The following is a 56,644-nucleotide window of genomic DNA, read 5'->3' on the forward strand; positions in this document are numbered from 1 at the left end:
GCCCTGGCGGCTACGTGGCTGCCATCCGCGCCGGGCAACTGGGCATCCCCACCGTGCTGGTGGAAGGCCAGGCACTGGGCGGTACCTGCCTGAACATCGGCTGCATCCCGTCCAAGGCGCTGATCCACGTGGCCGAGCAGTTCCACCAGACTTCGCGCTTTGCCGGCCCGTCGGAGCTGGGCATCAGCGTCGCCTCGCCGCGCCTGGACATCGGCCAGAGCGTGGCCTGGAAGGACGGCATCGTCGACCGCCTGACCACCGGCGTCGCAGCCCTGCTGAAAAAGCACGGGGTCAAGGTGATCCATGGCTGGGCGAAAGTGCTCGACGGCAAGCAGGTCGAGGTCGATGGTCAGCGTATCCAGTGCGAGCACCTGTTGCTGGCCACTGGCTCCAGCAGTGTCGAACTGCCGATGCTGCCACTGGGCGGGCCGATCATTTCCTCGACCGAAGCCCTGGCGCCGAAAACCCTGCCGCAGCACCTGGTAGTGGTGGGCGGCGGCTACATCGGCCTGGAGCTGGGCATCGCCTACCGCAAGCTGGGCGCTCGGGTCAGCGTGGTGGAAGCGCGCGAGCGCATCCTGCCGACCTACGACAGCGAGCTGACCGCCCCCGTGGCCGAATCGCTGAAGAAGCTGGGCATCACCCTGTACCTGGGCCATAGCGTCGAAGGTTACGAAGGTGGCTGCCTGCTGGCCCGTGATGGCCAGGGTGGCCAACTGCGCCTGGAAGCCGACCAGGTGCTGGTGGCCGTGGGCCGTAGGCCGCGCACACAAGGTTTCAACCTGGAGTGCCTGGACCTTAAGATGAATGGCGCTGCCGTCGCCATCGACGAGCGCTGCCAGACCAGCATGCGCAACGTCTGGGCCATCGGCGACGTGGCCGGCGAACCGATGCTGGCGCACCGGGCCATGGCCCAGGGCGAGATGGTCGCCGAGATCATCGCCGGCAAGGCACGCCGTTTCGAACCCAGCGCGATCGCCGCGGTGTGTTTCACCGACCCGGAAGTGGTGGTGGTCGGCAAGACCCCGGAGCAAGCCAGCCAGCAAGGGCTGGACTGCATCGTCGCGCAGTTCCCGTTTGCCGCCAATGGCCGGGCCATGAGCCTGGAATCGAAAAGCGGTTTCGTGCGCGTGGTGGCGCGCCGTGACAACCACCTGATCCTGGGTTGGCAGGCGGTTGGCGTGGCGGTTTCCGAGTTGTCGACGGCGTTTGCCCAGTCGCTGGAGATGGGCGCGTGCCTGGAGGATGTGGCCGGCACCATCCATGCCCACCCGACACTGGGTGAGGCGGTACAGGAAGCGGCACTGCGCGCCTTGGGCCACGCCCTGCATATCTGACACTGAAGCGGCCGAGGCCGATTTGGCCCGCAGCGCCCCAAGGCGTTGCGGGTCTTTTTTCGTTCAGGCCTTACGGCGGTCCAACACAAAACCTGAAACCACCGCGGCCGCTCCCACAATGATCGCGATCTATCGGGCTATCGCGTTCTTGCCGTTCCCCTTGGCCCGGTACAGCGCCGTGTCGGCACGCGCCAGCAGTGCATGCTGGTCCTCTCCTTCCTGCCATTGCACCACGCCGTAGCTCATGGTCAGCCGGCAATCGCCCACCGGCTCCACCTGCACCATCGCCTGACGCAAGCGTGCTGCCACCTCCAGCGCCTCGCCCAGCGAGGCCTGCGGCAATACGATGACGAACTCGTCCCCACCCCAGCGCGCCAGCAGGTCCTGCTGCCGCAGACAGGTACGCAGGACGTCGACCACTCGCACCAGCGCCGCATGGCCACGGGCATGGCCAAAGCGGTCATTGATCGGTTTGAAGTCGTCCAGGTCCATGGCAATGAGCGACAACGGCTGGCGAAAGCGCTGGGCACGCTCGCACTCCAGTTGCAGCGCCTTCTCCAGCCGATAGCGGTTGGCAATGCGGGTCAATGCATCGCGCTCGGCCAGCTCGCGGTTTTCGTCCAGCTGCCGCTGCAGTTGCTGGTTCACCCAGGACAGCTCGCGGGTGCGTTCGGCCACCTGGCTTTCCAGGGACTGGTTCCTTTGCTCCAGTTGCGCCACCAGGCGCTTGTTAGAGCATTCCAGTCCCAGATGCCATCGCTGATCAGATCGAACAACGTATGCAACTGGTGTTCACTGAAGCCGGTGGGTACCGGCCGGGTTCCCTGACTCATGGACGCTCCCCCTGGCTCCTGGCGCACCCGAACAGAATAGCCCCGACGCCCTGTTTTGGCGGTGCTGAGGACGGGCATGGATTGAGGACGCTCAAGCCAGATGCAACAGCGCCTCCTCCACTGCAGCAACCACCTGGTTGCCCTTGGCACCTGGCAGCCGCCATGCGGCGATGGTCACACCCAGTGGCACCGCGAGGTCGATGGGGGCGACCAGTTCGCCGCTGTCGAGGTAGCGCTGCACCAGGCTTCTGCGCCCTATCAGCACCCCGGCGGCCAGCAGGGCTTGCTGCAAGGCGATCGAGTACAGGGAAAAACCCGGCCCACGGGCAACGAACTTGTGCCCGGGCATCACCGCTCCCGTCCACACTGCCCAGTCGTTCCAGCCCACGTCGGCAATGCAACGGGCGTCGGCAAGGTCCTCGGGCTTGGCGATGCTGGCGGCCAAGGCCGGCACGCACACGGGCAGGATTTCTTCCGTGGCTATCCTGCGTTGCCAGCGCTCGGTTTTTTCGGTGTAGAACAGGCACAGGTCGAACGGGCTGCGCTTCAGGTTGGGCGGTTCATCCACCGCCGTCACCGAGATCTCGATGGGTGCCAGCAGTCGGGTCAGTTCCGGCAGGCGTGGCCCGATCCACAACTGCGCCAGGGCAGGCGATGTGACGATATGCACCCGCTGTGGTGCGGCCAGACGGCGCAGCGTGCGCGCAGCGGCCTCCACGGCGTCGAACGCCTCGGTGAACTGGCCTTTCACGCTTTCGCCCAAGGGCGTCAGGCGCACGCCTTTTGCGTGGCGCTCGAACAAGGCCGCGCCGTATTCGCTTTCCAGGGTCTTGACCAGGGCGGCGATGGCCCCCGGGGTCACCTTCAGTTCGAGTGCGGCACGGGCAAAACCGCCCAGGCGGGCTGACGCTTCGAAGGCACGCAGGGCATTGAGCTGCAGCGAGTGCCGGGTAGGAGTATCGAGGTACACGCTTTCAGGCCTATTTTTTTTAGGCCTACTATTCCAGAAATCTGACGTTGAGGCCAACTGTCGCGCGCATTAACGTGGACGTGCCGCCCTTGCACCGTCTGCACACTTTCAAGGATTTCAAATGCCGTATCCAAGCGGGACCCAAGCGTTCAGGCAAGGTGCCCACAGCGCCCTGCCATTGACCTCCGGCATCGTGCCCTTCGGCCTGATCACCGGGGTGACGGCGATCGGCATAGGCCTGTCGCCAACCGATGCCATCGGCATGACCTTGCTGTTCTACTCCGGGTCCGCGCAAATGGTAGTGATGCAGCTGATGCAAAGCGCTGCCCTGCCGGTGACCATGGTAGTCAACGCGCTGGTGATCAATTTGCGCTTCCTGATGTACAGCGCCAGCCTGGCGCCACACCTGGGCCAGCTGCCGCGTCGCCACAAGTGGCCGATGGCGTACATGCTGTCAGACCAGTCCTTCGCCCTGTGCACGCTGAAGATGGGCTCGGGCGGGCTCGGGCAGTCTGCCTACCCCTACTATGCCGGTACGGCAATCACCATGTTCTTCGGCTGGAACCTCTCGGTGCTGGCGGGCATGTACCTGGGCGCGAGCATCCCTGAGGACTGGTCGCTGGGCTTTGCAATTCCATTGTCATTCCTGGCGCTGTTGATACCTGGCATTCGCAATGCGGCCACGCTTGGCGCAGCGTTGACCGGCGGCGTGCTCGCCGTGCTGGCCACCAACCTGCCCTACAACCTAGGCCTGCTGACTGGCGCCCTGGGCGGCATCATCGCCGGGCTGGGCATCGAGAACTGGCAAAAGCAGCAATCTGCGGCAGCAGCCGATACCGAACAGGAAGCATCATGAGCGAACCGACCCAATGGATAACCTTCATTCTGATCGGCCTGGGCACCTTCGCCATCCGCTTGTCGTTCATCGAGTTGCATACGGTATTGCGCATCCCCCCACTGTTTCGCCGCGCCCTGGCGTATGTGCCGGCCAGCGTGCTGGCCGCCTTGGTACTGCCGGCAGTGGTGTTGCCCGATCGGCAGGCGGGAATCGACTGGATGAACCCGCAGATACCGGCAGCGATACTGGCCGCGCTGGTGGCGTGGCGCACGCGCAGCACAATGCTGACGCTGATTGTGGGCATGGGAGTGCTGTGGGCCTTGAAGCATCTGGGGATGTAGAAATACGCAGGTTCAAGGCTTCCCGATTTCGCGTCATCATCACTGGGTGGACGCGGTAAGGGAACGAAAGGAAATGGCGTCCCAGGCAGGAATTGAACCTGCAACCTTCCCCTTAGGAGGGGGATGCTCTATCCAATTGAGCTACTGAGACGCAAGTGCCGACAGCGGACGCTGCACAGCAGGACGGCCAGCATGTTAACCAGCACGCTGGCGTTTGTCATGCCTCAAGCGGGCTTTTTCGCGTAATCCTTTTCTGCCAATGCTACACCTGTGGCAGCACGCCTTCATCACGCAGCAGCACGAACAGTCCCTCGACCGCGGTTTCCAGGGTGGTGGAGTTGTCCAGCACATGCAGCGACGGATCGGCCAGCGCCTGCAAGCGTGCATTTCGTGCCAGGCGCTGCTCGACTTCCTCTGCGCTTTCCCGGCCGCGGGCCACCAGGCGCTCGCGCAATACCTCGTGCCTGACCTCGACCAGCACTGCCAACAGGTTCGGGTAGCGCCGGCGTGCCTCGGCCAGATATGCCCGCGAACCATTCACCAGCACCGCCCTGCCCTCCGCCAGCCACCGGTCCATCTGTAGTGGGATACCGTAATCCAGACCATTGGCCCGCCAATGCATGGCAAACGCCCCTTGCTCGCGCAGTGCTTCGAACTGTTCGGACGTAACTCCATGGGCGGCTTCGCCCTTTGCTTCGGCCGACCGGGTAATGACGCGACGGGCGATTTCCACCCCCGCGGCTGCCAACCGCTCACGAGAAGCGTCGATCAGGGAATCTTTCCCGGAACCCGACGGTCCTACCAGATATATCAACCGGCCCGTCCCTGATTGGCGGTCGCTTGCGTCATGTTGCATAGCCACTATGCTCTATGGAGGAAAATCGGCACATTCTAGGGTGTTTACCGGCCTTTTGCTGCGTTTTACCAGTTTTTGACGGCAAAAGTCTGACGATCGAGTAAGCCTGAGCATGTAAAACTTTTCAAACCAGTACTCATTTCTGATAATTGGTACTGGCACAAAGCCTTTATTCGGCTCACTATTTGTCACAGAATTGACGCCAAGGAAACGGCGACCATGAGGCAAGATGAGCATCCATTTTTCACAGACGGTTGAACATTTCATCGTCGCTACGGTCGTACTACCACCCCGTGCGGCCAATTTGAGAACCGCTTCCCCTGAACCAAAATCCGGTCAATTTATATGCGCCCAATGAAACAGGCTATTTATTCGAGCCGCACCGCTGACAAGTTCGTCGTCCGCCTGCCAGACGGGATGCGTGAGCGCATTGCCGAGGTAGCGCGCAACCATCACCGCAGCATGAACTCCGAAATCATCGCGCGCCTGGAACAGAGCCTTATCCAGGAAGGTGCGCTGGGTGACGAGTTGAGCATGCGCCTGGACAGCCCCGAACTGTCCCTGCATGAACGCGAGTTGCTGCAACGCTTCCGTCAACTGTCGCACCGCCAGCAGAACGCGCTGGTCGCCCTCATCGCTCACGATGTGGAAATGGCTACCGACGCCTCCTGAGGTTTGCAGCCGAACACAAAAAAGCCAGCGAAAGCTGGCTTTTTTGTGGGCTCACCACGGCTGTGGGATCACTATTTCCGTGGGAGCGGCCTTGTGTCGCGAAAGGGCCGCAGAGCGGCCCCACGATGTCTGCAGTGCCGCACAAATTTCCGGGGCTGCTTCGCAGCCCTTTCGCGACACAAGGCCGCTCCCACAGAGACCTAATCGGTTACAGCAGGAACAGTGTGGCCAGCCCGAGGAAGATGAAGAAGCCACCGCTGTCGGTAACGGCAGTAATCATCACGCTCGACCCCATCGCCGGGTCGCGCCCCAGGCGTGTCAGGGTCATCGGGATCAACACCCCCATCAAGGCCGCCAACAGCAGGTTCAAGGTCATCGCCGCAGTCATCACCAAGCCCAACGACCAGCTGCCATACAACCAGAACGCCACCGCACCGATCACCCCGCCCCAGATCAGGCCGTTGAGCAGCGATACCGCCAGCTCCTTGCGCATCAGGCGGCTGGTATTGCCCGGCGACACCTGGTCCAGCGCCATGGCGCGCACGATCATGGTGATGGTCTGGTTACCGGAGTTGCCACCAATACCCGCCACGATCGGCATCAGCGCAGCCAGGGCGACCAGCTTCTCGATCGAACCTTCGAACAGGCCAATCACACGCGACGCAACGAAAGCGGTAATCAGGTTGATGGCCAACCAGGCCCAGCGGTTGCGCAGCGAACGCCAGACCGAGGCGAAGATGTCTTCTTCCTCGCGCAAACCGGCCATGTTCAGCACTTCGCTTTCACTTTCTTCACGAATCAGGTCGACCATTTCGTCGATGGTCAAGCGGCCGATCAGGCGTTCGTTCTTGTCCACGACCGGCGCAGATACCAGGTCATAACGCTCGAAGGCCTGCGCCGCGTCATAGGCATCTTCGTCGGGGTGGAAGGAAACCGGGTCGGTCGCCATGACCTCCGCCACCTTCTTCTCCGGGTCGTTGACCAGCAGGCGCTTGATCGGCAATACGCCCTTCAGAATACCGTCATAGTCCACCACGAACAGTTTGTCGGTGTGGTTCGGCAGTTCTTTCAAACGGCGCAGGTAGCGCAACACCACTTCGAGGCTGACGTCTTCGCGGATGGTGACCATCTCGAAGTCCATCAACGCACCAACCTGCTCCTCGTCGTAGCTCAGCGCCGAACGCACGCGCTCGCGTTGCTGCGCATCGAGGGTTTCCATCAGCTCGTGAACAACGTCACGCGGCAGCTCAGGAGCCAGGTCGGCCAGTTCGTCGGCGTCCATTTCCTTGGCGGCGGCGAGCAGTTCGTGATCGTCCATGTCGGCGATCAGCGATTGCCGCACGGCGTCGGACACTTCCAGCAGGATGTCGCCATCGCGATCCGAGCGCACCAGCTGCCAGACCGTCAGGCGGTCTTCCAGTGGCAAGGCTTCAAGGATGTAGGCGATGTCGGCGGGGTGCAGGTCATCGAGCTTGCGCTGCAGCTCGACGAGGTTCTGGCGGTGGACCAGGTTTTCCACCAGGTCGTTGTGGGCGCCTTCCTGACGGTGGGTCAGGTCTTCGACCACGCGCTGGCGTTGCAGCAGTTCGACCACCTGGGCCAGGCGGTCCTGCAGGCTTTCCTGCGCTTTTTTTACTTCTACTTCAGTCATAGGCGAACTCCACTCCCAGCAGCGGAGCACGCCGGGAGAATCAATCGGTCAGATCTTTCTGTATGAATCTTGTTAGCGAGTAACTACTGGGTAAGTCCATGGTGGTTTTCCACAAGCCCCGGCGGGGCTGACGGGCGCAATCATACACTGCTAAAGCTGTCAGATCGCTTAAAATTTTGGCCAGAACAATCGTTTGCGTGATAAAGCTGGGACAACGCTCGAAGCTATCAGTGCGACGGTGGGTCTGGCGGTTAAAGCACATTTGTTGTGTGCCTGGATGTGTATGCGATACCTGATCGAATTCGGGGCTGCTTTGCAGCCCTTTCGCCGGCAAGCCAGCCCCCACAGGGACGACACAGTCCAGAGAGCAGCGCGAGTCCTGTGGGAGCTGGCTCGCCGGCGATGGGCCGCATGGCGGCCCCGAGCTACACCACAATCATTACAGAAGAGCGTAGATGGACATCAGCAACAATTCATTGGCGCAGAAAAACAAAAAGCCCGCTCTATTGAGCGGGCTTCTTGATTTTGTGTGGCGGACTCAGGAGGATTCGAACCTCCGACCGCTCGGTTCGTAGCCGAGTACTCTATCCAGCTGAGCTATGAGTCCGTGGTGGTACTTTTTAGACCAGGTTACCACTGGTTGACTGAAGTGCCTTTGCAAGCAGAGCCACTTCAAAAAGTGGCGGACTCAGCAGGATTCGAACCTGCGACCGCTCGGTTCGTAGCCGAGTACTCTATCCAGCTGAGCTATGAGTCCGCGATGGTATTTTTAGACCAGATTACCACTGGTTGATTGAAGTAGCCTTGCAAACAAAGCCACTTCAAAAGTGGCGGACTCAGGAGGATTCGAACCTCCGACCGCTCGGTTCGTAGCCGAGTACTCTATCCAGCTGAGCTATGAGTCCGTGTCTTGCCGCGCATTATAGGTCGCTGAAACATTTTTGCAAGAACTTTTTCGTTTAAAATCAACTACTTAGCGTTCTTACCGTTTACAGCGCCCTAAGCGAATAATGGCGGTGAAGGGGGGATTCGAACCCCCGATACCCTTATGAGGTATACTCCCTTAGCAGGGGAGCGCCTTCGGCCACTCGGCCACCTCACCGCAACACGAGGCGAATATTAAACAGGCTCTTCCTCGTTTGCAACCCTTTTTTTGAAAAAAACTTCAAAAAAATTAAAGGCTTGGCTCCTCGTCCTTCTCTTTCTTGATCCGCAGGTAGATTTCCTCGCGGTGCACAGCCACTTCCTTCGGGGCGCTGACGCCAATACGCACCTGGTTGCCTTTGACGCCGAGCACCGTCACGGTGATCTCGCCGTCTCCAATGATCAGGCTCTCGGCGCACCGACGAGTCAGAATCAACATAGCTTTCTCCTTACGCAAAACATTCAGGGGTAACAGTCTTGGGTGTCGGGGCCTGGTCGTGGACGACGACCAGGGCCCGGTTGCTCGTCACCCAGGGCAGGACAGGCCTGCGTGGCGAGCAGAAACGCGAAGGGCGCGGCAAGCCGCGCCCTTCCAGGCAGCGTATTACTCGCTCTGTCGTGCCGGAGCGTCGAGTTCGAACGCGGTGTGCAGCGCGCGCACGGCCAGCTCCAGGTACTTCTCTTCGATCACGACCGAAACCTTGATCTCGGAGGTGGAGATCATCTGGATGTTGATGCTCTCCTTGGCCAGGGCTTCGAACATGCGGCTGGCAACACCGGCGTGCGAACGCATGCCGACGCCAACGATCGAGACCTTGGCGATCTTGGTGTCGCCGATCACTTCACGGGCACCGATTTCGCGGGCAGTGTTTTCCAGCACGCTCTGCGCCTTCTCGTACTCGTTGCGGTGCACGGTGAAGGTGAAGTCGGTGGTGTTATCGTGGGCAACGTTCTGCACGATCATGTCGACCTCGATGTTCGAGGCGCTGATCGGGCCGAGGATCTTGAAGGCCACGCCCGGAGTGTCCGGCACGCCGCGAATGGTCAGCTTGGCTTCATCACGGTTGAAGGCGATACCGGAAATGATCGGCTGTTCCATGGATTCCTCTTCATCAATGGTAATGAGGGTACCCGGACCCTCCTTGAAGCTGTGCAGCACGCGCAGCGGAACGTTGTACTTGCCGGCGAACTCCACCGAACGGATCTGCAGCACCTTGGAACCGAGGCTGGCCATTTCCAGCATCTCTTCGAAGGTGATCTTCTCCAGGCGCTGGGCCTGTGGCACAACGCGCGGGTCGGTGGTGTAGACGCCATCGACGTCGGTGTAGATCTGGCACTCATCAGCCTTCAGCGCAGCCGCCAGGGCCACACCCGTGGTGTCGGAGCCGCCACGGCCCAGGGTGGTGATGCTGCCGTGCTCGTCGACGCCCTGGAAGCCCGCTACCACGACCACGCGGCCTGCCTTGAGGTCGGCACGAATCTTCTGGTCGTCGATCTGCAGGATGCGCGCCTTGTTGTGCGCGCTGTCAGTGAGAATGCGCACCTGGTTGCCGGTGTAGGACACCGCTGGCACACCACGCTTGATCAAGGCCATGGTCAGCAGGGCAATGGTGACCTGCTCACCGGTCGACACGATCACATCCAGTTCACGCGGAACCGGCTGATCGGTGATCTGCTTGGCCAGGTCGATCAGGCGATTGGTTTCACCGCTCATTGCCGACAACACAACCACCAGGTCGTCGCCCGCCTCACGGTGTTTCTTGACCTTATCGGCTACCTGCTCGATCCGCTCGATGGAACCGACAGAGGTGCCGCCAAATTTCTGTACGATCAACGCCATTTCAATGGTGCCTCAGCCCATACAGGGCCCCAAAAAACAATCCAACATGAAGAGGCCGCGACTAGACCGCCGGCCCCTTCATCTCAAAGTCCCTGCTCTGCGAATGGCACGGCCAGCGCCAGGGCCTGGTCCAGTGCAGCGACGTCGACGCCGCCACCCTGGGCCATGTCCGGACGGCCACCGCCCTTGCCACCCACCGCCGCAGCGGCTTGTTTCATCAGATCGCCAGCCTTGAGTTGGCTGGAGAGGTCCTTGGTCACGCCGGCCACCAGCACGACTTTGCCCTCATGCTCGCTGCCCAGCAGGATCACTGCGTGGCCGAGCTTGTTCTTCAGCTGATCGACCAGCGCCAGCAGGGCCTTGCCGTCCTGCCCATCCAGGCGGGCGGCGAGCACCTTGGCGCCCTTGACCTCAACGGCCGCGTTGGAGAGATCATCCCCGGCGGCGCTGGCGGCCTTGGCCTGCAGCTGTTCCAGCTGCTTCTCCAGCTGGCGGTTGCGCTCGAGCACAGCCGACAGCTTGTCGATCAGGTTGTCGCGGTTACCCTTCACCAGCTGGGCGGCTTCCTTGACCTGCTCTTCGGCAGCGTTCAGGTAGGCCAGCGCAGCAGCGCCGGTGACCGCTTCGATGCGGCGCACGCCAGAGGCCACGCCGCCTTCGCTGATGATCTTGAACAGGCTGATGTCACCGGTGCGCTTGGCGTGGATACCGCCGCACAGCTCCACCGAGAAATCGCCGCCCATGCTCAGCACACGCACGGTGTCGCCGTACTTCTCGCCGAACAGCGCCATGGCACCCTTGGCCTTGGCGGTTTCGATGTCGGTCAGTTCGGTTTCCACCGCAGTGTTCTTGCGCACTTCGCGGTTGACGATGTCTTCCAGGGCCTTGATCTGCTCCGGTTTCACCGCTTCGAAGTGGCTGAAGTCGAAACGCAGGCGCTGGCTGTCGACCAGCGAGCCTTTCTGCTGCACGTGCTCGCCCAGTACCTGGCGCAGCGCTTCGTGCAGCAGGTGGGTGGCAGAGTGGTTCAGCGAGGTGGCGTGCTGCACCTCGGCATCGACCTTGGCCTCGACCGGCGAACCGATCACCAGCGCGCCGCTGGCAACCACGCCATGGTGCAGGAAGGCACCACCGGTCTTGGTAGTGTCGCGCACATCGAAGCGCGCAGCGCCAGCCTGCAGGTAGCCGGTGTCGCCCACCTGGCCACCGGATTCGGCGTAGAACGGCGTGCGATCGAGCACGACCACGCCCTGCTCGCCTTCACCCAGCTGGTCGACGGCCTGGCCGTCCTTGTACAGGGCGATGATCTTGCCTTGGCCTTCGGTGGCCTCGTAGCCGAGGAACTCGGTGGCGCTGTCGACCTTGACCAGGCTGTTGTAATCCATGCCGAAGGCGCTGGCGGAACGGGCACGCTCACGCTGGGCGTCCATCTCGCGCTCGAAACCGGCTTCGTCGATGGTCAGCTCGCGCTCGCGGGCAATGTCGGCGGTCAGGTCCATCGGGAAGCCGTAGGTGTCGTACAGCTTGAACACCACGTCGCCCGGCACCACGTCGCCCTTCAGCTGGGCCAGATCCTGCTCGAGGATGCGCAGGCCTTGCTCCAGGGTCTTGGCGAACTGTTCTTCTTCAGCCTTGAGCACGCGCTCGATGTGCGCCTGCTGGCTGTTCAGTTCCGGGAAGGCCTCGCCCATTTCGGCGACCAGCGCGGCAACGATCTGGTAGAAGAAGCTGCCTTTGGCACCCAGCTTGTTACCGTGGCGGCAGGCGCGACGAATGATGCGGCGCAGCACGTAGCCACGGCCTTCGTTGGACGGCAGCACGCCGTCGGCGATCAGGAAGCCGCACGAACGGATGTGGTCGGCGACCACTTTCAGCGAGGCCTGCCCCTCATTGCTGCAACCGATGGCCTTGGCCGCGGCGGAAAGCAGGTTCTGGAACAGGTCGATCTCGTAGTTCGAGTGCACGTGCTGCAGCACGGCGCTGACGCGCTCCAGGCCCATGCCAGTGTCCACCGACGGCGCAGGCAGCGGGTGCAGCACGCCATCGGCGGTGCGGTTGAACTGCATGAAGACGTTGTTCCAGATCTCGATGTAGCGATCGCCGTCTTCTTCCGGCGAACCGGGTGGGCCGCCCCAGATGTCCGGGCCGTGGTCGTAGAAGATCTCGGTGCACGGGCCGCACGGGCCGGTGTCGCCCATGGTCCAGAAGTTGTCGGAGGCGTACGGGGCGCCCTTGTTGTCGCCGATGCGCACCATGCGCTCGGCCGGCACGCCGACTTCCTTGGTCCAGATATCGTAGGCTTCGTCGTCAGTGGCGTAGACGGTGACCCAGAGCTTTTCCTTTGGCAGGTTCAGCCATTTTTCCGAGGTCAGGAAGGTCCAGGCGAAGGTAATGGCATCGCGCTTGAAATAGTCACCGAAGCTGAAGTTGCCCAGCATTTCGAAGAAGGTATGGTGGCGCGCGGTGTAACCGACGTTTTCCAGGTCGTTGTGCTTGCCGCCGGCGCGCACGCACTTCTGGCTGCTGACGGCACGCGTGTAGGCACGCTTCTCCGCACCGAGGAAGCAGTCCTTGAACTGGTTCATGCCGGCATTGGTGAACAACAGGGTCGGGTCGTTGTTCGGGATCAGCGAACTGGAGGCGACTCGGGTATGTCCCTGCTCTTCGAAGAAGCGAAGGAAGGCTTCACGGATTTCTGCGCTTTTCATAGGTTCTTCCACGGAAACGGCGGCCGTTTGGGCTAATACGTCGAATCGACGAAACGACGGCAAAGGGCGCCATTATAGCCAGCCTGAACGGGAGATACAGTGTGTTTGTACACCAGAACAGCAATCGGCGGATGAAAAGCCGTTCATGAGCACGCCCAAGGCGGCAAAGCGGACCTGCAGGCCTGCCCATGCGGTACATAAGCAACACCTGACCCGCGCAGCGGAACGGGATCCTGCTGGCCCACCTTCGCTGCCGGAGCACTCCATGCCTGAGCTGAACCTGTCCAAACTCCACTCGGATCCACACCCACTGCCTCACGAGGCTACCCTGGCCAATCCGAACCCGATCTACTACATAGATGCTCGCGAACCTGGTTACGCGCAGACCGCCTTTCCCAATGAAGACAACCCCCAGCAGCAGACCGAGGTCAAGTACATCCAGGCTGACCCCAACGTGCGAATCACCCTGGAACACACTTACCCGCTGGGGCGACGCTATCGCCGCTACACCCAGAACAGCGAACTGCTGGTCTTCAACGTGGCCCCGCGTGCGCTGCGCGCGGATGGGCAGCAAAAGCGCGTACGTATTGCCCCTCGCGAATGCCTGCTGGAAGTGACCATCAACGATGCGGTATTCATGGTCGTCGCGCATGCAGCCCAAGCGATTGCCATTCGCCTCACCGATGGCAATCACCACGTCGTCATCGCCCCGGAGGTGAAGAAGACGGTACTGATCGACATGATAGGGAGCGGCAACAGGATCGAGACCGGCGCAGGTATCGTCCACATCGATGCCCATACCGGCACGCACCAGATCATGGTCGGTAGCGGCCCGGTGCTCATCGACAGGGGCAACGCGGTTGTCGACGTCACGGGGCATCGCCTGCTTGGCCGCGAGTCCTCCAAGGTCGAGCTCTACCGTGATGCCGAAAACGACGCACGACTGGCCCGGCCCGTGACGGCCGAGCATCAGACCTTGGGCAATATCGGTGTGCGAGTGACGGGTAGCGACCCGTTCAGGCAAGCGGCAGAGGATGCAATGGAGCTACTGCGCAAACTACCCTGCGGCCAGGCGCTGCTGGCGGCCCTGGATAAAAAGGCCGGGCAATCCGGGAACCCGATCAGCCTGATCGAAGCATCCAGACACCAATTCACGACCTATACACCCAGTGACGACGAAGAAGATGAAGACGAAGGCCACTTCATCATCGACGAAAACCAGAGTAGCTGGGGCTACAGCGGCGGCACCCTGGCCTACAACCCTGGCTGGTCGACCGCTGCGCAACTGCCGCTACTCGACCTGTACCGCTGTCTGTGCCAAGGCTGGAACTCGATGACTGGCACCGTCTTTCCGGGCCAGACCGAGGTTACAGGCAAAAACGGCACTTATCCGGTGGACAACCTGCTGCTGCAGAGCATCGGCTTGCCCACCGATTGCAAGTTCACATTTGGCGGCAGCACCGTCCTGAACACCAACCCACCCGCCTTCACTGAAAACGGGCTGCGCCAGGCGCTGCAACTGGAACTGCGCACACAGCCGTGAGCCCAGGGTACCGGGGCCAGCTCAGCCCAGTCGCTGGCCGGAGTCAGGAACGATCAGAATCCCCGCCCTGAGGCCATTCTTGACCTTGGGATTGGGGAAAATGATGCGCGCGCCCTCCTCCTCGACCACCCAGCGCGTCTCGGCCAGGTCTTCGGCCAGCAGGTAACCCTTGCTCAGCTCGGAGAAGTTCTCGATGTCCGCCGGCAAGTGCAGGTGGAAACTGTCGCTGTGCTTGATGATCTCGCGGGAGACACTGAACAGTTGCAGGCCATCCAGCGAGCTTTCGCCCTGCGGCTCGGTGCCTTCGATGATGTGGATCAGCCGCGCTTCCAGCTTGTCCAGGTTGACCAGCTCGTTCTGGCCGAACGGTCGAGCCTTGCCCAGCTCCAGGGTAAAGGCCTCGGCCTCGAGCTGCTCGTAGGTGAAGGCGCTGAAGGTGATGGAAGACTTGCTCTGCAACAACACTGCCTCCATGCCCGCCGCCGCCAGCCGTACCAGCTCGCGACGGGAATGCTTGCGCCCCTCTTTATAAGGGTACAAGGCAAATTGCTCGATCTTCGAGCCACGGATGGCGGTATGCAGGTCGTAGTGCAGGCGGCTGCGCCCCGGCTTGCTGAAGAACACCCGGGCGAACTGTTCAAGCTCGGCGGCACGCAATGCCTCGAAGCCACTGGACAGCTCGTGGCGGCCGTTGAACAGGCGGTTGATGTCCTGCTCGATGAAGCGCTCGCCCTTGCGGATAGCTGCCGGGTTGCCGAACAGGAACAGCACCCGGGCCTTGGGTATGATCTTGCCGTTGGCCACGCCATGCAGCAGCCGCTCGAGCAACTCGATCGGTGCCGTTTCGTTGCCATGGATGCCGGCGGACAACAGCAAATCCAGCCCGCAATCCTCGTTTTCGGCCGGGCGCACTTCGAGCGCGCCCTCCCCCAGCCAGCGCAAACGCGCGCCCTTGGTTGTCACTTGGGTCTTCTCGGCCGGTTCGTGATCGGTGAGGGTCAGCTCAAGCAATTTGCCAAGGGCGAGCATAGGTACTTCCTTAGTGGTGGTGGCCGCAGTCGGGGCCATGGACGTGATCGTCGTCTTCGCCGACCTCCGCCGGTTCCATTTCCAGCTGCAGGCTGACCAGGTTGGTGGCCATCGGGCGCAGCAGCAGGTTGGCGTACTCGGTGTCGTCTTCCTCGACATCCACGCCGATCAACAGCTGGCCACGACCATCCTGCTGAATCCACACTTCCTTGCCTTGCCAGACCACGGCAAAGCGGGTGCAGGAAGTTTCCAGCTGGGTGCCGTCTTCATCTTCCAGGATAAGGCGCAGGGCGTCGGTCATTGCAAAGTCTCTCTTCAAGGTTGGCGTTGGAACGGATACACCGAGCCCAACTTCAGGATCTGGGTCAATTCGTCCAGTGCCGTACGGCATTCCACCAGCAATTGCGGGTCGGCCAGGTCCGCCTCGCCAAGGCGATCGCGGTAATGCTTGTCGACCCACAGCAGCAGGGTGTCGTACAGCGAGGCGGTCATGATAACGCCTTGGTTGACCGCTGCCAGTTCCGTTTCCTTCAACGCCACGCGCAAACGCAGGCAAGCCGGCCCACCGCCGTTCTGCATGCTCTGCTTGAGGTCGAATACCTTGACCTCTTTCACCGCGCCGCCCTGGCTGGTCAACTGGCCCAGGTAGGCCCAGACCCGCTCGTTGTTGCGGCACTCTTCCGGCACCACCAACAGCATGGAGCCGTCGTCGCGGCTGAGCAGCTGGCTGTTGAACAGATAGGAACGCACCGCGTCCTCCACCGTCACCGCTGCCCGTGGCACGCAGATGGCCTGGAAGTTGCCACCCTTGCTGGCCAGTTTAGCTCGCAGCTGGCCAAGTACCGCGTCAGTGTCGAGGAAAGCGTCCTCGTGATAGAACAGCACCTCGCCGTTGCCCACCGCAATCACATCGTTGTGGAACACGCCCTGGTCGATCACGGCCGGGTTCTGTTGAGCGTAGACCACGCCGTCATCGCGCAGGCCATGCAGCCGGGCCACGGCCTGTGAGGCTTCCAGGGTTTGCCGGGCCGGGTACTTCTGCGGCGCCGGGTAGCGGCTGTCGAAGGCGCTGCGGCCGTAGACGAAGAACTCCACGCCGGCCTCGCCATACGCACGGCAGAAGCGCGTGTGGTTGGCCGCACCCTCGTCACCGAACTGCGCCACGGCAGGCAGTGCCTCGTGGTGGGCAAAGTGCTTGTCATCGCTGAACATGGCACCCAGCACGCGGCTGGTGGTTGGGTGCTCGATGCTGCGGTGGTACTTGCAGTTGAGGTTGGCAGCGGTGAAGTGCACGCGGCCATCGGCGGTGTCGGCACTGGGGCTGACTGTGGCAGCGTTGGCTACCCACATGCTCGAGGCCGAGCAGCTGGCCACCAGCAATGGCATGGCCTCCCTGGCGGCGCGCTGGATCACTTCGGCGTCGCTGCCGCCGAAGCCCAGGCGGCGCAGTGCGGCCACGTCCGGGCGCTCCTGCGGCGCCAGCACGCCCTGCTTGAAGCCCATGTCGGCCAGCGCTTTCATCTTCGCCAGGCCCTGGCGCGCGGCTTCGCGCGGGTTGGACCCCTGCTGGCTGTTGCTCTGCGAAGCCACGTTGCCGTAGGACAGGCCGCCATAGTTGTGGGTAGGCCCCACCAGGCCATCAAAATTCACTTCGTAGGATTTCATCGGCTAGGCTCCGTGACCTGTTGTTATAGGGTGATGCCCGGCGTCAGGGTCGCCGGCAAGGCAAGGCTGGCGGTCTCCAGCGAAGCCACGGGGTAAGCGCAGTAGTCCGCCGCGTAATAGGCGCTGGCGCGGTGGTTGCCACTGGCGCCCACGCCGCCGAACGGTGCACTGCTGGCGGCACCGGTCAATTGCTTGTTCCAGTTGACGATGCCTGCGCGGCTGCGAAGCCAGAAGTACTGGTAACGGGCGCGGGAGTCGGACAGCAAGCCGGCGGCCAGGCCGTACTGGGTGTTGTTGGCCTCATCGATGGCGGCATCGAAGTCGGCATAGCGGATCACCTGCAGCAGCGGGCCGAAGAACTCTTCGTCCGGGCGCTCGGCCACAGCGGTAACATCGACAATGCCCGGGGTCAGCAGCGCGGCATCGGCCTGTGGCTGGGTCATTTCCAGCAGCTTAACGGCACCCTTGGCGACCAGTTCGGCCTGGGCTGCAATCAGCGCTCGCGCTGCCTGCAGTGAAATCACCGAGCCCATGAACGGCGCAGGCTGCTGATCGAACGCGCCGACCGTGATGGATCGGCTCACCTCGACCAGCCGCGCGATCAGCGCATCGCCCCAGGCGCCTTGCGGCACCAGCAGACGACGGGCGCAGGTGCAGCGCTGGCCGGCGGAAATGAACGCCGACTGGATAATGGTATACACCGCCGCATCCAGGTCCTTGACCTCATCCACCACCAGCGGGTTGTTGCCGCCCATTTCCAGGGCCAGGATCTTGTCCGGGCGGCCGGCGAACTGCTGGTGCAGCAGGTTGCCGGTGCGGCTGGAACCGGTGAAGAACAGGCCGTCGATCCCCGGGTTGGCGGCCAGCGCCACACCGGTTTCGCGCGCGCCCTGCACCAGGTTGAGCACCCCCGCCGGCAGCCCGGCGGCAATCCAGCAATTGACGGTCAGCTCAGCGACCTTGGGCGTCAGCTCGCTGGGTTTGAACACCACGCAGTTGCCCGCCAGCAGCGCCGGCACGATATGGCCGTTGGGCAGGTGGCCGGGGAAGTTGTACGGGCCGAACACCGCCACCACACCGTGGGGCTTGTGCCGCAGCACGGCCGTGGCATCGGCCAGCGGGCCACTCTTCTCGCCGGTGCGCTCGCGGTAGCTCTGCACCGAGATCGCGACCTTGTTGATCATGCTGGTGACTTCGGTCGCCGACTCCCACAGAGGCTTGCCGGTTTCCTCGCCGATGCACTGGGCCATGGCTTCGGCATGCGCTTTCAGTTGCGTGGCAAACTTCTCCAGCACATCGATACGCGCTTCCAGGCTCAATTGCGCCCAGGCCGGGAAGGCCTGTCGCGCAGCCTGCACGGCGGCATCCACCTGGCCGGCGTCAGCTCCCTGCCCCTCCCAGACGACGGCTTGCGTCACCGGGTTGAGCGACTGCAGGGTTTCACCCTGGCCAACCTGCCAATTGCCTGCGATGTAATGCGTGGTCATTTACTGGGCCTCCCGGCTTGCCGACAGCGGCACGGCGCGCACGTTGTCGCCGGCACCCATGCGCAGGCGCTTGGCGGTCAGAGGGTCGACCACCAGGGTACCGGCAGCCAGCCGCGCAGGTGCGGCCGTTATGCGGCAGTCGTCGCGTTTGCGGTTGTGGATGATGTAAGGCGTCGCGTCATCGCCCGGCGTGCCCACCGCCAGCACCAGGGTCTGGCTTTCGCGCACGGCGCGTATCCTGGAGGTGTCGCACTCGATGGCGGGGCCGGCATCGAAGATGTCGACGTAGCCCTGATAGTTGAAGCCTTCCTGCTTGAGCATGGCCAGCGCCGGCTCGGTGTCCTTGTGCACGCGACCGATCACGTTGCGCGCCGCTTCGGAGAGGAAGCAGGTGTACAACGGGAACTTCGGCATCAGTTCGGCAATGAACGACTTGTTGCCCACGCCGGTGAGATAGTCGGCCTGGCTGAACTCCATCTTGAAGAAGTGCCGGCCCAGGCTTTCCCAGAACGGCGAGCGGCCCTGCTCGTCGGACATGCCGCGCATTTCGGCGATGATCTTCTTGCCGAACAGCTCGGGGAACTCGGCGATGAACAGCATGCGCGCCCGCGACAGCAGGCGGCCGTTGAGGCCGGAGCGATAGTCGCTGCGCAGGAACAGCGAGCACAGCTCGGAGTTGCCGGTCAGGTCGTTGGCCAGGAACAGGGTGGGGATTTCGCGGTAGATCTTCAGCTCCTGCGAGGCGCTGACGGTCAGGCCGACCCGGTAGTTGTACCAAGGTTCGCGCAGGCCGACGGCACCGGCGATGGCACTGATGCCCACCACCATGCCTTCGTCGTTTTCCAGCACGAACAGGTAGTCGGTGTCGCCACGCTCGGCTTCGCCACGGAAGCTCTTTTCCGCCCAGCCAACACGATGCCCCAGGCGCTCTTCGTTGGCCGGCAGCGTGGTCAGCCCGGTGGTACCGGTGCTGCGTGCCAATTCGATCAACGCAGGCAAATCGCTGCTGCGTACAGGACGAACGATCATGCTATCTCCTTTTGCGGCGGCGGCGGCCGGCGCGAAACTCTTCTAACGCATCAATCCCGAAACGTCTGTCGCCAGACCTCAGACCGCAACCAGACGCACGCTGGCCCCCTCGCCCACCCCCAGCGCCTCGGCGGCTGCAGGGCTCAGGCTGACGGGTTTGCCCGGCACCCAGTCCAGGTCCAGCAGTACAGCGCGGTAGTCCTGCAACTGGCCGTTGCACACCAGGTACGGGCGCCCGCCCTTGACCGGGGTGTCCTCGAGCTTCACCGGCACCACCCGGCTCTGGGCGATCGAGCGTATGCCCGAGGTACGCGCATGCAAGGTCGGGCCACCATCGAAGATGTCGATGTAGTGCTCGGTCTCGAAGCCTTCGCGCATGAGGATGTCGAAGGTAATCTGCGCCCTCGGATGTACCTGGCCCATGGCTTCCTGAGCCAGGTCAGGCAGCAGCGGCACGTATATCGGGTAGTGCGGCATCAGTTCGGCGAGGAAGGTGCGGCTTTTAAGGCCGCACAGGCGCTCGGCGTCGGCGTAATTGAGGTCGAAGAAGTTGCGGCCGATGGCATCCCAGAACGGCGACTCACCCTGCTCGTCGCTGTAGCCGACGATCTCGGTCACCACCGAGTCGGCGAAACGCTCCGGGTGAGCGGCCATGAACAGCAGGCGGCCACGTGAATTGAGCTCGGCCCAGCCACTGTTCACCAGTTCCGGCAGCACATAGAAGCTGGTCAGCAGGCTGTTGCCGGTCAGGTCATGGCACAGCGACAACACGTGGATCTTGTTATGGATCTTCAGCTCGCGCGAGGCGTGCACGAAGGTCTCGTTACGAAAGCTGTAGAACGGCTCGGAGTAGCCGGCCGAAGCTACGATGGCCGAGCAACCGGCCAGCTTGCCGGTTTCGCTGTCCTCGAGCACGAAGAAGTAGCTTTCTTCACCGTTGAAGCTGACCTCGGCGGCGAAGGAAGTCTCGGATGCGGCGATCTTGTCGCCCAGGCGAGCGGTGTCGTCCGGCAGCGAGGTGACACCAATGGGGCTGTCTGCAGCCATGCGCTGCACTTCGTTCAGATCAGCCATTTGCGCGGGGCGCATCACCAGCATGGTGTCACTCCTTTGGAATACGGGCCGCTCACGGCAGCACGGGAAAACGGCAGGTGCACCGGCACCTGCACTGGAATCGGGTATCACCGGCCCGGTGCAGACTCGGGTTGAGCCTGGGCCAGGGCCGGTGAAGGGACTGCAGGCGGATCAGCCCTTGGTCAGGGTGGCCACGGCGCGCTCGAAGCGGTCCAGGCCTTCGTCGATGTCGGCGTCTTCAACCACCAGGCTAGGCGCGAATCGGACCACGTCCGGGCCGGCCTGCAGCACCATCACGCCTTCTTTCTCGGCGGCGTTGAGCACGTCCTTGGCCTTGCCTTTCCAGGCCTCGGTCAGCACGCAGCCCAGCAGCAGGCCAACGCCACGCACCTGGCTGAACAGGTTGTACTTCTGGCCGATCTGCTCCAGGCGGACCTTGAAGCGCTCATGCTTGGCCTTGATGCCGGCCAGGGTTTGCGGGGTGTTGACCACGTCCAGCACCGCGCAGGCGACAGCGCAACCCAGCGGGTTGCCGCCGTAGGTAGTGCCGTGGGTGCCGACGGCCAGGTGCTTGGCCAGCTCGGTGGTGGTCAGCATGGCACCGATAGGGAAACCGCCGCCCAGGCTCTTGGCGCTGGTCAGGATGTCCGGGGTAACGCCGTAGTGCTGGTAGGCATACAGCGAACCGGTACGGCCAACGCCGGTCTGCACTTCGTCGAAGATCAGCAGGGCGTTGTGTTCGTCACACAGTTTGCGCGCGCCTTCCAGGTAGGCCTTGTCGGCCGGCACCACGCCGCTCTCGCCCTGGATCGGCTCGATCACCACGGCGCAGGTCTTGTCGGAAATCTGTGCCTTCAGCGCTTCCAGGTCGTTGTACGGCACATGGCTGATGCCGGTGATCTTCGGGCCGAAGCCATCGGAGTACTTCGGCTGGCCACCGACGCTGACGGTAAACAGGGTACGGCCGTGGAAGCTGTTCACGGTGGCGATGATTTCGTGCTTTTCCGGGCCGAAGCGGTCGTGCGCAACGCGACGGGCCAGCTTGAAGGCGGCCTCGTTGGACTCGGCGCCGGAGTTGCAGAAGAACGCTCGGTCGGCAAAGGTTGCGTCCACCAGCTTGTGGGCCAGGCGCAGGGCCGGCTCGTTGGTGAACACGTTGGATACATGCCAGAGGGTGTTGGCCTGCTCGGTCAGGGCCTTGACCAGTGCCGGGTGGCAGTGGCCCAGGGCGTTGACCGCGATGCCACCGGCAAAGTCGATCAATTCGCGACCCGACTGGTCCCAGACGCGGGAACCCTCGCCTCGCACAGGAATGAAGGCCGCCGGAGAATAGTTGGGGACCATGACCTGGTCGAAATCGGCACGTTGCACCGGGGCTTGCTCAACGGACATCTGAGTCTCCTGAAGAGGAACGCTGGCCTGGAAGTGGCGAGCGATGGGGGGATTGTAAGGACTGATCCGCGCCTGTCCTTGCGGCCAAGCGACAACTTGTTACAGCGCAAAACCCAGTTTTGACAAGGCTTTCGGCAATGCGACAAACACTGTCGCAATCGCGCAGTGTACGGGAGAGAGGGGGCTGGGTGAACGGGTGTACACATATAGAAGCGTGGTTGCCTGTACCGGCCGATTCGCGGGCTCGCCCGCTCCCACAAGTGCCCCGTAACCATCAAGGCCTGTGGTGATTCTGTGGGAGCTGGCTTGCCAGCGATAGGGCCAAGACTACAGGGCAATCAGCCTTTTTCGGCAGGCGCCGAGCTCAGTTCGAACGGGCTGCTGCTACGCCGCTGGTTGCGATCCTCCCGCGGCGTTGCGCCAAAGAAGTTGCGGTAGGCACTGGAAAAATGCGGCCCTGAGGAAAAGCCGCAGGACAGCCCGATCTGGATGATCGACTTGCTGGTCTGCATCAGCATCTGCCGCGCCTTGTTCAGGCGCAGCTCCAGGTAGTACTGGCTCGGCACGCGGTTGAGGTACTGTTTGAAGATACGCTCCAGTTGCCGGCGCGAAACGCACACGTGCTGGGCAATTTCGTCGGTGGTCAGTGGCTCTTCAATGTTGGCCTCCATCAGCAGCACCGCCTGGGTCAGCTTGGGATGGCTGGAGCCCAGGCGGTTCTGCAACGGAATGCGCTGGCGCTCGCCACCCTCGCGGATGCGCTCGACCACCAGCTCCTCCGACACCGCTCCGGCCAACTCCGCTCCATGGTCACGAGCCAGCACCGCCAGCAGCAGGTCGGTCACGGCCATGCCGCCACAAGCGGTCAGGCGATCTCGGTCCCAGTCGAACAGGTGGCTGGTGGCGATCACCTTGGGGAAGCGCTCGGCAAAATCATCCTGCCAGCGCCAGTGCACCGCAGCCCGGTAACCGTCGAGCAGGCCCAGCATCGCCAGAGGGTAGACCCCGGCCGACAGGCCACCGATCATGCAGCCACTGCGCGCCAACTGCTTGAGCGCCGCCGACAACGCCGCCCCCACCGCCGACGGCTGCTGGTCAGCCAAAAGAAACAGCTTGTGGCACCCCTCAAGGCGACCGTTCCACGGGTCGCCCGGCAAGCGCCAGCTACCCTCTTGCGCCGGCTCCGCCTGCAGGAAGACCAGCTCGTAGGCCACCTCCGGGTGCACCCGCTGCGCCACCTGCAACACTTCCTCGGCCAGCGCCAGGGTCAAGGGCCTGGTGCTGGGCCAGATGAGAAAACCGATTCGCTGGGTGGTCATAGGGTGCGGTCCGAAACCTGAGGTCGTTCGAGTCTGTGCGCCGGGTCAGGCTGCGCTCGCCGCGCAGCATGCCCTATTCTGGTGCAAAATTGCAGTTTTTACTTCAGGCTGCCGGAGAGGAACTGCTTCAGGCGCTCCGACTGCGGGTTGGCAAGCACTTCGCGCGGGCAGCCGGTTTCCTCCACCAGGCCCTTGTGCAGGAACACCAGCTGGTTGGACACTTCACGGGCAAAGCCCATCTCGTGGGTAACCACCACCATGGTGCGGCCTTCCTGGGCCAGCGCCTGCATCACCTTGAGCACATCGCCCACCAATTCCGGATCCAGCGCCGAGGTCGGCTCGTCGAACAGCATGACCTCCGGCTCCATGGCCAGCGCCCGGGCAATTGCCACACGCTGCTGCTCGCCGCCGGACATGTGCCCCGGGAAGGCGTCCTTGCGATGAGCGACACCCACCTTGGCCAGGTAGTGCTCGGCCTTTTCCAGGGCTTCCTTGCGGTTCACGCCCAGCACGTGCACCGGCGCTTCGATGATGTTTTCCAGCGCTGTCATGTGCGACCACAGGTTGAAGTGCTGGAAAACCATCGACAGGCGCGAGCGCATGCGCTGCAGCTGACGCGGGTCGGCGGCCTTGAGCGCGCCGTCCTTGCCCGGTACCAGCTTCAACTCTTCGTTGTTGAGCAGGATCTTGCCGGCGTGCGGCTGCTCCAGCAGGTTGATGCAGCGCAGGAAGGTCGACTTGCCCGAACCGCTGGAGCCGATGATGCTGATGACATCGCCTGCCTTGGCCGACAGGGACACGCCCTTGAGCACTTCATGGCTGCCGTAGCGCTTGTGCAGGTCTTGGACTTCGAGTTTGTACATGCTGTCGATTCTCACAAAGCGGTCAGTGCTTGCGCGGCGCCAGGTAGCCGAGCCAGCGGCGTTCGGCCATCTTGAACAGGCGCACCAGGATGAAGGTCAGGCACAGGTAGAACACGCCCGCCGTGATATAGGCCTCGAAAGGCAGGTAGTACTGCGCATTGACCGTGCGCGCAGCGCCAGTGATGTCGATCAGGGTGACGATCGACGCCAGGCTGGTGGTCTGCAGCATCATGATCACTTCGTTGCTGTACTGCGGCAGCGCCCGGCGCAGGGCCGACGGCAGCAGAATGCGCCGGTACATCTTCATGCGCGACATGCCCATGGCCTTTGCCGCCTCGATTTCGCCATGGGGCGTGGCCTTGAGGCTGCCGGCGATGATTTCGGCGGTATAGGCACTGGTGTTGATGCCGAACGCCAGGCAGGCACAGAAGGTAGCGCTGGACAGCAGCGGCCACAGGAAGCTTTCGCGCACCGCCTCGAACTGCGCCAGGCCGTAGTAGATCAGAAACAGCTGCACCAGCATCGGCGTGCCGCGGATCACGTAGGTGTACAGCCACGCCACGAGGTTGACCGCTGGCAGCCTGGACACCCGCATCAGGCCCAGCGGAATGGCCGCCAGCAGCCCGAAGAACAGCGAAATCGCCAGCAGCTTGAGGGTGGTCAGCAGGCCGCCGAAGTACATCGGCAGTGCCTCCCAGACGACGTTGTAGTCGAAGATCATAGTTCAGCCACCTTGACGCCCACCGAGTAGCGGCGCTCGAGATACTTCAGGGCCAGCAGCGAGATGCTGGTCAGCACCAGGTACAGGGCCGCCACCGCCAGGAAGAAGGTGAAAGGCTCGCGGGTGGCGTCGGCCGCCTGCTTGGCCTTGAACATCATGTCCTGCAGGCCCACTACTGAAATCAGCGCGGTGGCCTTGGTCAGCACCAGCCAGTTGTTGGTGAAGCCCGGGATCGCCAGGCGAATCATTTGCGGCACCTGGATGCGGAAGAACACCTGGCGGTTGCTCATGCCATACGCCACGCCCGCTTCGGCCTGGCCTTTCGGGATACCGAGGAATGCACCGCGGAAGGTTTCCGAAAGATAAGCACCAAAGATGAAGCCCAGGGTACCGATACCCGCGATCAGCGGATTCAGGTCGATGTAGTCTTCATAACCGAGCAGCGGCGCAACCCGATTGATGATGTCCTGCCCGCCGTAGAAGATCAGCAGGATCAGGACCAGGTCCGGAATACCACGAATCACCGTGGAATACAGATCGCCCAGCCAGGCCAGCCAGCGCACCGGCGACAAGCGCAGCGCCACACCGATCAGGCCGAGCACGATGGCCAGGGCCATCGACGACAGGGCGAGCTGAAGCGTCAGCCACGCCCCGTCGAGGATGACTGCCCCGTAGCCTTTCAACATGATGAGGTCCTCGACCTAGAGAATGAAAAATGGTGCAAACCTCAGAGCTTCTGCTGTTTGCACCATTGCACAGGTGAAACCCGACGCCTTAGTTCGAGTCTGGACCGTAGATGTCGAAGTTGAAGTACTTCTTCTCGATTTCTTTGTACTTGCCGTTTGCACGGATGGCATCGATCGCCGCGTTGATGCGGTCGACGTTGGCCTTGTCACCCTTGCGCACGGCGATACCGATGCCGTCACCGAAGTACTTGGCGTCGGTGAAGGATGGGCCAACGAAGGCGAAGCCCTTGCCGGCGTCGGTCTTGAGGAAGCCGTCTTCCAGCAGGGTGGCGTCAGCCACGGTGCCATCGAGGCGGCCAGCCGCCACGTCCAGGTAGATTTCGTTCTGGGTGCCGTAAGGGACCACGGTGGCACCTTTGGCGCCCAGCACTTCCTTGGCGAAGCGGTCGTGGATCGAGCCGCGCTGCACACCAATCTTCTTGCCCTTGAGCTCATCCAGGCTGTCGCTGACGGCGGTACCTTCCTTCATCACCAGGCGCGCCGGGGTCAGGTAGTAGCGCTTGGTGAAATCGACCGATTTCTTGCGGTCGTCGGTGATCGACATGGACGACAGAATGGCGTCGATCTTGCGCACTTTCAGCGCTGGGATCAGGCCGTCGAACTCCTGCTCTACCCAGGTGCACTTGGCCTTCATCTCTTCACACAGGGCGTTGCCGATGTCGTAGTCAAAACCGGCAATGCTGCCGTCTGGCTGCTTGAAGGCGAAGGGTGGATAGGCGGCTTCGATGCCGATTTTCAGCGGTTTTTCATCGGCCTGCGACACCAGGGAAAACACGGACAGCGCCAGGGCGCCAAGCAGTGCGAGCTTCTTCATCAGGTAACTCCATCGGTACTGGGCAATACAAGGCAGGTAACGGCTGCCCGATATGCGAATGGGTACAACGCGAGCCGCGCAGGGTTCGACCAAGGTCGCAGACCACGAGCGAGTGAGTGGCATTTTAACGACAGCCCGGTAGTCGATATTTCTTCAAAGCGACAACTACTTACAGAAGCGCTTGAAACCGAAGCGGGCGATGTTGACAGCCATTGCAAAATATGCAAGAGCGCAAGAAATAGAACCTATAGCACTAGCAATTCCCGGGCCTATTATTGGCAAAGCCTTGTATTACGGCAAGTGCAGCGTGCTGCGTTGCAAAAAAAGGCTGTGAAAACGCACCGAAACAGGCCGGAATTGTTTCCTGGCGCCCCGATCTTGTGCGGCGCCGGTGACAGAATAGTTACCGATGAATGTCGGGTAACAGTAAAGCAAAAACCCCGCCGGTTTCCCGGGCGGGGTTTTATTGGTACAGCACACGCCTTACCCTGTGGGAGCGGCTTCAGCCGCGAACACCGGCAACGCCGGTGCCATCCACCGCGCTGGGCTCTCCGCGGCTAAAGCCGCTCCCACAGGGATCGCACAAAGCCTTCAGCGTGCACCAGCCCTCTATCAGGCCGAAGCCAGGCTCATGGCCTTGTGCGTATCGATCAGGTGCTGCACCACGCCCGGGTCGGCCAGGGTCGAGATATCACCCAGGGCATCGTACTCACCCGTGGCAATCTTGCGCAGGATGCGGCGCATGATCTTGCCCGACCGTGTCTTCGGCAGCCCCGGCGCCCACTGGATCACATCCGGCGAGGCGATCGGGCCGATTTCCTTGCGCACCCAGTTCTTCAGCTCCAGGCGCAGCTGCTCGCTGGCCTCGATACCGGCGTTGAGGGTGACATACACATAGATGCCCTGCCCCTTGATGTCGTGCGGTACACCCACCACCGCGGCCTCGGCAACTTTCGCATGCGCCACCATGGCACTTTCGATCTCGGCAGTACCCATGCGGTGACCGGACACGTTCAGCACGTCATCCACGCGGCCGGTGATCCAGTAGTAGCCATCCTCGTCGCGGCGCGCACCGTCACCAGTGAAGTACATGCCACGGAAGGTCTTGAAGTAGGTATCGACGAAACGGTCGTGGTCGCCGTACAGCGAACGCGACTGGCCCGGCCAGGAATCGAGGATCACCAGGTTGCCTTCGGCAGCGCCCTCGATCAGGTTGCCCAGGTTGTCCACCAGCGCCGGCACAACGCCGAAGAACGGGCGGGTTGCCGAGCCCGGCTTGAGGCCGGTAGCGCCCGGCAGCGGGCTGATCAGGATGCCGCCGGTCTCGGTCTGCCACCAGGTGTCGACGATCGGGCAACGCTCCTTGCCCACGGTCTTGTAGTACCAGTTCCAGGCTTCGGGGTTGATCGGCTCACCCACCGAGCCCAGCAGGCGCAAGCTGGAGCCATCGGCACCTTCAACAGCAGCCTGCCCTTCGGCCATCATCGCGCGGATGGCGGTTGGCGCGGTGTAAAGGATGTTGACCTTGTGCTTGTCGACGATCTTCGACACACGGGTGATGTCGGGATAGTTCGGCACGCCTTCGAACAGCAGGGTGGTGGCACCGTTGGCCAGCGGGCCGTAGACGATGTAGCTGTGGCCAGTGACCCAACCCACGTCGGCGGTGCACCAGTACACCTCGCCCGGGCGATAGTCGAACACGCGCTCATGGGTCAGCGCGGCGTATACCAGGTAGCCGCCAGTGGTGTGCAGCACGCCCTTCGGCTTGCCGGTGGAGCCGGAGGTATAAAGGATGAACAGCGCTTCCTCGGCACCCATCTCTTTCGGTGCACAGTGGCTGGAGGCGACCTTCATCAGGTCTTCGTACCAGATATCGCGGTGCTGGTGCCAGGCAATGTCGCCGCCGGTGCGCTTGCACACGATGATCTTCTGCACGCTGTTGGTTTCAGGGTTGGTCAGCGCCAGGTCGACGTTGGCCTTGAGCGGGGTACGCCGGCCACCGCGCACGCCTTCGTCGGCGGTAATCACGACCTTGGACTTGCAGTCGATGATACGGCCGGCAAGCGCCTCGGGCGAGAAGCCGCCGAACACCACCGAATGGATCGCACCGATACGGGCACAGGCCAGCATGGCGACCACGGCCTCGGGGATCATTGGCATATAGATGGTGACCACGTCACCACGGTGCACGTCCTGGCCACGCAGGGCGTTGGCGAACTTGCAGACCTGCTCGTGCAGTTCGCGGTAGGTGATGTTGCGGTGCTCGGAAGGGTCGTCGCCTTCCCAGATGATGGCCAGCTGGTCGCCGCGCTCTTCAAGGTGGCGGTCCAGGCAATTGGAGGAAACGTTCAGAGTGCCGTCGGCGAACCATTTGATATCGACGTGGTGGTCGTCGAAGGAGGTCTGCTTGACCTTGGTGAACGGCTTGATCCAGTCGATGCGCTGGGCCTGCTCGCGCCAGAAGCCGTCCGGGTTGATCACCGATTGCTGGTACATGGCCTTGTAAGTGGCCTCGTCGGTCAGGGTGGTGGCCGCAACCTCGGGACGAACGGGATACAGTGGAGCCGCACTCATCTGTGTTACCTCGGTGTAATAGTTGTTTTTGTATGGAACCGTTTGTAACTGTACCAGAGCGACAAAAGCCATTCGACGTTGGTAGTAATTTGGTACGCCCGTCCCGACAAAGCGCTCTGGCACGCACCTTACAGCCCAGACGAGAAAATACGGGGGCGGTTTATCAGAGGATTGTTACAGATTCTGTCAAAACACTTTATCAAAAGACCCACTGTTTCAGTCTTGGCGGCAGCCATAAAATTCACCTCGCCAGCAACGGCAAGGCGATTAACAACTGGTAACAGCCCCCACGAAGGCAAGCGTTAATCCCCATCCAAACCCGATAGTTGAAACTAGCAATACTCGCGGCGCCATAAGCGCCGCGTGCCCCCTCACGACCTTAGACAGGTAAATTGAAAATGAAAGCTTTACTGGTATTGGTACTTGGCAGTCTTTGCGGCGCGGCGATGGCCGGCGAAGCCAAAGATGCCGAGCAGATTCCGGTTGAACAGTACAGTTACTCGCAGCACCTGGACATTGCCCGCGTCATTTCCATGAGCGAAGTGCCCAATGTGTGCGAAGTCGTGCCAGCCCGCATGACCTACGAGGACTCCAAGGGCCAGAAGCACATTCTCGAATACCGCGTGATGGGGAACGGCTGCTCGAACGGCTGACACCTTGTGAATTGGGGGCCCTGCGGGCCCCTTTCGCGACACAAGGCCGCTCCTACAGGTACTGCGCAGGCTTCAAACATTGCGCAGTACCTGTAGGAGCGGCCTTGTGTCGCGAAAGGACTGCGCAGCAGTCCCGCCTTTTATAAAGGCGGATTAATCTGCAGACTTGCCAAGTGAATAATCCCTCAACTTGTTGGCAATAGTCGTATGCGAAACACCCAGTCTTTTACCTAAAGCCCGACTACTGGGGAATTCCCCCATCAAACTTTCCAGCACCGCTTTTTCAAAGCGCCCGACAATCTGCGAAAGATCCCCGTCCAGCGAAAACTCACCCAGCGGTTGGCGCACACCGTAATCCGGCAAACGTATATGTTCACTTTTGACCACGCCGCCTTCGCATAACGATACCGCCTGGAACAACACGTTTTCCAACTGCCTTACATTACCCGGCCAATGATACTGCCCGAGTTTGTCCATTGCCGCCGGCGCCAGGCGCGGCATGGCGCAGCCGATCTGTCGGCTGGCCTGGTCAAGAAAGTGCTGCACCAGCCCTTCCAGGCCATCCATGCATTCGCGCAATGGCGGAATGTGCAGTGACAACACATTGAGCCGGTGATACAGGTCCTGGCGAAACTCGCCACGGGCACACAATTCGGACAAATCCACCTGGGTCGCGCAGATCACCCGCACATCCAGGTACACCTCTTCATCGCTGCCGACACGACGGAAGCAGCCATCCTGCAGAAAACGCAGCAGCTTCACCTGCAGACGCGGGCTCATCTCCCCTACCCCGTCAAGGAAAAGCGTGCCGCCGGCGGTCAGCTCCAGCAGCCCCAGCTTGCCCTCGGCCCGCGCCCCTTCGAATGCCCCGGGGCCGTAACCGAACAGCTCGGTCTCGGCCATCGATTCGGGCAACCCGGCGCAGTTGAGCGCCATCAGCGGCGACTGGCCGCGCGGGCTGGCCAAATGGCAGGCACGCGCCAGCAACTCCTTGCCGGTGCCGGTCTCGCCCTCGATCAGCAATGGTGCATCCAGCGGCGCCATGCGCCGCGCCTCGCGTACCACCGCAGCCATCACCCGCGAACTCTGGAAGATACTGTCGAAACCGCGCAGCTCCTGCTTGCGTACGTTATAGATGCGCTCACCGATACGGTCGGCGCGGTGCAGGGTCAACACCGCGCCAGCCAGCGCCTCGCTGTCGTCGTGCTCGGACTGCAGCGGCGCGATATCGGCCAGGAACACATCGCCCTTGACCTTGATGCGCAGGCCGTTGATGCGAGACTTGTTGGCGCGCACCAGCTCTGGCAGGTCGAAGTCCTCCACATAGCGCGCCAGCGGCATGCCCGGCACTTCGTCCACACGCACCCCCAGCAGCTGCGCAGCAGCACGGTTGGCGGCAACGATGCTGCCGCCCATGTCGATCGACAGCACCGGGAAGTCCAGCGCCCCCAGCAGCGCATTCAGCTCCATGTGCCGGCGCTCGCTGGGCATCAGCCCCACGCGCTTGACACCGAATACCCCGGCAATCGCCTCGAACTTCGGCCGCAGCGCCTGGAACTGCAAATTGATCAGGTTCGGACAATGCAGGTAGATGGCGTTGCCATGGTCACCACCCACCTCGCCGCGCAGCACGTTGATGCCGTACTCCACCAGCAGGTTGAGGATGTCGCGCAGGATGCCAATACGGTTCTGGCAATGCACTTTGATACGCATGAGGGCTCTCGAAGCGCCAATGTTTTTCAACACCGCGCGGAAAAGTCGTAAAGATAAGCTGACAAAACCAGCCGAAGCTTCGGCCAGATGCCTCGGATTTTCCGACACTTGCGCCTTTTTGTAAAATTATCGTTACGAAAACATTGCCCAAAGCCAGCCCAACCCACTGGTCCACCTCGTGCAAAGCGGCCGGTGAAGGGATATTCCTAAGGCATGTCCTGCACATAACAAGAAAAGCCCTCACCAGGAGAGCCACATGAAACAGACGCAATACGTGGCACGCGAGCCCGATGCGCATGGTTTTATCGATTACCCGCAGCAAGAGCATGCGGTATGGAACACCCTGATCACCCGTCAGCTGAAAGTGATCGAAGGCCGCGCGTGCCAGGAATACCTGGACGGCATCGACCAGCTCAAGCTGCCTCATGACCGTATTCCGCAACTGGGCGAGATCAACAAGGTGCTGGGCGCCACCACCGGTTGGCAGGTTGCCCGAGTCCCGGCGCTGATCCCCTTCCAGACCTTCTTCGAACTGCTGGCGAGCAAGCGCTTCCCGGTGGCCACCTTCATCCGTACCCCGGAAGAGCTCGACTACCTGCAAGAGCCCGATATCTTCCACGAGATCTTCGGCCACTGCCCGCTGCTGACCAACCCCTGGTTCGCCGAATTCACCCATACCTACGGCAAGCTCGGCCTGGCCGCGACCAAGGAACAACGCGTGTACCTGGCGCGCCTGTACTGGATGACCATCGAGTTCGGCCTGATGGAAACCGCGCAGGGCCGCAAGATCTATGGCGGCGGCATCCTCTCGTCACCAAAGGAGACCGTCTACAGTCTGTCTGGCGAACCCGAGCACCAGGCCTTCGACCCGATCGAAGCCATGCGCACACCGTACCGTATCGACATACTGCAGCCGTTGTATTTCGTACTGCCGAACATGAAGCGCCTGTTCGACCTGGCCCACGAAGACATCATGGGCATGGTTCACAAAGCCATGCAGCTGGGCCTGCACGCACCGAAGTTTCCACCCAAGGTCGCTGCCTGAGCGACCTTGCCGATAACAACTCGAACCGGAAAACACCACATGAATGCCTTGAACCAAGCCCATTGCGAAGCCTGCCGCGCCGACGCACCGAAGGTCACCGACGACGAGCTGGCCGAGCTGATTCGCGAAATCCCGGACTGGAACATCGAAGTACGTGACGGCCACATGGAGCTGGAGCGCGTGTTCCTGTTCAAGAACTTCAAGCACGCCCTGGCGTTCACCAATGCCGTGGGCGAGATCGCCGAAGCCGAAGGCCACCATCCGGGCCTGCTGACCGAGTGGGGCAAGGTCACCGTGACCTGGTGGAGCCACTCGATCAAAGGCCTGCACCGCAATGACTTCATCATGTGCGCACGCACCGACAAGGTGGCGGAGACGGCTGAAGGCCGCAAGTAAGCACTGAAAGAATGGGGCCCGATGGCCCCATTTTTTATGGAAAACATGTCCGCTGTTCGCCCGCAAAACCGACAAGCGACCGCTAAAAAATCCAAACTGTCATCCAGACTTGTGTATCCTGCCCCAGCTTTGCAAAGCTTCAAACGCGCCTGGCGCAGACTTTTCACTCACACTTGCGAGGAACGACGAGATGCATGAAATCCCGAATCTTCCCTTCCCAAGCCTGAACCCAGAAGAGCCAACCGTGACCGTTCACGCCGAACCGGCAGCTGCCGTCGAGCAGGATGGTGACGATCAATCCAGCGCTGACCAGGAATAACCGCGCATCCCCCGACTGTGTGAAAACGGCTGACCTGCGGGCTACCCCCGTCATCACGTTTTCACACCGTCCAGAACCCACGTAGGCCCTCATGCCCCACTCACCGCACCCCCTTGCGGTCACCCTGCAAGTCGTCTCCATCGTCCTCTTCACCTTCATCGGCTACCTGAACATCGGCATCCCGCTGGCCGTATTGCCCGGCCATGTGCACAACGATCTGGGCTTCAGTGCCGTGGTCGCGGGGCTGGTGATCAGCGTGCAGTACCTGGCCACCCTGCTCAGCCGCCCCACCGCCAGCCGCATCATCGACAATCACGGTAGCAAGAAGGCGGTCATGTATGGCCTGGCCGGCTGCGGGCTCAGCGGGGTGTTCATGCTGGCCTGCGCCTTCCTCACCCACCTGCCCTGGCTGAGCCTGGCCTGCCTGCTGGTCGGCCGCCTGGTGCTCGGCAGCGCCGAAAGCCTGGTGGGCTCTGGCGCCATTGGCTGGGGCATTGGCCGTGTAGGTGCCGAAAACACGGCCAAGGTCATTTCCTGGAACGGCATCGCCAGCTATGGCGCGCTGGCCATCGGCGCTCCGCTGGGTGTGCTGATGGTCAGGAACCTGGGGCTGTGGAGCATGGGCGCGAGCATCATCCTGCTATGTGCGCTCGGGTTGCTGCTGGCCTGGCCCAAACAGGCCGCGCCGATCGTCAGTGGCGTTCGCCTGCCGTTCCTGCGGGTGCTGGGCAAGGTGTTCCCGCACGGCTCGGGGCTTGCCCTGGGCTCGATCGGCTTTGGCACCATCGCCACCTTCATCACCTTGTATTACGCCAGCCGCGGCTGGGCCAATGCGGCACTGACCCTGAGCCTGTTCGGCGCCAGCTTCATCAGCGCTCGGTTGCTGTTCGGCAACCTGATCAACCGGCTTGGCGGGTTCCGGGTGGCGATTGCCTGCCTGTCGGTGGAAACGCTTGGGCTGCTGATGCTGTGGCTGGCGCCCAGCGCCGAACTGGCGTTGGCAGGGGCCGCGCTGAGCGGGTTCGGCTTCTCGCTGGTGTTCCCGGCACTGGGGGTGGAGGCGGTGAACCAAGTGTCGGCGGCCAACCGCGGGGCGGCGGTGGGGGCTTATTCGCTATTCATCGATTTGTCGTTGGGGGTGACCGGGCCGCTGGTTGGCGCGGTGGCGGCGGGGTTCGGGTTTGCTTCGATGTTTCTGTTTGCGGCAGCGGCGGCGGCTTGCGGGCTGGTGTTGAGCCTGTATCTGTATCGGCAGGCATCATCTTCAAGGCATGCACGGGACTTGTAGGAGCAGCCTTGTGCTGCGAAGAGGCCATTACTGGCGAAGAAAACCTATTGGCTCTACCGGCCTCTTCGCAGCGCAAGGCTGCTCCTATAGGGACGGCGTAAACCAGGGGGCTGCAAGGCAGCCCCGAGGCCCTGATAGTCAGCGCTTGGCGTACTGCAGCACCACTTCCAGCGGGTGACGCATCTGCCTCTCGGTCATGCGCTTGACCTGGCTGCGGCACGAGTAACCTGTCGCCAACGGCTCGCCTTCCTTGTCCAGCTTGGTCGCCCACGACTGCTCGAAGATGGTCCGCGAGGTGTCCTGGTTGCGCGCCTCGTGCCCGTAGGTACCGGACATGCCGCAGCAGCCAGTCGCCTCGGTCACCAGCTTCAGGCCAAGGCGGGCGAACACCTGCTCCCACTGCCTGGTGCTGGCCGGTACGTTGGTCTTTTCGGTGCAGTGCGCCATCAGGCGGAAATTGCCCGGCGCGGTCGGTGCCTGCTCCGGCAGCACATCCATCAACCACTCCTGCGGCAACAGCACCTGCGGGCAGCCATCCAGGCCCGGCACTTTCTGGTACTCCTGGCGATACACCAGGGTCATCGCCGGGTCCAGGCCCACCAGCGGCACGCCGCACTCGGCCAGGGCCTTGAGCTGGGTGGCATTGCGGATCGCCGCCTTGGCGAACGCACCGAGGAAGCCCTGAACGTGCAGTGGCTTGCCGTTGGCACTGTACGGTGCCAGGAACACCCGGTGGCCCAGGCGGTGCGCCAGGTCGATGAAGGCCGACAGCAGCGGCGTCTCGAAGTAACGGGTAAAGGCATCTTGCACCAGCACGATGCTGCGTTCGCGCTGGGCCGGGGTCAGTTCACGCAGGGCCGGCACGCTGGCCACGCCGACGCGGCAGCGAGTCAGGGTGGCCTGGAAGTTGAAGCGGCTGATCAGTGGGCTGTCGACCATGCCAACCTTGTCGGCCAGCAGCTTGCTCACCCACTTCGAGCCCATCACCGCGTTGTACAGCCTGGGCGCGTGAGCCAGATACGGGATGGTGAACTCCAGCGAACCGATCAGGTAGTCACGCAATGGGCGCTGGTAACGACCGTGGTACAGCTCGAGGAAGCGCGAGCGGAAGTCCGGCACGTTGACCTTGATCGGGCACTGCCCGGCGCAGGACTTGCACGCCAGGCAGCCGGCCATGGCGTCGTACACCTCATGAGAGAAGTCTTCCTGGCCCTGGCTGCGCGCACGGTTGTTGCGCAGACGTGCCGGCAGGCCCTTGAGCCACGACACCTTGTTGCGCGCCGCCGCCAGCACGTCGATGTTGGCCTCGCCCTGCAGGCGCAGCCATTCGCGCATCAGCGAGGCACGGCCCTTGGGCGAATGCTGGCGTTCACGGGTGGCCTTCCACGACGGGCACATGGCGTCGTTGGGGTCGTAGTTGTAGCAGGCGCCGTTGCCGTTGCAGTGCACGGCGCTAGGGAAGTCCTGCCACACGCGTTCGTCGATAGTACGGTCGAGGTCACCGCGCAGCGTCACACCATCGACCTTGGTCAGGCCCTCGGCGCTGCCTGGCGGGGTGCAGATCTTGCCCGGGTTGAGCTGGTTGTGAGGGTCAAAAGCACCCTTCAGGCGCTGCAGCGCCGGGTACAGCTCGCCGAAGTACTCCGGCACATATTCCGAACGCAGGCCCTTGCCGTGCTCGCCCCACAGCAAGCCACCATAGCTTTTGGTCAGCGCCGCCACTGCGTCGGAAATCGGCTTGACCAGTGCGGCCTGGGCCGGGTCCTTCATGTCCAGTGCCGGGCGCACGTGCAGCACGCCGGCATCGACGTGGCCGAACATGCCGTAGGCCAGGCCGTAGCCATCGAGCAGTGCACGGAAGTCGGCGATGTAATCGGCCAGTTGCTCCGGCGGCACCGCGGTGTCTTCCACGAACGGTTGCGGGCGCACTTCGCCCTCGACGTTGCCCAGCAGGCCCACCGAACGTTTACGCATGGTGTAGACGCGGGTCACCGCCTCGGCGCCCTCGGCCAGGGTGTGGCCCAGGCGCTCGACGCTGGTGTCGTTCTGCAGGTGCTGGATGAACGCTTGCACCTTGGCATTGACCTCGGCCGGCTCGTCGCCACAGAACTCCACCAGGTTGATGCCCAGGGTCGGGCGCTCGGGGTCGGCCGGGAAGTATTCAGCGACGCTGTGCCAGACGATGTCCTTCATCGCCAGCATCAGCACCTTGGAGTCGACGGTCTCGATCGACAGCGGCTTGTGCGCCATCAGCGCGTTGGCATCACGCAGGGCATCCATGAAGCTGGTGTAACGCACGTTGACCAGCACGGCGTACTTGGGAATCGGCAGCACATTGAGCTTGGCTTCGACCACATAACCCAGCGAGCCCTCGGCACCGCACAGCACGCTGTTGAGGTTGAAGCGGCCCTGCTCGTCGCGCAGGTGCGCCAGGTCGTAGCCGGTCAGGCAACGGTTGAGCTTGGGGAAGGTGGTTTCGATGAGGTCAGCCTGGGTTTCCTGAATCTCCCGGGCCATGCGGTACACCTCGCCGACCCGGCCGGGCGCGGCACAGGCCTGTTCCAGCGCGGCATCGTCGATCGGCAGGCTGTGCAGGCGCTCGCCACCGAGCAGCACACTGTGCAGCTCCAGTACGTGGTCGCGGGTCTTGCCATAGGTACAGCTCCCCTGGCCACTGGCATCGGTGTTGATCATGCCGCCGACAGTGGCACGGTTGGAGGTGGACAGCTCGGGGGCGAAGAACAGCCCGTGCGGCTTGAGCGCGGCGTTGAGCTGGTCTTTGACGGTACCGGCCTGCACCCGCACCCAGCGTTCCTCGACGTTGATTTCGAGAATCTTGTTCATGTGCCGCGACAGGTCGACGACGATGCCGTCGGTCAGCGACTGCCCGTTGGTGCCGGTACCACCGCCGCGCGGGGTCAGCTTGACCTGCTGGAAGCGCTCCTCGGCCATCAGCGTGGCGACCCGCGCCACATCGTCGGCGTCCAGCGGGAACACCGCCGCCTGTGGCAAGCGCTGGTAGATCGAGTTGTCGGTGGCCAGCACCGTGCGGGTACCGTAGTCGGCACTGATCTGGCCACGGAAGCCGCTGTTGCGCAGGGCTTCGAGGAATTCGGGGTAGTTGGCGCTCGGGGCAACGGTCGGCAGCTGGGCGATCATCGAAGGATGGCCTCTTGATATTGGCTAATTCACGGGATTCCTGTCGTTCCGGCATGAGTGTTGGCATGCGGAGGTGACGTGCAGGCCAATGTTCCTGTAGTTTTGCTTCAGGGGCAAACGGATAATCCTGCCGCTATCAATGACTTTCATGAATGAATTACCGCCATCTGACCCCATCCATGTCGCTGCTACTGGCTTTCGAGGCTGCCGCCCGGCATGAAAGCTACACCCGCGCCGCCGCCGAGCTGTCGCTGACCCAGAGCGCGGTCAGCCGCCAGGTGCAGGCGCTGGAGCAGCAACTGGGTCTGACCCTGTTCCGCCGCGAGGGGCGCCAGGTGCAGCTGACCGATGTCGGCCGCCTGTACCAGCGCGAGCTCAGCGAGGCACTGGGGCGCATCCGCAGTGCCACCTTGCAGGCATTGGCCTACCAGTCGGGGGTGGGCACCCTGCGCCTGGCCACACTGCCCACCTTCGGCTCGAAATGGCTGCTGCCACGGCTGCACGCCTTCTACAGCGCTCACCCGGGCATGCTGGTGCACATACATTCACGCATCGAAGCCATCAACTTCGACACCAGCGAGATCGATGCCGCCATCGGCGTGGCCAGCCACGACTTGCCGGGGTTGATCTGCCATCGCCTGCATGCCGAGGAACTGGTGGTGATATTGCCGCCGGAGGCTGGCGCGGACAGCCAGGGCTGGAGCCCTGCACGCATCAGTGAAGAGGTGCTGCTGAATGTGGCCAACAATCCGCATGCCTGGGGCGAGTGGTTCTCGCACCATGGCCTGGCGCACCGGGCGATGCGCCTGGGGCCGAGCTTCGAGTTGACCTCGCACCTGATCCAGGCGGTACGGGCCGGGATCGGCATCGGCCTGGTGCCGCGCATACTGGTGGAGGAAGAACTGGCCAAGGGTGAGCTGCACAGCCCCGGGGTGGCATTTGCCAGCCAGCGCAGTTATTACCTGATCTACCCACCGCGCAATGAGGCGTTGCCGTCGCTGCGGGCGTTTCGCAGTTGGTTGCTGGAGCAGATCTGATTTTTGCCTGTGCCGGCCTCTTCGCGGGTAAACCCGCTCCCACAGGTATAGCGCTGCTTTCAGATCAGGTGATGTCCCTGTGGGAGCGGGTTTACCCGCGAAGGGGCCGGCACAGGCAATAAAAAACCCGAAGCCAGTTCCTGACTTCGGGTTATTTGTACGCTACCTGCAGGGCCTTACTTGGCCACGCTACCAGCAGCCCCAAGGGCCTGCACCCTGCGACGCGGCTTGACCATGTAGACCACGAACATGGCGAACAGCCACACCGGTATCGCATACACGGAAACCTGGATACCCGGGATCATCAGCATGATGCCCAGGATCAGCACCACGAACGCCAGGCAGATGTAGTTGCCGTAGGGGTACCACAGCGCCTTGAACAGCGGCTTCTGGCCAGTGCGGTCCAGGTGCTGGCGGAACTTCAGGTGCGAGTAGCTGATCATCGCCCAGTTGATCACCAGGGTGGCCACCACCAGCGACATCAGCAGCTCCAGCGCGTTTTGCGGCATCAGGTAGTTGAGCAGCACCGCGATCAGCGTCACGCCTGCCGACACCAGGATCGAGCGCACCGGCACACCACGGCTGTCGACCTTGGCCAGCGACGCCGGGGCATCGCCCTGCTCGGCCATGCCCAGCAGCATGCGGGCGTTGCAGTAGGTGCCGCTGTTGTACACCGAAAGCGCTGCAGTCAGGACCACGAAGTTCAGCAGGTGCGCAGCCACGTCACTGCCCAGCAGCGAGAACACCTGCACGAACGGGCTGCTGCCATAGCTGCCGCCAGACGCATCGATGCTGGCGACCAGGTTGTCCCATGGGGTCAGCGAAAGCAGCACCACCAGGGCACCGACATAGAAGATCAGGATACGGTAGATGACCTGGTTGATCGCCTTGGGGATCACGGTCTTCGGCTTGTCGGCCTCGGCGGCGGTGAAACCGAGCATTTCCAGGCCACCGAAGGAGAACATGATGAAGGCCAGGGCCATTACCAGCCCGCTGACACCGTTCGGGAAGAAGCCGCCGTGAGACCACAGGTTGGCCACGGTGGCTTCAGGGCCGCCGCTGCCGCTGGTCAGCAGGTAGGCACCCAGGCCGATCATGCTGACGATGGCCACCACCTTGATGATGGCAAACCAGAATTCGGCCTCACCGAAGAACTTCACGTTCATCAGGTTGATGGCATTTATCAGCACGAAGAACGCTGCCGCCGTGACCCAGGTGGGGATCTCCGGCCACCAGTAATGGACATACTTGCCGACCGCCGAAAGCTCCGACATGCCCACCAGGATGTACAGCACCCAGCAGTTCCAGCCCGACAGGAAGCCGGCGAAACCACCCCAGTAGGTGTGGGCGAAATGGCTGAACGAGCCGGCCACTGGCTCTTCGACGATCATTTCGCCGAGTTGGCGCATGATCATGAAGGCGATGAAGCCGCAGATGGCGTAACCAAGGATCATCGACGGGCCAGCGGATTTCATCACGCCTGCCGAGCCGAGGAACAGGCCGGTACCAATCGCACCGCCGAGGGCGATCAACTGGATATGGCGGTTCTTCAGGCCCCGCTTGAGCTCGCCTGAATGCATGTTTTGTCCACTCATGAACGAAGTCACCTGCATTGTTTTTATCTGTGACGGAATCGGACCCACCGCGCTCGTGGCGCAGCGGAATGGGCAAGGTGGTTACCTTGGGTTTCCTGATCTCAGGTGCCGCCGGGGCGGGTCAACCAGGCGTGATCAAGAGTGCGCGGTACGCAAAGGAGTCACAGGTAAAACGCGGCGCACTGTATACCCCTGCAAACGCGCAGGCGTCAACGCGTTGCATCGTTTCCTCGGGAAAAAACGCAGCGATCCTGTGGTGTGGGCCTTGAAAGGCGGAGTGATCGGCGTACATGGCGCCTCCATTTGTTGTTTTATCAGCCTGGCTCTGTGGACAGGCTTTTGCACACGGCAATGGCGGCTATAACACCGTGGGGCGGGGCTTTGGGCAAGGGTGGGTGGGGCGTGGCTGGCTGTTTTGACGGGTTGTCGGCGGCAAGGTTTGTTTACACGATTCGACCTAATCTGAAATCCGCGCTGAAATCGACCACATTCGTACAGTTTTCTTTACGGGGTGGTTCGAGAACTTGCCAGTCGTCCGAAAATTCTTTTTGTTCAATATCTTGGGGCCGCTTTGCGACCCATCGCGACACAAGGCCGCTCCTACAGGGACCGCGTCAATTTCAAATATTGCGCGGTCCCTGTAGGAGCGGCCTTGTGTCGCGAAGGGCTGCGCAGCAGCCCCAAATTCTCACAGGCATAAAAAAACCAGCCCGGAGGCTGGTTCTCTTTTAACGCAAAGGTCAATCAACCACGCGGTTTGCCGCGGCCACGCCCTGCCGGCTTGTCACCTTCAGGCTTGGCCGGACGCTTGCGCATCTCGCTCGGGCGCTCGGCCACGGTGCTGCCACGGCCGGTCTTGCGCGGGGCCTCTTCACGCGGCTGGCGCGCCGGGCGTTCGCCGGCAACAGCACCTTCGTGAGCCGGGCGCAGGTTGCGCACGCGCTCGCCACGGCCCAGCGGGCGGGTCGACTTGCGCTGCAGGCGCTCCATCTTGTCCTTGGCCTTGAGCTTCATGGCTGGCAGCGCCACCGGCTGCAGGCCCACTTCAGCAGCAAGGATGTCGATTTCGCCCTGGGTCATTTCACGCCAGCGGCCCATCGGCAGGTCGGAGTTGAGGAACACCGGGCCGAAACGCACGCGCTTCAGGCGGCTGACCACCATGCCCTGGGACTCCCACAGGCGACGCACTTCACGGTTGCGGCCTTCCATCACCACGCAGTGGTACCAGTGGTTGAAGCCTTCGCCACCGGGCGCCTTCTGGATGTCGGTGAACTTGGCCGGGCCGTCTTCCAGCATAACGCCGGCCTTCAGGCGCTCGATCATCTCGTCATCGACCTCACCACGCACACGTACCGCGTACTCACGGTCCATCTCGTAGGACGGGTGCATCAGGCGGTTGGCCAGTTCACCGTCGGTGGTGAACAGCAGCAGGCCGGTGGTGTTGATGTCAAGGCGGCCGATGTTGATCCAGCGGCCTTCTTTCGGCCGTGGCAGGCGGTCGAACACGGTCGGGCGACCTTCCGGGTCGTCACGGGTGCAGATTTCGCCATCGGGCTTGTTGTACATGATCACCCGGCGGGTGGCCTCGGCGGCCTCTTCGCGCTTGATCAGCTTGCCATCCACGGCAATGGCGTCGTGCAGGTCGACGCGCTGGCCGAGGGTGGCCTCGACGCCGTTGACCTTGATGCGGCCCTGGCTGATCCAGGCCTCGACGTCACGGCGCGAGCCAACGCCAATGCGCGCCAGCACTTTCTGCAGCTTTTCGCCGGATGGAGGGGTGATTTCGGTATCTTGCAGGTCTTGCTCACTCATCTGGGCACCTCCCGGTGTAGGAATGAAATATGGGTTCTGGCGACGAACACGCCAAAAGGCCGCGCATCATACGCGGTTCGGCGGGGGAACGCACTGGAGGGTAGAGGGTTTTGTGGGCTTTGCGAGGGGTTTCTGCCTAATGGTGGTGTATTGGCAATGCAGGCCCTTTCGCGGGTAAACCCGCTCCCACAGGTACAGCACCACATTCAGAAGCTGTGGTATCCCTGTGGGAGCGGGTTCACCCGCGAAGAGGCCGGTACAGGCAACTGCAGATCAGGGCTGCAACTTGCCCTCTTCCTCCACCGAGGCCTCAGTCTCTTCCTCGCGCAAATCATCGAAATCGGTCTTCAGCCCTTCTTCCATCGCATCGAGCTCCACCAGCAGGCTTCGGAAGCTGGTCTCCTCCTTCGGCTCGGCAACCTCCTCCTCTTCCGCAAGGCTGGCATCAGCCAAAGCCTGCAGGTGCGCTGGCACTGGCGCATCATCCGGGTCGAGCAGCGGCTCGGGCTCCATCTCCCGCAGCTCGGCCAAGGCTGGCAGCTCGTCCAGGCTCTTGAGGTTGAAATGGTCGAGAAACGCCTTGGTAGTGGCGAACATCGCCGGCCGCCCGGGCACTTCGCGGTAGCCGACCACACGGATCCACTCGCGCTCCATCAAGGTCTTGATGATATTGCTGTTCACCGCCACGCCACGCACATCCTCGATTTCGCCACGGGTAATGGGCTGGCGGTAGGCGATCAAGGCCAAGGTTTCCAGCAGCGCGCGCGAGTAGCGCTGCGGGCGTTCTTCCCACAGGCGCCCGACCCACGGCGCAAAGTCTTCGCGAATCTGCAGGCGGTAACCGCTGGCCACCTCCTTGAGTTCGAAGGCGCGGCCATTGCACGACTCGCCCAGCAGCTCCAGAGCGTGCCTGAAGGCCTTGGGTTCCGGTCGTTCGGCTTCCTCGAACAGCTCGTACAGGCGCTCCAGGGATTGTGGCTTGCCCGAGGCCAGCAGGAAGGCTTCGATCAGCGACGCCAGGTCGCGGGGTTCATTCAGGTTCATCAGGTTCTTCAACAAGCGCCGGGCGTAGCCGCACGTGGATGGCGGCGAAGGGTTCATTCTGCACCAGTTCGATCAGCGATTCCTTCACCAACTCGAGAATCGCCATGAAGGTCACCACCACGCCCAGCTTGCCCTCCTCGGCAGCAAAGAGGTCGACGAACGGCACGAAACCGCCGCCCTTCAGGCGTTCCAGCACCTGGCTCATGCGCTCGCGGGTGGACAACGTCTCGCGGGTGATCTGATGGCTTTCGAACAGGTCGTTGCGGCGCATCACCTCGGCCATCGACACCAGCAGCTCTTCCAGGCTGACCTGGGGCAACAGCTTGCGCACCTTGGCCTGCGGTGCCTCCAGGCGCGGCACCACTACCTCGCGGCCAACCCGTGGCAATTCATCGATACCTTCGGCGGCGGCCTTGAAGCGCTCGTACTCCTGCAGCCGGCGGATCAGTTCGGCGCGCGGGTCACCCTCCTCCTCTTCGACGTCGGCCGAGCGCGGCAGCAACATGCGCGACTTGATCTCGGCGAGCATGGCAGCCATCACCAGGTATTCAGCGGCCAGTTCCAGGCGCACGCTCTTCATCAGTTCCACGTAGCCCATGTACTGGCGAGTGATTTCCGCCACCGGGATGTCGAGGATGTCGATGTTCTGCTTGCGGATCAGGTACAGCAACAGGTCCAGCGGGCCTTCAAAGGCTTCGAGGATGACTTCCAGGGCGTCCGGCGGGATGTACAGGTCCAGGGGCAGCTCGGTCAGGGCCTCGCCATAGACCAGGGCCAACTGCAGCTGTCGAGGTACCTCGGCCTGCTCGGCCGGCGCCTCGGGTGCTTCCGCCTGACTCACGCGTTGACCAGGAACGGCGTGGGGTCGCCGCAGCCTTCACGGACCAGCTCCGGCTCATCGCCGGACAGGTCGATGATGGTCGATGCCTTGAGGTCACCGAAACCGCCGTCGATTACCAGGTCCACATGATGCTCCAGGCGCTCGCGGATCTCGTAAGGGTCGGTCATCGGCTCGTCGTCACCCGGCAGGATCAGGCTCACGCTCATCAGCGGCTCGCCCAGTTCGGCCAGCAGGGCCAGGGTGATGGCATGGTCCGGCACGCGCAAGCCGATGGTGCGGCGCTTTTCGTGCAGCAGCAGGCGCGGCACCTCGCGGGTGCCATTGAGGATGAAGGTGTAAGGCCCGGGCACATGGGCCTTGAGCAGGCGGAAGGTGCCGGTGTCGACCTTGGCGTACAACCCCAGCTGCGACATGTCGCAGCACATAAGGGTGAAGTTGTGGGTCTTGTCCAGGCCGCGCAGGCGCCGCACCCGCTCGATCGCTGCCTTGTTGCCGATCTGGCACCCCAGGGCATAGGCCGAGTCGGTCGGATACACCACCACGCCGCCCTTGCGGATGATCTCGACGGCCTGTTTGATCAGGCGCGCCTGCGGATTCTCCGCATGAATCTGGAAAAATTGGCTCACGTAGTCATCCTGTTCATACCGCCAAAGGCTGTTCATGGCTGAATCGGCGCCACAGAGGTGGCAGGTCCTCGGGCAAAGGCCGGTAGGCACCGATCTCGCCCCAGGTGCCGGGGCCGTGGAAGTCACTGCCGGCGCTTGCCAGCAGGCCGAACTCACGGGTGAGGATGGACATGGTGCCCACCTGCTCGGCAGGCATCATCCCGTTGACCACTTCAAGCGCCTGCCCGCCTGCCTGAATATAGTCGGCAATCAGCCTTCTGCGCTTACTGCGGGTCAGATCGTAGTGCATGGGATGCGCCAGGCTCACCCAAGCGTTGGACTGCCGCAGGGTGGCAACGGTTTCGTCAAGGGTCGGCCAGTGCTGTTTGACGTCCCCCAGCTTGCCGGCCCCCAGCCATTTGCGAAACGCCTCGCCGCGGTCCTTGACGTGCCCGGCACGCACCAGGTACTCCGCAAAATGCGGCCGCGCCGGGGCGTTGCCGCTATCGCCCAGTTCGTGCTGCACGGCGCGGGCGCCGTCGAGGGTACCAGGCATGCCCTTGGCCGCCAGCCGTTTGTCGATTTCTTCGGCGCGCAGCCAGCGGCCATGGTGCAGCGCTTCGATCGCCGCCAGCAGGGGTGGCGCGTCGAGCGGGAAGTCATAGCCCAGCACATGGATGGTCGCGCCACCCCAGGTGCACGACAGCTCTACCCCGCTGACCCAGTGCATGCCCCTGTCGCGGCAGGCCTGGCGCGCCTCGGGCAGGCCTTCGATGGTGTCATGGTCGGTCAGTGCCAGCGTTTGCACCCCGTGCTCATGGGCCCGGGCGACCAGTGTCGAGGGCGACAGGGCGCCGTCGGAGGCCGTGCTGTGACAGTGCAGATCAACATTCATGGAGGAGCGCTTTCGCTGGAATCGATGTTTGTTATTATGCCGTCACATCCCGATTCTGGCTGCCATTGTGAAACAATTCATCGATTTCATCCCGCTGCTGCTGTTCTTCATCGTCTACAAGCTCGACCCGCGTCCCATGGAAGTCGCCGGCCACAGCTTCGAATTCGGCGGCATCTACAGTGCAACGGCCATGCTGATCATCAGCTCGCTGGTAGTCTACGGCGCGCTGTTCCTGCGCCAGCGCAAGCTGGAAAAGGGCCAGTGGCTGACTCTGATAGCCTGCCTGGTGTTCGGCGGCCTGACCCTGACCTTCCACAGCGAAACCTTCCTGAAATGGAAGGCGCCGGTGGTGAACTGGCTGTTCGCACTGGGCTTCGCCGGCAGCCACTTCATCGGCGATCGGGTGCTGATCAAGCGCATCATGGGCCACGCCCTGAGCCTGCCCGATGCCATCTGGACCCGCCTGAACCTGGCCTGGATCGGCTTCTTCCTGTTCTGCGGCGCGGCCAACCTGTTCGTTGCCTTCACCTTCCAGGACTTCTGGGTCGACTTCAAGGTATTCGGCAGCCTGGGCATGACCGTGATGTTCCTCGTGGCGCAGGGCGTGTACCTGTCGCGCCACCTGCACGACGACCCTTCTACCTCCAAACCCAAGGATTGACATGCTCTACGCCATCATCGCCAGCGACGTCGCAAACTCCCTGGAAAAACGCCTGGCCGCCCGCCCGGCGCACATCGAACGCCTGCAGCAGCTGAAGGCGGAGGGCCGCGTGGTACTGGCCGGCCCGCACCCGGCGATCGACAGCAACGACCCGGGCGAAGCGGGTTTCAGCGGTAGCCTGATCGTTGCCGAGTTCGACTCCCTGGCCGCGGCGCAGGCCTGGGCCGATGCCGACCCTTACATTGCCGCGGGCGTGTACGACAAGGTAGTGGTCAAGCCGTTCAAGCAAGTGCTGCCTTGACCTGAGACCGCGCGGCCTTCTTCGCGGCTAAACCCGCGAAGAAGGCCGCGCGGTACCGGCAGTTATACTGTTGCCATCAGTCTGCGGTATCTTTGCCACTGGCGGGCCGAATAGCCGCCGTCAATGGTTGAATTGAGTGAGTCATGAGCGAGCTGTTACTGATAGATGATGACCAGGAGCTGTGCGAGCTGCTCGGCAGCTGGCTGACCCAGGAAGGGTTTACCGTGCGCGCCTGCCACGATGGCCAGAGCGCACGTCATGCCTTGGCCACGCATGCCCCGGCGGCCGTGGTGCTGGACGTGATGCTGCCCGACGGCAGTGGCCTGGAACTGCTCAAGCAGTTGCGCAGCGAGCATGCCGAACTGCCGGTGCTGATGCTCTCGGCCCGCGGCGAGCCGCTGGACCGCATCCTCGGCCTGGAACTGGGCGCTGACGACTACCTGGCCAAACCCTGCGACCCGCGTGAACTCACCGCTCGCCTGCGTGCCGTGCTGCGCCGCAGCCACCCCACCGCCACCACCAGCCAGGTGGAACTGGGCGACCTGGTCTACAGCCCTGCCCGTGGCGTGGCCAGTATCGATGGCCGCGAAATGACCCTGACCCTGTCCGAAAGCCGCATTCTCGAAGCGCTGCTGCGCCAACCCGGCGAGCCGCTGGACAAGCAGGAACTGGCGCAGATCGGCCTGGGCCGCAAGCTGACCCTGTACGACCGCAGCCTGGACATGCACGTCAGCAACCTGCGCAAGAAGATCGGCCCCCACGCCGATGGCCGGCCGCGCATCGTCGCCCTGCGCAGCCGTGGCTATTACTACTGCCTCTGAACATCTTTACCGAGCCTTTACCATCCACTGACCGCGCTTGACGGTGATCTCCCTAGACTGTGCTCATCCGGTAACCACCGGCCCATGAAAGGAGAGACACCATGCGCAAGACCCTTATCGCCCTGATGTTCGCCGCCGCCCTGCCGACCGTGGCCATGGCCATGCCTGAAGGCGGCCCGCGCCACGACGGCCCACATCATCGCGGTGATGCGCCTTTCCACCAGCTGGACCTGAGCCGTGACCAGCGCCAGCAGATCGGCAAGCTGATGGGCGAACAGATGAAACAGCGCCGCGACATTACCGAGCGCTACCTGTCCAAACTGCCGGCCGCCGACCAGAAGGCGATGAAGGACGAACTGCAGGCCAACCGCGACAAGACTGACAGCGCGGTCCGTGCCCTGCTCAAGCCTGAGCAGCAGAAGAAGTTCGACGAACTGCAGAAGGAACGCGCCGCACAGAAGGCCGAGTGGCAGGAGTTCCAGGCCTGGAAAGCTGAAAAAGGCAACAAGGCCCAGTAAGCTGTCCGCCCGATGCCCGGCCCGCCTCAGAGCGAGCCGGGCTTTTCTTGTTTGCAGGAGGTGCACTTGCGTTCACTGTTCTGGCGCATCCTGGCCAGTTTCTGGCTGGCCATCACCCTGGTTGCGGGCCTGTCGATCCTGCTGGGCCATATGCTCAACCAGGACGCCTGGATCCTCAGCCGCCACCCGGGCCTGAATACCCTGGCCAGCAAGTGGGCCAAGCACTACGAGCAGGAAGGCCTGGCTTCGGCACAGCACTTCCTGGAACGGCGCAAGGACCGCTACAAGATTGACGTGCAGGTGCTCGACGACAGTGGCGAAGCCGTGGTGCCCGGCACCTTCCCGCGCCGTGCGGCGGCCTTCGAGGCACGCCAGCACAATGACCAGCGGCGCCTGCCGTGGCGCCGGTTGACCGAGGAATACACCAGCCCCGACACCGGCGAAACGTACCTGCTGATCTACCGCATCCCTCACCCGGCGCTGGATGCCTGGCACCGCGAAAGCCTGTTGTGGCCGCTCAGTGCGCTGGGCATTGCCCTGGTGGTGCTGACACTGTTCAGCCTGCTGGTCACCCTGTCCATCACCCGCCCGCTCAGTCGCCTGCGCAGCGCCGTGCATGACCTGGGCCAGACCACTTACCAGCAGAACAGCCTGGCGCAGCTGGCGGCGCGGCGTGACGAGTTCGGCGTGCTGGCCAAGGACTTCAACAAGATGGGCGCGCGCCTGCAAAGCACCATCGGCAGCCAGCGCCAGTTGCTGCGCGATGTGTCCCATGAACTGCGCTCACCGCTGGCCAGGCTGCGTATCGCCCTGGCCCTGGCCGAGCGCGCCGAGCCCGAGCAGCGTGAGGCGTTGTGGCCACGCCTGACCCGCGAATGCGACCGCCTGGAAGACCTGATCAGCGAAATTCTCGCCCTGGCGCGGGTCGATGCCGAACAGGCCCACGCCGAGCCGGTCGACCTCAACGCCCTGCTCGGCAGCGTGCGCAAGGACGCCCAGCTCAGCGCACCAGAGCAGGACGTGCGCCTGGAGGCGCAGCCGGGGTTGACCTTGCAAGGTTGGCCAACCCTGATCGAGCGTGCCGTCGACAACCTGCTGCGTAACGCCCTGCGCTTCAACCCGCAGGGGCAACCGATTGAAATCAGCGCCGTGCGCGAACAGGACCGTATCGTGATCAGCGTGCGTGACCATGGGCCGGGGGCGGCGGCGGAACACTTGGCGCAGCTGGGGGAACCGTTCTTCCGTGCGCCAGGGCAGGAAGCGCCGGGGCATGGGCTAGGGCTGGCGATTGCACGCAAGGCGGCGGAGCGCCATGGTGGCACCCTGATACTGGAGAACCATCCGCAGGGGGGCTTTGTGGCTCGACTGGAGTTGCCTGTGACTGAAGCGACAGGCAGTTGATTGATGTAAATGCCCCCGGCCTCTTCGCGGGTAAACCCGCTCCCACAGGTACTTGTGCAAGGCCTGAAATTTGCGCCACACCTGTGGAAGCAGCGGGCGGCTGAAGCGCTGTAAAGGCACCTGCCCTTTCCACAAGTACTGTACAAGGCCTGAAATTTGCGCCACACCTGTGGGAGCGGGTTTACCCGCGAAAGGGCCGGATGCCTTGATACTGCAATCAGCCCAAGGCTGCGTTACTCGCCCCAGGCACTGACAAAACCAGCGGTTTCCAGAATAGGCGCCGTACGCGGCTCGGTCAGCGGCGTACCCACATACAGATACCCGATCAGCTCCTCGTTCGCGGCCAGCCCAAGGCCCTTGTGCACATGGGTATCGAAAGCCATGTCCCCGGTGCGCCACACTGCACCGATACCTTGGGCATGCGCCGCAATCAGGATGCCGTGCGCCGCACAGCCCGCCGCCAGCCGCTGCTCGGACTTGGGCACCTTGAAGTGGTCCTGCAACTTGGCAATCACCACGATCAGCAACGGCGCCCGCAGGGGCATGGCGCGGGCCTTGTCCAGGGCAGCCTGGCTGGCGTCCCCCTTGTGCTGCAGCGCTTCGGCGAACAATTCACCCAGCTTCTCTCGGCCCTGGCCTTCGATGGTGAGGAAGCGCCAAGGCCGCAGCTGGCCGTGGTCCGGGGCGCGCAGAGCGGCCTGGAACAGCGCCTCGCGCTGGGCGGCATTGGGCGCCGGGTCGGTCAGGCGTGGCACGGAAACACGGTTGAGCAATGCGTCGAGAGCCTCCATCGGCTACCCTCCTGGCAGGTAAATGTGCCGCCATTCTAGCGTTTACATCACAAGACCCATAGGTAGAATGGCGCCCTTCCGTTTCGAGTCAGAGCAGATCACATGGCGTTGCCGACCTTAAGGATCATTGGTTTCATCATCGGCATCTTCCTGATTACCCTCGCCGTCAGCATGGCCGTCCCCATGGTGACCCTGGTGATCTTCGAACGCACCCGTGACATGCCTTCGTTCCTCTGGTCGAGCCTGATCACCTTCATAGCCGGCCTGGCCCTGGTGCTCCAGGGCCGCCCCGAGCATGTGCACCTGCGCCCGCGCGACATGTACCTGCTGACCGTCAGCAGCTGGCTGGTGGTATGCGTGTTTGCCGCCCTGCCGTTCCTGCTGACCCAGCACATCAGCTACACCGATGCCTTCTTCGAAAGCATGTCGGGCATCACCGCCACCGGCGCCACCGTGCTCAGCGGGCTGGATAACATGTCACCGGGCATCCTGATGTGGCGTTCGATGCTGCACTGGCTCGGCGGCATCGGCTTCATCGGCATGGCGGTCGCGATCCTGCCGCTGCTGCGCATCGGCGGCATGCGCCTGTTCCAGACCGAGTCCTCCGACCGCTCGGAAAAGGTCATGCCGCGCTCGCACATGGTCGCCAAGTCGATCGTTGGGGTGTACGTCGGTTTCTCGATCCTCGGCGCGCTGGGCTTCTGGTGGGCAGGCATGAGCCCGTTCGATGCGATCAACCACGCCATGTCGGCGATTTCCACTGGCGGGTTTTCCACCTCCGACCAGTCGTTGGCCAAGTGGGATATTCCAGCCGTGCACTGGGTCGCGGTGGTGGTGATGATCCTCGGCAGCCTGCCATTCACCCTTTACGTGGCGACCCTGCGCGGCAACCGCAAGGCACTGATCCGCGACCAGCAGGTGCAGGGTTTGCTGGGCATGCTGGTGGTCACCTGGCTGGTGCTAGGCACCTGGTACTGGGCCACCACCAACCTGCACTGGCTCGACGCCCTGCGCCACGTGGCGCTGAACGTGACTTCGGTGGTCACCACCACCGGCTTCGCACTGGGTGACTACAGCCTGTGGGGCAACTTCTCGCTCATGCTGTTCTTCTACCTGGGTTTCGTCGGCGGCTGCTCCGGCTCGACGGCAGGTGGCATCAAGATCTTCCGCTTCCAGGTCGCCTACATCCTGCTGAAGGCCAGCCTCAACCAGCTGATCCACCCGCGCGCGGTGATCAAGCAGAAGTACAACGGTCACCGCCTCGACGAAGAAATCGTGCGCTCGATCCTGACCTTCTCGTTCTTCTTCGCCATCACCATCTGCGTCATGGCGCTGCTGCTGTCGTTGCTTGGCGTGGACTGGATGACCGCCCTGACCGGCGCTGCCGGCACGGTCTCGGGCGTGGGCCCGGGCCTGGGTGAAGTGATCGGCCCGTCGGGCAACTACGCCACACTGCCGGACGCTGCCAAGTGGATTCTCGCCAGCGGCATGCTGCTCGGCCGATTGGAAATCATCACCGTGCTAGTGTTGTGCATGCCGGCGTTCTGGCGTCACTGACCACCTCGGGCTCCGCACACAGGCGGGCGCGGTATTCACCAGGCGTGGCATGGAACCAGCGGCGGAACGCCCGATAGAAATTGCTGGGGTCGGCAAAACCCAGCAGGTAGGCGGTTTCCAGCAGGGTCATGCCTGGCTGCGCCAGGTACTGTTCGGCCAGTTCACGGCGGGTATCGTCGAGCAGGGTCTGGAAGCTGGTGCCCTCTTCCTGCAACCGCCTCTGCAAGGTGCGCTGTGACAGATGCAGGGCCTGGGCCAGGGTTTCGCGCTTGGGTTCGCCCTGCGGCAGGATGCGGCACAGTACCTGGCGCACGCGGTGGGTGACCCGGCTTTCCGAGAAGCGCGCCAGGTATTCGCCGGCAAAGCGGTCATGCAGGATGGCCATGGCTTCGTTGGCGGTAGGCAGTGGCGCCTCCATGTCGGCGCGCTCGAACACCAGCGCATCGTGCGGTGCACCGAACACCAGCGGTGCATGGAACGCCACCTTGTACGGTTCGATGTCCTTTGGCTGCGGCCCCTGCACCAGCACCCGGCGCGGTTGCACCGGCCGGCCGCTGAGCCAGCTGCACAGCGCCAGTGCGCAGGCCAGCGATGCCTCGGCACTGTGGCGGGTCGGTGGCAGATGGTCGCCGTGTACGGTCAGGATCAGCGAATAGCCCTCGGGGCCCAGGACGAAGCTGAGGTCGGAGCTCTCGGCGATGATGCGCTGGTAACGCACCAGGCGCTCGAAGCCTTCGGCCAGGGTGCGACTGGACATCAACGCATAGCCCACCACATGGAACGACGCCGGGCGCACCACCCGTGCCATGTTCAGGCCTATGGCCTCGTTGCCCGACAGTTCCACCGCCAGTTGCCACAGCCGGGTCATGGAGTCCTGGGGGAAGCGCGCATCGGGGTCGTCGAGAGCAGCGAAATCCAGCCCCAGCTGCTTGAACATGGCCCGGCAGTCCAGCCCTTCCAGTTCGAGTGCCTTCACGATCCCTGATGCCCAGCTGGCTGACGTGGTTCTTTCGCTCATGACAGGCATTTTATGCTGACCGCTCCTGCGGTGAACCCCAAGGATATTCAATTGGCGCCTATTGTCACTGATAGGCCTCGCCAGTCACTCTAGACTCGATTCAGGCTCCACGCCGTGCATCTTGTCCAGAAGTATTAATCCCGGAGCACTGCCATGAACCGCACAGCGCATTTTCGCAGTTTTGCCGAGTTCTACCCTTACTACCTTGGCGAGCACAGCAACCCCACCTGCCGCCGCCTGCACTTCGTCGGCACCAGCCTGGTGATTGCCCTGCTGGCCTACACCATCGGCAGTGGCAAATGGTTGCTGCTGCTGGCCTTGCCTGTGTTCGGCTATGGCTTTGCCTGGGTCGGGCATTTCTTTTTCGAAAAGAACCGGCCTGCGACCTTTACCCATCCGCTGTATAGCCTGTTCGGGGATTTCGTGATGTTCAGGGATATTCTGTTGGGCAAGATCAGCCTGTAGATTTTTTGGGGCCGCTTTGCGGCCCATCGCGACGCAAGGCCGCCCCTACAAGGTCCGCGTAAATTCCGGGTTCACGCGGGTCGTTGCAGGAGCGGCCTTGTGTCGCGAAAGGGCTGCAACGCAGCCCTCAGGGCTCTCAAACCCTACGCCGGTTCGCGCATCGCCGCCGCGGCCTGCGCTTCACGCGCCTGCGCCTCCGCCAGCCGATAAAGCTCGATCGTGCCATCCCAATGCTCGATCAGCGCCGTGCACGACTCCACCCAATCCCCGCAATTGAGGTACTCCACCTCCCCTACCTGGCGAATCTCGGCATGGTGGATATGCCCACACACCACCCCATGAAAACCGCGGCGGGTACACTCGTGGGCAATGGCACCCTCGAAGTCGCTGATGAAGTTCACCGCGCCTTTGACCTTGTGCTTCAGGTACGCCGACAGTGACCAATAGCCGTATCCATAGCGGGCACGCCAGTGGTTGAGCCAGCGGTTGAGCACCAGGGTGAACTCGTAGGCACGGTCACCGAGGAACGCCAGCCAGCGGTGGTAACGGGTAATCACGTCGAACTGGTCGCCATGGATCACCAGCAGGCGGCGGCCATCGGCGGTCAGGTGCTCGGCTTCGTCCACCAGCTGGATGTTGCCGAGGACCAGTTTGGAGTATCGGCGCAGGAATTCGTCATGGTTGCCGGTGACATAGATCACCTCGGTGCCGCGCTTGCTCATGGTCAGCAGGCGGCGGATCACGTTGGTGTGGGCTTGAGGCCAGTAGATTCCGCCGCGCAGCTTCCAGCCATCGATGATATCGCCCACCAGGTAGATGCGGTCGGCCTGGTAGCCTTTCAGGAACCGCGACAGGTGTTCGGCCTGGCAATCGCGGGTGCCCAGATGCACATCGGAAATCCACAGGGTACGCACGCGTTGCTTGCGCGAGGCACGTGACAGTTCGGCATGGGTCATGGGCAGGCTCCGGCGCAGTTTGCTGGAGACTGGCAGCCGCGGATGACAGCGCGGTGGCAAAACCGTTACGAGTGATGGACTGCAGGGAATGAGGCACAATGCGGTTCTGCCCTGCGAGGACGACTCTCCCCATGACCGCCGGCCCGATCCTCTCGCTGCGCCATTACCGCGACAGCCTGATCGCCCACAGCCACGAACACCCGCAACTGGTGTTCGGCCTGCGCGGTCGCCTGGAGTTCGAGGTGCAGGGGCATGGCGCCGGGATCGATCGACAGGGGCTGATCGTGGTACCGGCGGGCGCCCATCACACCTGCGCCAGCGATGGCGGCAGCGATTGCCTGGTGCTGGATGTACCAGGGGACCACTGGTTGCGCGAGCAACTGGGCGAACATGCCGATGCCAGCCGCCGCCTGCTCGACCGCCCCGCCGCACTGGGCCTGGACGAGCGTCAGCAGCAATTGGTGGACTGGCTGGCGACCAGCCCCATGCACGACCCGCTGATTGCCCGGCAAGGGGCAGCGCTGCTGCTGGCCAGCCTCAACCCCACGGTGGCAGCCAGCGTCGCAGCCAGCCAGCGCCTGCCCTATGCCGCCTTCGATGCGCATATCGAGCGGCATGCCGCCTACCCGCTGCAAGTGGCTGACCTGGCGCGCATCGCCGGGTTGTCCAGTGCCCGCCTGCATGCTCGCTTTACGGCGGAATGCGGGATGACGCCGATGGACTACATTCGCCAGCGGCGCTTGCTCAAGGCGCGGCGCCTGGTGGTGCAGACCTTGCTGCCGATGGGGGAGATTGCGGCGCAGGTGGGGTACAGCTCGCAGAGTGCGTTTTCGGCGGCGATGTTGCGGGCGTTCGGGTGTACGCCGTTGGCATTGCGGCGAGAGTCTGGCGACAACTGACAGCAGTCTTGCGACAGAATGCGTTCTCCTGAGCCTATACACTGAGCCTGTACCGGCCCTTTCGCGGGCACGCCCGCTCCCACAGGTACCTCACTGCTTTCGAGACTTGTGCAATACCTGTGGGAGCGGGCGTGCCCGCGAAGAGGCCAGTACTGTCAGTAGAGATCTTGAGCAAGGACCACCCATGAACCACCGCACCGCCCTCGGGGCCCTGCACATCGGCGCGCTGTTCTTCGGCCTCACCGGCGTCTTCGGCAAACTGGCTACCAGCGCCAGCCCGGCGATAATCGTCTTCGGCCGCGCCGCCTTCGCCGTGCTCGCCCTGGCCCTGTTCGCCAGCCTGGCCGGGCCGGGCTGGCAACGCCTGAACGGCCAGGACGCCCGCCGCCTGCTGCTCGGCGGCGTGCTGCTGGCCGGGCACTGGGTCAGTTTCTTCATCGCGGTAAAGGTCGCCGGCGTGGCCATCGCCACCCTCGGCTTCGCCAGCTTCCCGGCCTTTACCGTGATCCTCGAAGGCCTGCTGTTCCGCGAACGCATCCGCCGCAACGAGGCTTTGCTGGTGTTGCTGGTAAGCATCGGCCTGGTACTGGTCACACCGGCATTCGACCTGGCCAGTGAAGCCACCGGTGGTTTGCTCTGGTCATTGCTGTCGGGGCTGCTGTTCTCCCTGTTGTCACTCACCAACCGCGCCGGTTCCGGCCGCCTGCCCGCGGTGCAGGCGGCGCTCTGGCAGAATCTGGTGGTGGGCTTGTGCCTGCTGCCGTTCGCGGCGCCGGACCTGGCCGGCGTAGCCACCATGGACTGGCTGTGGATCGCCTTGCTCGGCATCTTCTGCACCGGCGTGGCGCACAGCCTGTTCGTCGCCAGCCTGTCGGTGATCAAGGCGCGCACCGCCGCCGTGGTGTTCGGCATGGAACCGGTCTACGGCATCGCCGTGGCCTGGGTGGTGTTCGCCGAAACTCCGACACTGCGCATGCTGCTGGGCGGCGCACTGATCATCTTCGCCATCGTGCTGTCCAGCCGCCTGGCGGCCGAACAACCGCCCAGGCAGCGACCATTGGCCGAGGGCGCCTGATTCAGCGGTCGTTATGGCCCAGGTCACGCTGCGGGTCGATCTGGTCGCGCACCCGCTGCTTCAGCACCTTGGCCTCGGGGAAGCCACCGTCGGCCTTGCGCTCCCAGATCTGCACGCCATTGCAGGTAATGCGGAAGATACCGCCGGTGCCGGGCTCCAGGGCCACTCGGCCAAGGTCGTCGGCAAATGTGCTGAGTAGCTCCTGGGCCAGCCAGGCGGCACGCAGCAGCCATTGGCACTGTGTGCAATACGTGATGACGATTTCCGGTTTGCTGTCGGCCATGGTGACGCATCTCCAGGTGAGGGGCCGCTTATACTAGCGGTCTTTAGCCCACGGTTTGAGACTCACGATGCGCCGTTTGCTGTTCTGTTTCCTGCTTGCCCTCACCACCCTGACGGTATTCGCCGCTGAACCGGCCAGGCCCAAGGTTGGCCTGGTGCTGTCGGGGGGCGCGGCCCGCGGCCTGGCCCACATCGGTGTGCTCAAGGCCCTGGAGGAACAGGGCGTGCGCATCGACGCCATCGCCGGCACCAGCATGGGGGCGGTGGTCGG

At 62.9% G+C, this 56,644-nt stretch carries 52 protein-coding genes, 5 tRNA genes and 1 pseudogene (2 of these 58 running past the window's edge); 21 read left to right on the forward strand and 37 right to left on the reverse strand.

What is annotated here, in order from left to right:
- Positions 1-1,337: the 3' portion of a dihydrolipoyl dehydrogenase gene (gene lpdA / locus V3314_RS22760; RefSeq protein ID WP_108481250.1), read on the forward strand. Its footprint begins 43 nt before the window's first position; 1,337 of the gene's 1,380 nt are visible here — the last part of the coding sequence; its start codon lies beyond the left edge, outside the window; the stop codon is at positions 1,335-1,337.
- A 129-nt stretch (positions 1,338-1,466) separates the two neighbouring features.
- Here lpdA and V3314_RS22765 read toward each other — a convergent pair.
- Positions 1,467-2,170, reverse strand: a pseudogene (locus V3314_RS22765) (GGDEF domain-containing protein).
- 91 nt (positions 2,171-2,261) lie between these two features.
- Complete coding sequence (locus V3314_RS22770; RefSeq protein ID WP_046614617.1) at positions 2,262-3,140, reverse strand: LysR family transcriptional regulator; 879 nt, start codon at positions 3,138-3,140, stop codon at positions 2,262-2,264.
- A 121-nt stretch (positions 3,141-3,261) separates the two neighbouring features.
- Between V3314_RS22770 and V3314_RS22775 the strand changes: the two genes are divergently transcribed.
- Positions 3,262-3,996: an AzlC family ABC transporter permease gene (locus tag V3314_RS22775; RefSeq protein WP_338459669.1), complete on the forward strand. Its 735-nt coding sequence runs from the start codon at positions 3,262-3,264 to the stop codon at positions 3,994-3,996.
- Positions 3,993-4,319: an AzlD domain-containing protein gene (locus V3314_RS22780; protein WP_196173087.1), complete on the forward strand. Its 327-nt coding sequence runs from the start codon at positions 3,993-3,995 to the stop codon at positions 4,317-4,319. The genes V3314_RS22775 and V3314_RS22780 overlap by 4 nt, the downstream gene beginning before the upstream one ends.
- A 74-nt stretch (positions 4,320-4,393) precedes the next feature.
- Here the strand turns inward: V3314_RS22780 and V3314_RS22785 are convergent.
- A tRNA-Arg gene (locus V3314_RS22785) sits at positions 4,394-4,470 on the reverse strand.
- Positions 4,471-4,581: 111 nt separating this feature from the next.
- Entirely contained in the window at positions 4,582-5,175 is a 594-nt protein-coding gene (gene phnN, locus V3314_RS22790; RefSeq protein ID WP_108481251.1) for a phosphonate metabolism protein/1,5-bisphosphokinase (PRPP-forming) PhnN, read from the reverse strand.
- A gap of 345 nt (positions 5,176-5,520) precedes the next feature.
- On the opposite strand from phnN, the gene V3314_RS22795 reads away from it, so the two are divergent.
- Positions 5,521-5,847 carry an Arc family DNA-binding protein gene (locus V3314_RS22795; RefSeq protein ID WP_012273554.1) on the forward strand — a complete coding sequence of 109 codons (327 nt, stop codon included), beginning with the start codon at positions 5,521-5,523 and terminating at the stop codon, positions 5,845-5,847.
- 208 nt (positions 5,848-6,055) lie between these two features.
- Here V3314_RS22795 and mgtE read toward each other — a convergent pair whose 3' ends face one another.
- The 8 genes from mgtE to alaS form a co-directional block, all read right to left on the reverse strand.
- Positions 6,056-7,498, reverse strand: a complete 1,443-nt coding sequence (gene mgtE, locus V3314_RS22800) for a magnesium transporter (RefSeq protein ID WP_046614621.1) — start codon at positions 7,496-7,498, stop codon at positions 6,056-6,058.
- Positions 7,499-8,028: 530 nt separating this feature from the next.
- Positions 8,029-8,105 (reverse strand) — tRNA-Arg (locus tag V3314_RS22805).
- 73 nt (positions 8,106-8,178) lie between these two features.
- Positions 8,179-8,255, reverse strand: a tRNA-Arg gene (locus tag V3314_RS22810).
- 71 nt (positions 8,256-8,326) lie between these two features.
- A tRNA-Arg gene (locus V3314_RS22815) sits at positions 8,327-8,403 on the reverse strand.
- 106 nt (positions 8,404-8,509) lie between these two features.
- A tRNA-Ser gene (locus tag V3314_RS22820) sits at positions 8,510-8,600 on the reverse strand.
- A gap of 72 nt (positions 8,601-8,672) precedes the next feature.
- Positions 8,673-8,861, reverse strand: a complete 189-nt coding sequence (csrA, locus tag V3314_RS22825; protein ID WP_003254503.1) for a carbon storage regulator CsrA — start codon at positions 8,859-8,861, stop codon at positions 8,673-8,675.
- Between the two features lie 165 nt (positions 8,862-9,026).
- On the reverse strand, positions 9,027-10,262 hold the full coding sequence (locus tag V3314_RS22830) for an aspartate kinase (RefSeq protein ID WP_196175442.1): 1,236 nt from the start codon (positions 10,260-10,262) through the stop codon (positions 9,027-9,029).
- A gap of 83 nt (positions 10,263-10,345) precedes the next feature.
- Entirely contained in the window at positions 10,346-12,970 is a 2,625-nt protein-coding gene (alaS, locus tag V3314_RS22835) for an alanine--tRNA ligase (RefSeq protein ID WP_046614622.1), read from the reverse strand.
- A gap of 265 nt (positions 12,971-13,235) precedes the next feature.
- On the opposite strand from alaS, the gene V3314_RS22840 reads away from it, so the two are divergent.
- Positions 13,236-14,513, forward strand: coding sequence for a M91 family zinc metallopeptidase (locus V3314_RS22840; protein ID WP_338459670.1), 1,278 nt, complete (start codon positions 13,236-13,238; stop codon positions 14,511-14,513).
- Positions 14,514-14,534: 21 nt separating this feature from the next.
- Here V3314_RS22840 and astE read toward each other — a convergent pair whose 3' ends face one another.
- The 13 genes from astE to acs all read right to left on the reverse strand — a co-directional run bounded on the left by astE (position 14,535) and on the right by acs (position 29,226).
- Positions 14,535-15,542: a succinylglutamate desuccinylase gene (gene astE / locus V3314_RS22845; RefSeq protein ID WP_135001536.1), complete on the reverse strand. Its 1,008-nt coding sequence runs from the start codon at positions 15,540-15,542 to the stop codon at positions 14,535-14,537.
- A 10-nt stretch (positions 15,543-15,552) separates the two neighbouring features.
- Positions 15,553-15,843: a topoisomerase II gene (locus V3314_RS22850; protein ID WP_003256592.1), complete on the reverse strand. Its 291-nt coding sequence runs from the start codon at positions 15,841-15,843 to the stop codon at positions 15,553-15,555.
- Positions 15,844-15,857: 14 nt separating this feature from the next.
- Positions 15,858-17,207, reverse strand: coding sequence for an N-succinylarginine dihydrolase (gene astB, locus V3314_RS22855; RefSeq protein WP_046614625.1), 1,350 nt, complete (start codon positions 17,205-17,207; stop codon positions 15,858-15,860).
- 23 nt (positions 17,208-17,230) lie between these two features.
- Positions 17,231-18,694 (reverse strand): succinylglutamate-semialdehyde dehydrogenase, encoded by a 1,464-nt coding sequence (gene astD, locus V3314_RS22860; protein ID WP_046614626.1) that lies wholly within the window; start codon positions 18,692-18,694, stop codon positions 17,231-17,233.
- Entirely contained in the window at positions 18,695-19,723 is a 1,029-nt protein-coding gene (gene astA, locus V3314_RS22865; RefSeq protein ID WP_013973651.1) for an arginine N-succinyltransferase, read from the reverse strand. It lies immediately after the preceding gene.
- Between the two features lie 78 nt (positions 19,724-19,801).
- Entirely contained in the window at positions 19,802-20,821 is a 1,020-nt protein-coding gene (gene aruF / locus V3314_RS22870; RefSeq protein ID WP_085601600.1) for an arginine/ornithine succinyltransferase subunit alpha, read from the reverse strand.
- A 147-nt stretch (positions 20,822-20,968) separates the two neighbouring features.
- Positions 20,969-22,189 (reverse strand): aspartate aminotransferase family protein, encoded by a 1,221-nt coding sequence (locus V3314_RS22875; protein ID WP_046614628.1) that lies wholly within the window; start codon positions 22,187-22,189, stop codon positions 20,969-20,971.
- Positions 22,190-22,527: 338 nt separating this feature from the next.
- Positions 22,528-23,508, reverse strand: coding sequence for a transcriptional regulator ArgR (gene argR, locus V3314_RS22880; RefSeq protein WP_046614629.1), 981 nt, complete (start codon positions 23,506-23,508; stop codon positions 22,528-22,530).
- Positions 23,509-23,606: 98 nt separating this feature from the next.
- Complete coding sequence (locus tag V3314_RS22885; RefSeq protein WP_025340127.1) at positions 23,607-24,371, reverse strand: ABC transporter ATP-binding protein; 765 nt, start codon at positions 24,369-24,371, stop codon at positions 23,607-23,609.
- Positions 24,372-24,393: 22 nt separating this feature from the next.
- Positions 24,394-25,092 (reverse strand): ABC transporter permease, encoded by a 699-nt coding sequence (locus tag V3314_RS22890; protein WP_046614630.1) that lies wholly within the window; start codon positions 25,090-25,092, stop codon positions 24,394-24,396.
- Complete coding sequence (locus V3314_RS22895; protein ID WP_003260113.1) at positions 25,089-25,778, reverse strand: ABC transporter permease; 690 nt, start codon at positions 25,776-25,778, stop codon at positions 25,089-25,091. The genes V3314_RS22890 and V3314_RS22895 overlap by 4 nt, the downstream gene beginning before the upstream one ends.
- 88 nt (positions 25,779-25,866) lie before the next feature.
- Positions 25,867-26,652: an ABC transporter substrate-binding protein gene (locus V3314_RS22900; RefSeq protein ID WP_046614631.1), complete on the reverse strand. Its 786-nt coding sequence runs from the start codon at positions 26,650-26,652 to the stop codon at positions 25,867-25,869.
- A 612-nt stretch (positions 26,653-27,264) separates the two neighbouring features.
- Positions 27,265-29,226 carry an acetate--CoA ligase gene (gene acs / locus V3314_RS22905; RefSeq protein ID WP_015271271.1) on the reverse strand — a complete coding sequence of 654 codons (1,962 nt, stop codon included), beginning with the start codon at positions 29,224-29,226 and terminating at the stop codon, positions 27,265-27,267.
- 398 nt (positions 29,227-29,624) lie between these two features.
- On the opposite strand from acs, the gene V3314_RS22910 reads away from it, so the two are divergent.
- Positions 29,625-29,879 (forward strand): DUF2790 domain-containing protein, encoded by a 255-nt coding sequence (locus V3314_RS22910; RefSeq protein ID WP_003260110.1) that lies wholly within the window; start codon positions 29,625-29,627, stop codon positions 29,877-29,879.
- Between the two features lie 153 nt (positions 29,880-30,032).
- On the opposite strand, the gene V3314_RS22915 is transcribed toward V3314_RS22910, so the two are convergent.
- Complete coding sequence (locus V3314_RS22915; RefSeq protein ID WP_025340129.1) at positions 30,033-31,592, reverse strand: sigma-54-dependent phenylalanine hydroxylase transcriptional regulator PhhR; 1,560 nt, start codon at positions 31,590-31,592, stop codon at positions 30,033-30,035.
- 256 nt (positions 31,593-31,848) lie between these two features.
- Between V3314_RS22915 and phhA the strand changes: the two genes are divergently transcribed.
- From phhA to V3314_RS22935, 4 genes are all read left to right on the forward strand, one after another.
- Positions 31,849-32,637, forward strand: coding sequence for a phenylalanine 4-monooxygenase (phhA, locus tag V3314_RS22920; RefSeq protein ID WP_003260109.1), 789 nt, complete (start codon positions 31,849-31,851; stop codon positions 32,635-32,637).
- A 39-nt stretch (positions 32,638-32,676) separates the two neighbouring features.
- Complete coding sequence (locus V3314_RS22925; RefSeq protein ID WP_008096719.1) at positions 32,677-33,033, forward strand: 4a-hydroxytetrahydrobiopterin dehydratase; 357 nt, start codon at positions 32,677-32,679, stop codon at positions 33,031-33,033.
- 190 nt (positions 33,034-33,223) lie between these two features.
- Positions 33,224-33,352: a hypothetical protein gene (locus V3314_RS22930; RefSeq protein ID WP_015271274.1), complete on the forward strand. Its 129-nt coding sequence runs from the start codon at positions 33,224-33,226 to the stop codon at positions 33,350-33,352.
- 91 nt (positions 33,353-33,443) lie between these two features.
- Positions 33,444-34,640, forward strand: a complete 1,197-nt coding sequence (locus V3314_RS22935; RefSeq protein ID WP_046614635.1) for an MFS transporter — start codon at positions 33,444-33,446, stop codon at positions 34,638-34,640.
- Between the two features lie 138 nt (positions 34,641-34,778).
- Here the strand turns inward: V3314_RS22935 and V3314_RS22940 are convergent, their stop codons facing one another.
- Complete coding sequence (locus tag V3314_RS22940; protein WP_108481258.1) at positions 34,779-37,799, reverse strand: FAD-binding and (Fe-S)-binding domain-containing protein; 3,021 nt, start codon at positions 37,797-37,799, stop codon at positions 34,779-34,781.
- Positions 37,800-37,951: 152 nt separating this feature from the next.
- On the opposite strand from V3314_RS22940, the gene V3314_RS22945 reads away from it, so the two are divergent.
- Positions 37,952-38,836 carry a LysR substrate-binding domain-containing protein gene (locus tag V3314_RS22945; RefSeq protein WP_046614637.1) on the forward strand — a complete coding sequence of 295 codons (885 nt, stop codon included), beginning with the start codon at positions 37,952-37,954 and terminating at the stop codon, positions 38,834-38,836.
- A gap of 176 nt (positions 38,837-39,012) precedes the next feature.
- On the opposite strand, the gene V3314_RS22950 is transcribed toward V3314_RS22945, so the two are convergent.
- The 6 genes from V3314_RS22950 to V3314_RS22975 all read right to left on the reverse strand — a co-directional run bounded on the left by V3314_RS22950 (position 39,013) and on the right by V3314_RS22975 (position 45,628).
- On the reverse strand, positions 39,013-40,431 hold the full coding sequence (locus V3314_RS22950; protein ID WP_161797622.1) for an amino acid permease: 1,419 nt from the start codon (positions 40,429-40,431) through the stop codon (positions 39,013-39,015).
- A gap of 744 nt (positions 40,432-41,175) precedes the next feature.
- A complete protein-coding gene (rluB, locus tag V3314_RS22955; RefSeq protein ID WP_046614639.1) occupies positions 41,176-42,243 on the reverse strand; it encodes a 23S rRNA pseudouridine(2605) synthase RluB in 1,068 nt (355 codons plus the stop codon).
- 273 nt (positions 42,244-42,516) lie between these two features.
- Positions 42,517-43,287: an SMC-Scp complex subunit ScpB gene (scpB, locus tag V3314_RS22960; RefSeq protein WP_085602238.1), complete on the reverse strand. Its 771-nt coding sequence runs from the start codon at positions 43,285-43,287 to the stop codon at positions 42,517-42,519.
- A complete protein-coding gene (locus V3314_RS22965; protein WP_178081826.1) occupies positions 43,274-43,999 on the reverse strand; it encodes a ScpA family protein in 726 nt (241 codons plus the stop codon). Before V3314_RS22965 ends, scpB begins: the two co-directional genes overlap by 14 nt.
- A 125-nt stretch (positions 44,000-44,124) precedes the next feature.
- Positions 44,125-44,754 carry an L-threonylcarbamoyladenylate synthase gene (locus tag V3314_RS22970; protein ID WP_046614702.1) on the reverse strand — a complete coding sequence of 210 codons (630 nt, stop codon included), beginning with the start codon at positions 44,752-44,754 and terminating at the stop codon, positions 44,125-44,127.
- Positions 44,755-44,767: 13 nt separating this feature from the next.
- Positions 44,768-45,628: a PHP domain-containing protein gene (locus V3314_RS22975; protein WP_046614642.1), complete on the reverse strand. Its 861-nt coding sequence runs from the start codon at positions 45,626-45,628 to the stop codon at positions 44,768-44,770.
- A 67-nt stretch (positions 45,629-45,695) separates the two neighbouring features.
- Here V3314_RS22975 and V3314_RS22980 point away from each other — a divergent pair, with 67 nt between their 5' ends.
- The 5 genes from V3314_RS22980 to V3314_RS23000 all read left to right on the forward strand — a co-directional run bounded on the left by V3314_RS22980 (position 45,696) and on the right by V3314_RS23000 (position 49,330).
- A complete protein-coding gene (locus V3314_RS22980) occupies positions 45,696-46,289 on the forward strand; it encodes a septation protein A (RefSeq protein WP_046614643.1) in 594 nt (197 codons plus the stop codon).
- 1 nt (position 46,290) lies between these two features.
- Positions 46,291-46,590, forward strand: a complete 300-nt coding sequence (locus V3314_RS22985; protein WP_015271283.1) for a YciI family protein — start codon at positions 46,291-46,293, stop codon at positions 46,588-46,590.
- Between the two features lie 143 nt (positions 46,591-46,733).
- Positions 46,734-47,411: a response regulator transcription factor gene (locus tag V3314_RS22990; RefSeq protein WP_046614644.1), complete on the forward strand. Its 678-nt coding sequence runs from the start codon at positions 46,734-46,736 to the stop codon at positions 47,409-47,411.
- 101 nt (positions 47,412-47,512) lie between these two features.
- Positions 47,513-47,929: a Spy/CpxP family protein refolding chaperone gene (locus tag V3314_RS22995; RefSeq protein WP_025340137.1), complete on the forward strand. Its 417-nt coding sequence runs from the start codon at positions 47,513-47,515 to the stop codon at positions 47,927-47,929.
- A 60-nt stretch (positions 47,930-47,989) separates the two neighbouring features.
- Positions 47,990-49,330 carry a HAMP domain-containing sensor histidine kinase gene (locus V3314_RS23000; RefSeq protein ID WP_046614645.1) on the forward strand — a complete coding sequence of 447 codons (1,341 nt, stop codon included), beginning with the start codon at positions 47,990-47,992 and terminating at the stop codon, positions 49,328-49,330.
- A 233-nt stretch (positions 49,331-49,563) separates the two neighbouring features.
- On the opposite strand, the gene V3314_RS23005 is transcribed toward V3314_RS23000, so the two are convergent.
- Positions 49,564-50,121 carry a nitroreductase family protein gene (locus tag V3314_RS23005; RefSeq protein ID WP_046614646.1) on the reverse strand — a complete coding sequence of 186 codons (558 nt, stop codon included), beginning with the start codon at positions 50,119-50,121 and terminating at the stop codon, positions 49,564-49,566.
- Positions 50,122-50,223: 102 nt separating this feature from the next.
- Between V3314_RS23005 and V3314_RS23010 the strand changes: the two genes are divergently transcribed.
- On the forward strand, positions 50,224-51,678 hold the full coding sequence (locus V3314_RS23010; RefSeq protein WP_046614647.1) for a TrkH family potassium uptake protein: 1,455 nt from the start codon (positions 50,224-50,226) through the stop codon (positions 51,676-51,678).
- Here the strand turns inward: V3314_RS23010 and V3314_RS23015 are convergent.
- Complete coding sequence (locus V3314_RS23015; protein ID WP_108481263.1) at positions 51,635-52,696, reverse strand: AraC family transcriptional regulator; 1,062 nt, start codon at positions 52,694-52,696, stop codon at positions 51,635-51,637. The two genes, V3314_RS23010 and V3314_RS23015, sit on opposite strands and share 44 nt — an antisense overlap.
- A 153-nt stretch (positions 52,697-52,849) precedes the next feature.
- Here V3314_RS23015 and V3314_RS23020 point away from each other — a divergent pair, with 153 nt between their 5' ends.
- On the forward strand, positions 52,850-53,161 hold the full coding sequence (locus V3314_RS23020) for a DUF962 domain-containing protein (protein ID WP_046614649.1): 312 nt from the start codon (positions 52,850-52,852) through the stop codon (positions 53,159-53,161).
- 143 nt (positions 53,162-53,304) lie between these two features.
- Here V3314_RS23020 and V3314_RS23025 read toward each other — a convergent pair whose 3' ends face one another.
- Positions 53,305-54,117: a UDP-2,3-diacylglucosamine diphosphatase gene (locus tag V3314_RS23025; RefSeq protein ID WP_046614650.1), complete on the reverse strand. Its 813-nt coding sequence runs from the start codon at positions 54,115-54,117 to the stop codon at positions 53,305-53,307.
- A gap of 131 nt (positions 54,118-54,248) precedes the next feature.
- Here V3314_RS23025 and V3314_RS23030 point away from each other — a divergent pair, with 131 nt between their 5' ends.
- Both V3314_RS23030 and V3314_RS23035 read left to right on the forward strand, forming a co-directional pair.
- Complete coding sequence (locus V3314_RS23030) at positions 54,249-55,016, forward strand: AraC family transcriptional regulator (RefSeq protein WP_046614651.1); 768 nt, start codon at positions 54,249-54,251, stop codon at positions 55,014-55,016.
- Positions 55,017-55,200: 184 nt separating this feature from the next.
- Entirely contained in the window at positions 55,201-56,091 is an 891-nt protein-coding gene (locus V3314_RS23035) for a DMT family transporter (protein WP_108481266.1), read from the forward strand.
- Between the two features lies 1 nt (position 56,092).
- On the opposite strand, the gene V3314_RS23040 is transcribed toward V3314_RS23035, so the two are convergent.
- Entirely contained in the window at positions 56,093-56,374 is a 282-nt protein-coding gene (locus tag V3314_RS23040; RefSeq protein WP_003259082.1) for a SelT/SelW/SelH family protein, read from the reverse strand.
- Positions 56,375-56,441: 67 nt separating this feature from the next.
- On the opposite strand from V3314_RS23040, the gene V3314_RS23045 reads away from it, so the two are divergent.
- A protein-coding gene (locus tag V3314_RS23045) for a patatin-like phospholipase family protein (protein WP_046614655.1) crosses the window boundary here: on the forward strand, positions 56,442-56,644 show its 5' portion. The gene runs 1,984 nt beyond the window's last position; the window shows 203 of its 2,187 coding nt (coding positions 1-203); the start codon lies at positions 56,442-56,444; its stop codon lies beyond the right edge, outside the window.

The organism is Pseudomonas sp. TE3-3-F2023, from assembly GCF_036784815.1.
GTDB lineage: Bacteria > Pseudomonadota > Gammaproteobacteria > Pseudomonadales > Pseudomonadaceae > Aquipseudomonas > Aquipseudomonas pudica.

Bases quoted from the DNA above. Each gene is read 5' to 3' on its own strand.
- rluB (WP_046614639.1), bottom strand. From the start codon at position 42,243: ATGAGTGAGCAAGACCTGCAAGATACCGAAATCACCCCTCCATCCGGC.
- V3314_RS22990 (WP_046614644.1), top strand. From the start codon at position 46,734: ATGAGCGAGCTGTTACTGATAGATGATGACCAGGAGCTGTGCGAGCTG.
- V3314_RS22780 (WP_196173087.1), top strand. From the start codon at position 3,993: ATGAGCGAACCGACCCAATGGATAACCTTCATTCTGATCGGCCTGGGC.
- V3314_RS22830 (WP_196175442.1), bottom strand. From the start codon at position 10,262: ATGGCGTTGATCGTACAGAAATTTGGCGGCACCTCTGTCGGTTCCATC.
- V3314_RS22795 (WP_012273554.1), top strand. From the start codon at position 5,521: ATGCGCCCAATGAAACAGGCTATTTATTCGAGCCGCACCGCTGACAAG.
- argR (WP_046614629.1), bottom strand. From the start codon at position 23,508: ATGACCACCCAGCGAATCGGTTTTCTCATCTGGCCCAGCACCAGGCCC.
- V3314_RS22950 (WP_161797622.1), bottom strand. From the start codon at position 40,431: ATGAGTGGACAAAACATGCATTCAGGCGAGCTCAAGCGGGGCCTGAAG.
- V3314_RS23040 (WP_003259082.1), bottom strand. From the start codon at position 56,374: ATGGCCGACAGCAAACCGGAAATCGTCATCACGTATTGCACACAGTGC.
- V3314_RS22775 (WP_338459669.1), top strand. From the start codon at position 3,262: ATGCCGTATCCAAGCGGGACCCAAGCGTTCAGGCAAGGTGCCCACAGC.
- V3314_RS22900 (WP_046614631.1), bottom strand. From the start codon at position 26,652: ATGAAGAAGCTCGCACTGCTTGGCGCCCTGGCGCTGTCCGTGTTTTCC.
- V3314_RS22930 (WP_015271274.1), top strand. From the start codon at position 33,224: ATGCATGAAATCCCGAATCTTCCCTTCCCAAGCCTGAACCCAGAAGAG.
- V3314_RS22910 (WP_003260110.1), top strand. From the start codon at position 29,625: ATGAAAGCTTTACTGGTATTGGTACTTGGCAGTCTTTGCGGCGCGGCG.
- V3314_RS22890 (WP_046614630.1), bottom strand. From the start codon at position 25,092: ATGATCTTCGACTACAACGTCGTCTGGGAGGCACTGCCGATGTACTTC.
- V3314_RS23030 (WP_046614651.1), top strand. From the start codon at position 54,249: ATGACCGCCGGCCCGATCCTCTCGCTGCGCCATTACCGCGACAGCCTG.
- astE (WP_135001536.1), bottom strand. From the start codon at position 15,542: ATGCTCGCCCTTGGCAAATTGCTTGAGCTGACCCTCACCGATCACGAA.
- astD (WP_046614626.1), bottom strand. From the start codon at position 18,694: ATGACCACGCATTACATCGCAGGCAATTGGCAGGTTGGCCAGGGTGAA.
- V3314_RS22925 (WP_008096719.1), top strand. From the start codon at position 32,677: ATGAATGCCTTGAACCAAGCCCATTGCGAAGCCTGCCGCGCCGACGCA.
- mgtE (WP_046614621.1), bottom strand. From the start codon at position 7,498: ATGACTGAAGTAGAAGTAAAAAAAGCGCAGGAAAGCCTGCAGGACCGC.
- csrA (WP_003254503.1), bottom strand. From the start codon at position 8,861: ATGTTGATTCTGACTCGTCGGTGCGCCGAGAGCCTGATCATTGGAGAC.
- V3314_RS22935 (WP_046614635.1), top strand. From the start codon at position 33,444: ATGCCCCACTCACCGCACCCCCTTGCGGTCACCCTGCAAGTCGTCTCC.
- V3314_RS22985 (WP_015271283.1), top strand. From the start codon at position 46,291: ATGCTCTACGCCATCATCGCCAGCGACGTCGCAAACTCCCTGGAAAAA.
- scpB (WP_085602238.1), bottom strand. From the start codon at position 43,287: ATGAACCTGAATGAACCCCGCGACCTGGCGTCGCTGATCGAAGCCTTC.
- V3314_RS22995 (WP_025340137.1), top strand. From the start codon at position 47,513: ATGCGCAAGACCCTTATCGCCCTGATGTTCGCCGCCGCCCTGCCGACC.
- V3314_RS22840 (WP_338459670.1), top strand. From the start codon at position 13,236: ATGCCTGAGCTGAACCTGTCCAAACTCCACTCGGATCCACACCCACTG.
- V3314_RS22945 (WP_046614637.1), top strand. From the start codon at position 37,952: ATGAATTACCGCCATCTGACCCCATCCATGTCGCTGCTACTGGCTTTC.
- phnN (WP_108481251.1), bottom strand. From the start codon at position 5,175: ATGCAACATGACGCAAGCGACCGCCAATCAGGGACGGGCCGGTTGATA.
- V3314_RS22850 (WP_003256592.1), bottom strand. From the start codon at position 15,843: ATGACCGACGCCCTGCGCCTTATCCTGGAAGATGAAGACGGCACCCAG.
- V3314_RS23010 (WP_046614647.1), top strand. From the start codon at position 50,224: ATGGCGTTGCCGACCTTAAGGATCATTGGTTTCATCATCGGCATCTTC.
- alaS (WP_046614622.1), bottom strand. From the start codon at position 12,970: ATGAAAAGCGCAGAAATCCGTGAAGCCTTCCTTCGCTTCTTCGAAGAG.
- astA (WP_013973651.1), bottom strand. From the start codon at position 19,723: ATGATCGTTCGTCCTGTACGCAGCAGCGATTTGCCTGCGTTGATCGAA.
- aruF (WP_085601600.1), bottom strand. From the start codon at position 20,821: ATGCTGGTGATGCGCCCCGCGCAAATGGCTGATCTGAACGAAGTGCAG.
- V3314_RS23025 (WP_046614650.1), bottom strand. From the start codon at position 54,117: ATGACCCATGCCGAACTGTCACGTGCCTCGCGCAAGCAACGCGTGCGT.
- astB (WP_046614625.1), bottom strand. From the start codon at position 17,207: ATGAAATCCTACGAAGTGAATTTTGATGGCCTGGTGGGGCCTACCCAC.
- V3314_RS22895 (WP_003260113.1), bottom strand. From the start codon at position 25,778: ATGTTGAAAGGCTACGGGGCAGTCATCCTCGACGGGGCGTGGCTGACG.
- V3314_RS23005 (WP_046614646.1), bottom strand. From the start codon at position 50,121: ATGGAGGCTCTCGACGCATTGCTCAACCGTGTTTCCGTGCCACGCCTG.
- V3314_RS22915 (WP_025340129.1), bottom strand. From the start codon at position 31,592: ATGCGTATCAAAGTGCATTGCCAGAACCGTATTGGCATCCTGCGCGAC.
- phhA (WP_003260109.1), top strand. From the start codon at position 31,849: ATGAAACAGACGCAATACGTGGCACGCGAGCCCGATGCGCATGGTTTT.
- V3314_RS22975 (WP_046614642.1), bottom strand. From the start codon at position 45,628: ATGAATGTTGATCTGCACTGTCACAGCACGGCCTCCGACGGCGCCCTG.
- V3314_RS22940 (WP_108481258.1), bottom strand. From the start codon at position 37,799: ATGATCGCCCAGCTGCCGACCGTTGCCCCGAGCGCCAACTACCCCGAA.
- V3314_RS23020 (WP_046614649.1), top strand. From the start codon at position 52,850: ATGAACCGCACAGCGCATTTTCGCAGTTTTGCCGAGTTCTACCCTTAC.
- V3314_RS23035 (WP_108481266.1), top strand. From the start codon at position 55,201: ATGAACCACCGCACCGCCCTCGGGGCCCTGCACATCGGCGCGCTGTTC.
- V3314_RS22885 (WP_025340127.1), bottom strand. From the start codon at position 24,371: ATGTACAAACTCGAAGTCCAAGACCTGCACAAGCGCTACGGCAGCCAT.
- V3314_RS22875 (WP_046614628.1), bottom strand. From the start codon at position 22,189: ATGTCCGTTGAGCAAGCCCCGGTGCAACGTGCCGATTTCGACCAGGTC.
- acs (WP_015271271.1), bottom strand. From the start codon at position 29,226: ATGAGTGCGGCTCCACTGTATCCCGTTCGTCCCGAGGTTGCGGCCACC.
- V3314_RS23015 (WP_108481263.1), bottom strand. From the start codon at position 52,696: ATGAGCGAAAGAACCACGTCAGCCAGCTGGGCATCAGGGATCGTGAAG.